The sequence below is a fragment of the Marinobacterium arenosum genome (assembly GCF_019795155.1).
Classification (GTDB): Bacteria; Pseudomonadota; Gammaproteobacteria; order Pseudomonadales; family Balneatricaceae; genus Marinobacterium_C; species Marinobacterium_C arenosum.
Genome location: NZ_JAILYN010000006.1, coordinates 55,185 through 110,765, shown reverse-complemented (window position 1 = coordinate 110,765; position 55,581 = coordinate 55,185). Strand labels below are relative to the sequence as shown.

General features: G+C 61.5%; 56 protein-coding genes (1 of these 56 cut by a window edge). 24 read left to right on the top strand and 32 right to left on the bottom strand.

What is annotated here, in order from left to right; genetic code table 11:
* Positions 1–177 precede the first annotated feature (177 nt).
* Positions 178–846 carry a Dph6-related ATP pyrophosphatase gene (locus K6T12_RS04630; protein WP_222219938.1) on the top strand — a complete coding sequence of 223 codons (669 nt, stop codon included), beginning with the start codon at positions 178–180 and terminating at the stop codon, positions 844–846.
* A gap of 5 nt (positions 847–851) precedes the next feature.
* Here K6T12_RS04630 and K6T12_RS04625 read toward each other — a convergent pair whose 3' ends face one another.
* The gene (locus K6T12_RS04625; protein ID WP_222219936.1) at positions 852–1,055 is read right to left on the bottom strand and encodes a (2Fe-2S)-binding protein; all 204 of its coding nucleotides are present in this window, start codon (positions 1,053–1,055) and stop codon (positions 852–854) included.
* Between the two features lie 111 nt (positions 1,056–1,166).
* Between K6T12_RS04625 and K6T12_RS04620 the strand changes: the two genes are divergently transcribed.
* Entirely contained in the window at positions 1,167–1,553 is a 387-nt protein-coding gene (locus K6T12_RS04620; protein WP_222219934.1) for a VOC family protein, read from the top strand.
* 135 nt (positions 1,554–1,688) lie between these two features.
* Positions 1,689–2,630 carry a pirin family protein gene (locus K6T12_RS04615; RefSeq protein ID WP_222219932.1) on the top strand — a complete coding sequence of 314 codons (942 nt, stop codon included), beginning with the start codon at positions 1,689–1,691 and terminating at the stop codon, positions 2,628–2,630.
* An 18-nt stretch (positions 2,631–2,648) separates the two neighbouring features.
* Here K6T12_RS04615 and K6T12_RS04610 read toward each other — a convergent pair whose 3' ends face one another.
* The 3 genes from K6T12_RS04610 to K6T12_RS04600 all read right to left on the bottom strand — a co-directional run bounded on the left by K6T12_RS04610 (position 2,649) and on the right by K6T12_RS04600 (position 5,204).
* The gene (locus K6T12_RS04610) at positions 2,649–3,314 is read right to left on the bottom strand and encodes a response regulator (protein WP_222219930.1); all 666 of its coding nucleotides are present in this window, start codon (positions 3,312–3,314) and stop codon (positions 2,649–2,651) included.
* Positions 3,315–3,454: 140 nt separating this feature from the next.
* Positions 3,455–4,030 carry a rhodanese-like domain-containing protein gene (locus K6T12_RS04605; RefSeq protein ID WP_222219928.1) on the bottom strand — a complete coding sequence of 192 codons (576 nt, stop codon included), beginning with the start codon at positions 4,028–4,030 and terminating at the stop codon, positions 3,455–3,457.
* Positions 4,031–4,271: 241 nt separating this feature from the next.
* A complete protein-coding gene (locus tag K6T12_RS04600) occupies positions 4,272–5,204 on the bottom strand; it encodes an HDOD domain-containing protein (RefSeq protein ID WP_222219926.1) in 933 nt (310 codons plus the stop codon).
* Positions 5,205–5,353: 149 nt separating this feature from the next.
* Here K6T12_RS04600 and K6T12_RS04595 point away from each other — a divergent pair, with 149 nt between their 5' ends.
* Positions 5,354–5,878: a mechanosensitive ion channel family protein gene (locus K6T12_RS04595; RefSeq protein WP_261358541.1), complete on the top strand. Its 525-nt coding sequence runs from the start codon at positions 5,354–5,356 to the stop codon at positions 5,876–5,878.
* Positions 5,879–5,881: 3 nt separating this feature from the next.
* On the opposite strand, the gene K6T12_RS04590 is transcribed toward K6T12_RS04595, so the two are convergent.
* The 4 genes from K6T12_RS04590 to K6T12_RS04575 are packed head-to-tail and all read right to left on the bottom strand — an operon-like array spanning position 5,882 to position 9,619.
* Entirely contained in the window at positions 5,882–6,667 is a 786-nt protein-coding gene (locus tag K6T12_RS04590) for an ABC transporter permease (RefSeq protein WP_222219924.1), read from the bottom strand.
* Complete coding sequence (locus K6T12_RS04585) at positions 6,664–7,413, bottom strand: ABC transporter ATP-binding protein (RefSeq protein ID WP_222219922.1); 750 nt, start codon at positions 7,411–7,413, stop codon at positions 6,664–6,666. The genes K6T12_RS04590 and K6T12_RS04585 overlap by 4 nt, the downstream gene beginning before the upstream one ends.
* 28 nt (positions 7,414–7,441) lie before the next feature.
* Positions 7,442–8,440, bottom strand: a complete 999-nt coding sequence (locus K6T12_RS04580) for a YVTN family beta-propeller repeat protein (RefSeq protein ID WP_222219920.1) — start codon at positions 8,438–8,440, stop codon at positions 7,442–7,444.
* A gap of 9 nt (positions 8,441–8,449) precedes the next feature.
* Complete coding sequence (locus tag K6T12_RS04575; RefSeq protein WP_255611539.1) at positions 8,450–9,619, bottom strand: ABC transporter substrate-binding protein; 1,170 nt, start codon at positions 9,617–9,619, stop codon at positions 8,450–8,452.
* A 249-nt stretch (positions 9,620–9,868) separates the two neighbouring features.
* On the opposite strand from K6T12_RS04575, the gene K6T12_RS04570 reads away from it, so the two are divergent.
* From K6T12_RS04570 to K6T12_RS04545, 6 genes are all read left to right on the top strand, one after another.
* Positions 9,869–10,303, top strand: coding sequence for a copper-binding protein (locus tag K6T12_RS04570; RefSeq protein ID WP_222219918.1), 435 nt, complete (start codon positions 9,869–9,871; stop codon positions 10,301–10,303).
* 369 nt (positions 10,304–10,672) lie between these two features.
* A complete protein-coding gene (gene pedF, locus K6T12_RS04565; protein WP_222219916.1) occupies positions 10,673–11,116 on the top strand; it encodes a cytochrome c-550 PedF in 444 nt (147 codons plus the stop codon).
* Positions 11,103–12,014, top strand: a complete 912-nt coding sequence (locus K6T12_RS04560; protein WP_315853563.1) for a substrate-binding periplasmic protein — start codon at positions 11,103–11,105, stop codon at positions 12,012–12,014. The genes pedF and K6T12_RS04560 overlap by 14 nt, the downstream gene beginning before the upstream one ends.
* Before the next feature lie 24 nt (positions 12,015–12,038).
* Positions 12,039–12,803 carry a quinoprotein dehydrogenase-associated SoxYZ-like carrier gene (locus tag K6T12_RS04555; protein WP_222219914.1) on the top strand — a complete coding sequence of 255 codons (765 nt, stop codon included), beginning with the start codon at positions 12,039–12,041 and terminating at the stop codon, positions 12,801–12,803.
* Positions 12,804–12,812: 9 nt separating this feature from the next.
* Positions 12,813–13,763, top strand: coding sequence for a quinoprotein relay system zinc metallohydrolase 1 (locus K6T12_RS04550; protein ID WP_222219912.1), 951 nt, complete (start codon positions 12,813–12,815; stop codon positions 13,761–13,763).
* Between the two features lie 234 nt (positions 13,764–13,997).
* Positions 13,998–15,770: a PQQ-dependent methanol/ethanol family dehydrogenase gene (locus K6T12_RS04545; RefSeq protein ID WP_222219910.1), complete on the top strand. Its 1,773-nt coding sequence runs from the start codon at positions 13,998–14,000 to the stop codon at positions 15,768–15,770.
* Between the two features lie 124 nt (positions 15,771–15,894).
* On the opposite strand, the gene K6T12_RS04540 is transcribed toward K6T12_RS04545, so the two are convergent.
* From K6T12_RS04540 to K6T12_RS04525, 4 genes are all read right to left on the bottom strand, one after another.
* A complete protein-coding gene (locus K6T12_RS04540) occupies positions 15,895–16,140 on the bottom strand; it encodes a hypothetical protein (RefSeq protein ID WP_222219908.1) in 246 nt (81 codons plus the stop codon).
* 45 nt (positions 16,141–16,185) lie between these two features.
* Positions 16,186–18,177 carry a putative bifunctional diguanylate cyclase/phosphodiesterase gene (locus K6T12_RS04535; protein WP_222219906.1) on the bottom strand — a complete coding sequence of 664 codons (1,992 nt, stop codon included), beginning with the start codon at positions 18,175–18,177 and terminating at the stop codon, positions 16,186–16,188.
* A gap of 16 nt (positions 18,178–18,193) precedes the next feature.
* Positions 18,194–21,454: a CHASE domain-containing protein gene (locus K6T12_RS04530; RefSeq protein ID WP_222219904.1), complete on the bottom strand. Its 3,261-nt coding sequence runs from the start codon at positions 21,452–21,454 to the stop codon at positions 18,194–18,196.
* Between the two features lie 158 nt (positions 21,455–21,612).
* Entirely contained in the window at positions 21,613–21,942 is a 330-nt protein-coding gene (locus tag K6T12_RS04525; RefSeq protein WP_222219902.1) for a hypothetical protein, read from the bottom strand.
* Between the two features lie 117 nt (positions 21,943–22,059).
* Between K6T12_RS04525 and K6T12_RS04520 the strand changes: the two genes are divergently transcribed.
* Complete coding sequence (locus tag K6T12_RS04520) at positions 22,060–22,884, top strand: alpha/beta hydrolase (RefSeq protein WP_222219900.1); 825 nt, start codon at positions 22,060–22,062, stop codon at positions 22,882–22,884.
* 658 nt (positions 22,885–23,542) lie between these two features.
* On the opposite strand, the gene K6T12_RS04515 is transcribed toward K6T12_RS04520, so the two are convergent.
* Together K6T12_RS04515 and K6T12_RS04510 are read right to left on the bottom strand one after the other, a co-directional pair.
* Positions 23,543–24,379 carry a CvfB family protein gene (locus K6T12_RS04515; protein WP_222219898.1) on the bottom strand — a complete coding sequence of 279 codons (837 nt, stop codon included), beginning with the start codon at positions 24,377–24,379 and terminating at the stop codon, positions 23,543–23,545.
* A 94-nt stretch (positions 24,380–24,473) separates the two neighbouring features.
* Complete coding sequence (locus tag K6T12_RS04510) at positions 24,474–25,232, bottom strand: 3',5'-cyclic-nucleotide phosphodiesterase (protein WP_315853562.1); 759 nt, start codon at positions 25,230–25,232, stop codon at positions 24,474–24,476.
* A 181-nt stretch (positions 25,233–25,413) separates the two neighbouring features.
* Between K6T12_RS04510 and K6T12_RS04505 the strand changes: the two genes are divergently transcribed.
* From K6T12_RS04505 to K6T12_RS04485, 5 genes are all read left to right on the top strand, one after another.
* Positions 25,414–26,151, top strand: coding sequence for an AraC family transcriptional regulator (locus tag K6T12_RS04505; protein ID WP_222219896.1), 738 nt, complete (start codon positions 25,414–25,416; stop codon positions 26,149–26,151).
* 140 nt (positions 26,152–26,291) lie between these two features.
* Positions 26,292–27,197, top strand: coding sequence for an aromatic amino acid exporter YddG (yddG, locus tag K6T12_RS04500; protein WP_222219894.1), 906 nt, complete (start codon positions 26,292–26,294; stop codon positions 27,195–27,197).
* Positions 27,198–27,510: 313 nt separating this feature from the next.
* Entirely contained in the window at positions 27,511–29,031 is a 1,521-nt protein-coding gene (gene exaC / locus K6T12_RS04495; RefSeq protein ID WP_222219892.1) for an acetaldehyde dehydrogenase ExaC, read from the top strand.
* Positions 29,032–29,712: 681 nt separating this feature from the next.
* Positions 29,713–31,851 (top strand): PKD domain-containing protein, encoded by a 2,139-nt coding sequence (locus K6T12_RS04490; RefSeq protein ID WP_222219890.1) that lies wholly within the window; start codon positions 29,713–29,715, stop codon positions 31,849–31,851.
* A gap of 158 nt (positions 31,852–32,009) precedes the next feature.
* The gene (locus K6T12_RS04485; RefSeq protein ID WP_222219888.1) at positions 32,010–32,330 is read left to right on the top strand and encodes a hypothetical protein; all 321 of its coding nucleotides are present in this window, start codon (positions 32,010–32,012) and stop codon (positions 32,328–32,330) included.
* A gap of 22 nt (positions 32,331–32,352) precedes the next feature.
* Here K6T12_RS04485 and K6T12_RS04480 read toward each other — a convergent pair whose 3' ends face one another.
* Genes K6T12_RS04480 through K6T12_RS04465 form a run of 4 tightly spaced genes read right to left on the bottom strand, consistent with a single transcriptional unit; the run spans position 32,353 to position 35,599 of the window.
* Positions 32,353–33,219 (bottom strand): type IV pilus modification PilV family protein, encoded by an 867-nt coding sequence (locus tag K6T12_RS04480; protein WP_222219886.1) that lies wholly within the window; start codon positions 33,217–33,219, stop codon positions 32,353–32,355.
* A gap of 9 nt (positions 33,220–33,228) precedes the next feature.
* Positions 33,229–34,323 carry a pilus assembly PilX family protein gene (locus K6T12_RS04475; protein WP_222219884.1) on the bottom strand — a complete coding sequence of 365 codons (1,095 nt, stop codon included), beginning with the start codon at positions 34,321–34,323 and terminating at the stop codon, positions 33,229–33,231.
* Positions 34,324–34,331: 8 nt separating this feature from the next.
* Positions 34,332–35,045 carry a prepilin-type N-terminal cleavage/methylation domain-containing protein gene (locus tag K6T12_RS04470; protein WP_222219882.1) on the bottom strand — a complete coding sequence of 238 codons (714 nt, stop codon included), beginning with the start codon at positions 35,043–35,045 and terminating at the stop codon, positions 34,332–34,334.
* A complete protein-coding gene (locus K6T12_RS04465) occupies positions 35,039–35,599 on the bottom strand; it encodes a GspH/FimT family pseudopilin (protein ID WP_222219880.1) in 561 nt (186 codons plus the stop codon). Before K6T12_RS04465 ends, K6T12_RS04470 begins: the two co-directional genes overlap by 7 nt.
* Positions 35,600–35,781: 182 nt before the next feature.
* On the opposite strand from K6T12_RS04465, the gene K6T12_RS04460 reads away from it, so the two are divergent.
* Positions 35,782–36,201, top strand: a complete 420-nt coding sequence (locus K6T12_RS04460; RefSeq protein WP_222219878.1) for a type IV pilin protein — start codon at positions 35,782–35,784, stop codon at positions 36,199–36,201.
* Positions 36,202–36,294: 93 nt separating this feature from the next.
* On the opposite strand, the gene K6T12_RS04455 is transcribed toward K6T12_RS04460, so the two are convergent.
* The 5 genes from K6T12_RS04455 to K6T12_RS04435 all read right to left on the bottom strand — a co-directional run bounded on the left by K6T12_RS04455 (position 36,295) and on the right by K6T12_RS04435 (position 39,285).
* The gene (locus K6T12_RS04455; protein WP_222219876.1) at positions 36,295–36,795 is read right to left on the bottom strand and encodes a Crp/Fnr family transcriptional regulator; all 501 of its coding nucleotides are present in this window, start codon (positions 36,793–36,795) and stop codon (positions 36,295–36,297) included.
* 130 nt (positions 36,796–36,925) lie between these two features.
* Positions 36,926–37,156: a hypothetical protein gene (locus K6T12_RS04450; RefSeq protein WP_222219874.1), complete on the bottom strand. Its 231-nt coding sequence runs from the start codon at positions 37,154–37,156 to the stop codon at positions 36,926–36,928.
* Positions 37,157–37,346: 190 nt separating this feature from the next.
* Positions 37,347–37,844 carry a DUF411 domain-containing protein gene (locus tag K6T12_RS04445; protein ID WP_222219872.1) on the bottom strand — a complete coding sequence of 166 codons (498 nt, stop codon included), beginning with the start codon at positions 37,842–37,844 and terminating at the stop codon, positions 37,347–37,349.
* Between the two features lie 58 nt (positions 37,845–37,902).
* Entirely contained in the window at positions 37,903–38,373 is a 471-nt protein-coding gene (locus tag K6T12_RS04440; protein ID WP_222219870.1) for a GNAT family N-acetyltransferase, read from the bottom strand.
* Between the two features lie 12 nt (positions 38,374–38,385).
* On the bottom strand, positions 38,386–39,285 hold the full coding sequence (locus tag K6T12_RS04435; RefSeq protein WP_222219868.1) for a LysR family transcriptional regulator: 900 nt from the start codon (positions 39,283–39,285) through the stop codon (positions 38,386–38,388).
* Between the two features lie 112 nt (positions 39,286–39,397).
* Here K6T12_RS04435 and K6T12_RS04430 point away from each other — a divergent pair, with 112 nt between their 5' ends.
* The 5 genes from K6T12_RS04430 (at position 39,398) to K6T12_RS04410 (ending at position 44,031) form a co-directional block, all read left to right on the top strand.
* Positions 39,398–40,003 (top strand): FMN-dependent NADH-azoreductase, encoded by a 606-nt coding sequence (locus K6T12_RS04430; protein ID WP_222219866.1) that lies wholly within the window; start codon positions 39,398–39,400, stop codon positions 40,001–40,003.
* A gap of 273 nt (positions 40,004–40,276) precedes the next feature.
* A complete protein-coding gene (locus K6T12_RS04425) occupies positions 40,277–41,905 on the top strand; it encodes an amidohydrolase (RefSeq protein ID WP_222219864.1) in 1,629 nt (542 codons plus the stop codon).
* A gap of 64 nt (positions 41,906–41,969) precedes the next feature.
* Positions 41,970–42,554 carry a DNA endonuclease SmrA gene (gene smrA, locus K6T12_RS04420; protein ID WP_222219862.1) on the top strand — a complete coding sequence of 195 codons (585 nt, stop codon included), beginning with the start codon at positions 41,970–41,972 and terminating at the stop codon, positions 42,552–42,554.
* Positions 42,555–42,656: 102 nt separating this feature from the next.
* Positions 42,657–43,469, top strand: a complete 813-nt coding sequence (locus tag K6T12_RS04415; RefSeq protein WP_222219860.1) for an EAL domain-containing protein — start codon at positions 42,657–42,659, stop codon at positions 43,467–43,469.
* A complete protein-coding gene (locus K6T12_RS04410; protein WP_222219858.1) occupies positions 43,426–44,031 on the top strand; it encodes a DUF924 family protein in 606 nt (201 codons plus the stop codon). Before K6T12_RS04415 ends, K6T12_RS04410 begins: the two co-directional genes overlap by 44 nt.
* Before the next feature lie 30 nt (positions 44,032–44,061).
* On the opposite strand, the gene K6T12_RS04405 is transcribed toward K6T12_RS04410, so the two are convergent.
* Positions 44,062–44,895 (bottom strand): AraC family transcriptional regulator, encoded by an 834-nt coding sequence (locus tag K6T12_RS04405; protein WP_222219856.1) that lies wholly within the window; start codon positions 44,893–44,895, stop codon positions 44,062–44,064.
* Positions 44,896–45,051: 156 nt separating this feature from the next.
* On the opposite strand from K6T12_RS04405, the gene K6T12_RS04400 reads away from it, so the two are divergent.
* On the top strand, positions 45,052–45,507 hold the full coding sequence (locus tag K6T12_RS04400; protein ID WP_222219854.1) for a carboxymuconolactone decarboxylase family protein: 456 nt from the start codon (positions 45,052–45,054) through the stop codon (positions 45,505–45,507).
* A 131-nt stretch (positions 45,508–45,638) separates the two neighbouring features.
* On the opposite strand, the gene K6T12_RS04395 is transcribed toward K6T12_RS04400, so the two are convergent.
* From K6T12_RS04395 to K6T12_RS04365, 7 genes are all read right to left on the bottom strand, one after another.
* Positions 45,639–47,489 carry a methyl-accepting chemotaxis protein gene (locus K6T12_RS04395; RefSeq protein WP_222219852.1) on the bottom strand — a complete coding sequence of 617 codons (1,851 nt, stop codon included), beginning with the start codon at positions 47,487–47,489 and terminating at the stop codon, positions 45,639–45,641.
* Positions 47,490–47,737: 248 nt separating this feature from the next.
* A complete protein-coding gene (locus K6T12_RS04390; RefSeq protein WP_222219850.1) occupies positions 47,738–48,922 on the bottom strand; it encodes a M24 family metallopeptidase in 1,185 nt (394 codons plus the stop codon).
* Between the two features lie 55 nt (positions 48,923–48,977).
* A complete protein-coding gene (locus tag K6T12_RS04385) occupies positions 48,978–50,261 on the bottom strand; it encodes a TRAP transporter large permease (RefSeq protein WP_390879046.1) in 1,284 nt (427 codons plus the stop codon).
* Between the two features lie 56 nt (positions 50,262–50,317).
* Entirely contained in the window at positions 50,318–50,863 is a 546-nt protein-coding gene (locus K6T12_RS04380) for a TRAP transporter small permease (RefSeq protein ID WP_222219846.1), read from the bottom strand.
* A gap of 66 nt (positions 50,864–50,929) precedes the next feature.
* Entirely contained in the window at positions 50,930–51,976 is a 1,047-nt protein-coding gene (locus K6T12_RS04375; RefSeq protein ID WP_222219845.1) for a TRAP transporter substrate-binding protein, read from the bottom strand.
* A gap of 92 nt (positions 51,977–52,068) precedes the next feature.
* Positions 52,069–53,232 carry a M20 aminoacylase family protein gene (locus tag K6T12_RS04370; RefSeq protein ID WP_222219843.1) on the bottom strand — a complete coding sequence of 388 codons (1,164 nt, stop codon included), beginning with the start codon at positions 53,230–53,232 and terminating at the stop codon, positions 52,069–52,071.
* Between the two features lie 30 nt (positions 53,233–53,262).
* Positions 53,263–54,042, bottom strand: a complete 780-nt coding sequence (locus K6T12_RS04365; RefSeq protein WP_222219841.1) for a maleate cis-trans isomerase family protein — start codon at positions 54,040–54,042, stop codon at positions 53,263–53,265.
* Between the two features lie 257 nt (positions 54,043–54,299).
* Between K6T12_RS04365 and K6T12_RS04360 the strand changes: the two genes are divergently transcribed.
* Positions 54,300–54,794, top strand: a complete 495-nt coding sequence (locus K6T12_RS04360; RefSeq protein ID WP_222219839.1) for an Lrp/AsnC family transcriptional regulator — start codon at positions 54,300–54,302, stop codon at positions 54,792–54,794.
* A gap of 77 nt (positions 54,795–54,871) precedes the next feature.
* Here K6T12_RS04360 and K6T12_RS04355 read toward each other — a convergent pair whose 3' ends face one another.
* A protein-coding gene (locus K6T12_RS04355) for a diaminopropionate ammonia-lyase (protein WP_222219837.1) crosses the window boundary here: on the bottom strand, positions 54,872–55,581 show its 3' portion. It continues 481 nt past the right edge of the window; 710 of the gene's 1,191 nt are visible here — the last part of the coding sequence; its start codon lies beyond the right edge, outside the window — the gene reads right to left on this strand; it ends in the stop codon at positions 54,872–54,874.

Below are 55,581 nucleotides of genomic sequence, written 5' to 3'. Positions count from 1 at the left end.
AAGCTCCATGATACGCGGCTGGGCCGGAAAACCGAACCGATTCTGCTAAGCTCCTTTTCTACTATCGCAGCTAATAATCAGAACCCTATGAACGGCAGTCTGACGTCCGGCCACAGGTTAACGAAATTGAATCAACCAAAAAAATCAAAAAAACCAAAAAAACTAAAAAAAGCGGCGGTGTTGTGGACCGGTGGCAAGGATTCCGCGCTGGCCTTTGAGTTGTGCCGGCAGGATTGCGAGATCGTCCGGTTGGTCACCTTCGTGCCGCTGACCGGCCAGCCGTTCCGCGCCCATCCGCTGGCGGCGATGCGGGCTCAGGCAGAGTCGATCGGCCTGCCGCACCAGTGTATCGAGGTGGATGAGCCCTATCGCGTCAGCTATGTGGCGGCGATCCGCCAGTTGCGGGAGGAGGGGGTCGAGGTGCTGATTACCGGCGATATCGCTCCGGTGGACGGCTATCCGAACTGGATCAGCGAATGTGCCGAGGGGATCTGCCAGGTAATGCTGCCGCTCTGGGCGGTGCCGCGCGAACAGCTGTTGGCGCAACTGCAGGCGCGTGGTTTCGAGGCGGTGATCACGTTGGCTTATCACCGTCATTTCGGTGCCGACTCGCCGGTCGGCAAGCCGCTGGATGCGGCGATGATCGAACGGTTCCGCGCCATTGCCAGCGAGCCGCCGTTCGACCTCTGCGGCGAGAACGGCGAGTATCACAGCTGCGTGCTCGATGCGCCCTATTTCCGTTGGCCGGTGGCGTTGACCGGCGCTCGGCAGGAACAGACGCAGGAGTACGACTATCTTGTCTGGCAGGGTGCCGAAAGGTCCGAAGATCCTGCGTTCGCCGGTTAATCAGTTCAAAGCTCGTCAGCCTGCACCTGCTGTACCAGCTCGCGCACATGGTCGGCGCACTCGCAGCAGCGGGGCGTCAGGCCATGTACCGCGAAGATCTCGCGATACTCCTGTTCGCCGTCGTCGATCGCTTCGTGGATATCGTCCACATACAGGTCGTTGCAGGTGCATACCAGGGTCGGGTCGGCCTGCTTGCGTTTTACGTCCATCGCCGAATACCAATCTGTCGTAAAAGAAGGCTATTTTAGAAGGATGGAGTTATTTGCTACATCGCAAATACTGCATCTGAATATGAGCCGGATCGAGGAAGGAGCCCGCTTATGAATTATCAGCTTTATGTGGTCCGCATCTTCGTGCATGACTGGGCCGGCGCGGTTGCATTCTACCGGGACATTTTGGAGATGCCCTGCGTCTTCGAAGATGAGCGGCTTGGCTGGGCTCAATTCCAGGCGGGCGAGGCTTTTATCGGCGTCGAACGGGTCAATCCGGGTGATGAAAAGGCGGCGGCCCTGGTCGGTCGTTTTGTCGGCGTCTCGCTGGCGGTGGCAGATATCGAGGCAAGTTACCGCCAGTTGACCAACAAGGGCGTCGCCTTCAGCGCGCCACCGCAACGCCAGCCTTGGGGCGGTATCCTGGCCCATTTCAAGGATCCTGAAGGCAATGAGCTGACCCTGCTGGGTACCCGCGGCGGCAGCAGCGTTCAATAATCCTCGCTATCTTCACAGCCCTTTCCGCATGCCTGCGAGCAGATTGGCTGGCGGATTGGCTGTGGTTGCCGGGCCCGCCGTCGCCATCGGGCACTATATTGAAAGGGAAGCAACAGCCTCGAGGGGAGGTGCGCCATGAGCAACCTGATATGCGATGCCCAGCCGATTGAGTGTCCGGGGCGAGAGCACTGTCCGGCCCGGCAGGAGTATCCGCTACGCAGCAGTATCTTGGGCGAAGGGTTGCAGATCCAACGGGCACTGCCGCACCGCGAACGCAGGTTGGTCGGCCCCTGGTGTTTTCTGGATCATTTCGGCCCGGTACCGTCGACCGGCCCGCGGATGATCAATGTCGCCCCCCATCCCCATATCGGCCTGCAGACCGTGACTTGGTTGTTCGGCGGTGAGATCCACCACCTGGATAGCCTGGGGTTCGATCAGCTGATCCGGCCGGGGCAGCTCAACCTGATGACCGCCGGCCGCGGCGTGGCACACTCCGAGGAGAGTACCTCGCCGACCGGGGCGATGATGCATGGCGTGCAGCTGTGGGTCGCGTTGCCGGGGCCCATGCGCCAGCATGAACCGGCCTTTGAACACCATGCCTCGGTACCGAAGTTCACCATCGATGATGTCGATATCCAGCTGTTTGCCGGTGAGTTGGCCGAACACCATTCGCCGGCCCATTTCTGGTCGCAGATCGTCGGTGCTGAACTGCGGGCGCGCAAGGATACCGAGCTGAGCCTGCCGGTCTACCCCGAACATGAACACGCGCTGTTGCTGATCGACGGCCACGCCCGGGACCCGAAAGGGGGGCTCAGCCACGATCAGCTGCTGGTGATCGGTGCCGGTACCGATTGCATACCGTTGCAGATGGATGCCGGCACGCGGTTGATCCTGATCGGCGGCGAGCCGCTGGATGAGGATATCGTGATCTGGTGGAACTTCGTCGCCCGTACCGCCGAGGAGATCGAGCAGGCACGGGAGGCCTGGCAGCACGGTGAATTCGGCCAGGTTGACGGTTACCAGGGTGAGCCGATGACGGCGCCGCCACTGGAGGGGCGGCCGAGAGCTGGCCGTTGAGTGGTCCGTTAGAAGCTATCAGCGCTTCAGATACTGGTTGAAATCGATATTGCCGGCCGACAGCACCGCCTGGATCCGGTTGTGCACCCCCAATTTGCGCAGGATTGCCGAGACATGCGCCTTGACGGTGGTTTCGGCGATATTGAGGTTATAGGCGATCTGCTTGTTGGATTCGCCCTTGGACATCCGCTCCAGCACCAGCAATTGGCGGCGGGTCAGCGAGTTGAGCAGCTCCGGCGGGATCTGGCTCTCCTCCTGGCGACGGCTGCGGCTCTCCGGCTGGCTGGCGCGGATGATATCGGACGGCAGGTAGACATTGCCGGCCAGAATCTGCTCCAACGCCTCGGTCATCTGCTCGCGTGGCGAGGACTTGGTGATGAAGCCGACCGCACCGTAGGTGATCGCCTGCAGCACGATCTGCTTGTCCTCCTCGGCGGACACGATCACCACCGGGATGGTCGGGGCTTCGTTACGCAGGGTGATCAGGCCGTTCAGGCCGTTCATGCCCGGCATGTTGAGATCCAGCAGGATCAGGTCCAGATCGTCATGTTGCTGGGTGAGTTCCAGCGCGCTGTCCAGGTCCTGGGTTTCGAATGTCTCGCAGCCGGCGAAGCCGGTGCGGATCACATTGTTGATCGCCTCGCGGAACAGCGGATGGTCGTCCGCAATCAGGATCTTGTACACAGTCTCTCTCCCAGCCTTATAGTTATTGTTCCGGCCTGCCTGAATGTCCCTGGCTGAGCTTCATCCCTGAAACACCAACTTCAATCAACTCTTAAAAAGTAACGGATTATCTGAATCATACTGCAAATGCCGCCGGTGGGTCAGGGATAGGGCACCGGTTCGACCGATGTCAGCGGTAGTTCCGCTTCGCGCCAGCCGTCGATGCCGTCGCGGTACCAGTACAGGTTGCCATAACCCCACTGATGGGCACGCCGCGCCGCGTTCCAGGACATCCAGCAGTCGGCCCGGCAATAGAACACCAGAGCCCGTGCCGGCTGTTCGGTGCGCAGCCGCTGCAGATTGCGCTGGAAGTAGTCCAGCCAGGCCGGCTCCGGCTCGCCGTAGCCTACGTTCGGCAACCAGAGGCTGCCGGGCAGCTGCTGGTAGTCCTTCTGCTTGATGAATCGGCCGGCTTTCCAGCTCAGTGGCCGCACGTCCAGCAGCAACGGCGGATTTGCGCCGGCCAACAGCTGCTGCAGTTCACTGGTTTCGAGTGTCACCGCCCCGTCGGTCTGTTCCGGTGTCGGTGCGCGGTAGCGTGCCTGCCGGTAGCCGTCGGCGGTAAACAACTGCTCTGCCTCGGCCGCTGCCGGCGGCCATTGCGCGGTCGTCGTTTCGGCTGCACCGCTGTGCAAGCTGAGCAACAGACCGCCCAGTATGGCGAATAGGTATGCCATAGCCCCTCCTGTCAGACCTTCATTACAGCCTGCGCAGCAGATCGGCTGAATCCTACCATGGGCCGAAAAAACCGATACCAAAGTACCGGTTTGGCGGAGTTTTCAATTCAATATCAATTTCCCGGTGAAGCCTGTTGTAGCAGCCCGCTTGGCATGCCCCTTGAGTACCGAGGGCGACTGTTTTTGACGCTGGCCGCTGGAGTCCGGGGGCGCGGATGAGCCTGCCCGGCCGGGTCCGGCCCTACACCAGATCGCCAGCCGGCCGCAGCGCCAGGTTGACCATCGCCCGTTCGGTGCGGCTTTGAATCTGAGGCAACAGCTGGGCTATCTGCAGTTCGGTTAGCGCGGCCCGCTGCCATTTGCTGTGGAAGCAGCGCTGGATGATCAGGTCGTTCAATTCGCCGGCCGACAGGGAGGGCCAGTGCGGCACCTTCAGCAACATTACGCTGATCAATTCGGCCTGCTGCAGCACCGTCAGCATGGCACCGGTCTGCGGCGGGATACGGGTATCGCGACTGGCACCGTAGTAGTAGTGCAACTTGACCAGCTTGCGTAGCGGTTGGGGAATGTTCCAGCGCTTCATCGCCTGGTGGCCGAGCATCGCGTGGTCGAAGCCGAACTGCTCCCGCTCGTCCAGCACCAGCCGCTGTGGCACCTGCCAGCCACGGGCTTCCAGCCGGGTCAGTTCGGCCGGCTGGCTTTCGAACAGGATCAACCGGCCGATGTTGAGTAGCAGGCCGGCGCAGTAAGCCTGGTCCGGGTTTACGTTCAGGTGGCGGCTCTGTTTGGCGATCAACCGGGCGGCGATGGCGGTCTGCAGGCTGTTCTGCCACAGGCCGCGTTCGGCCGGGCTGGAGGGGACGAAGGTCGGGAATACAGAGCGCGAGGCCATCAGCTCGGCGATGATCCGGCCGCCGATCCGGCTGACCGCCTGGTTCAGCGTCAGCACCGGCGCGCTAGGTGCCGAGTGGGCCGAGTTGGCCAGCCGTAGCGCCAGCAGCGCCAGCGATGGGTCCTGTTCGGTCAGCAACAGCAGGTTGCGGAAGAAGGCATCGCTGTCGGCATCCATCGCCATCAGCCGGGCCAGCACCGATGGTAGCAGTGGCAGAGTGTGCAGCCGCTCCAGCAGCTGCTGCAGCGTATCGGGGAGGGCGGACGGATTCGAATGGGGCATCGGGCTCGATTCATGGCAGTGCTTTCAGCCATTCTATGCACAACCGCTGTCCATGCATAACCGCTGTCGATGATCTGCAATAATTGCGTATGATTGCGATCTCGGAGGCAGGACTCCGGGCTTGGAGCTGCGGGTAAGGAGAGAAGCGAATGTACAGTCAGGCACTGTTGACCGGCGCGGTGGTTATGAGCGTCGCCGTGGTATGGCCGCTGATAGCGCGGATGGTGGAGCGGGCGGCCAATCGCCGTGCGGTACCGAGGGTGCGGCTGCTGGTGGTGCGCAAGTTTTTTTCGGTGCTGGTGGCGCTGGTGGCGGTGGCGGCGCTCTGCCTGATCTGGGGCGTCGACTATTCGCAGCTGCTGATCTTTTTCACCTCGGCGTTCGCGGTGATCGGCGTGGCGATGTTCGCCCAGTGGTCGCTGCTGAGTAATATCACCTCCAGCATCATCATCTTTTTCGTGTTCCCCTACCGGATCGGCGACCGGATCGAGGTGGTCGACAAGGATTTTCCGATAGTCGGCACGATCACCGAGATCGGCCTGTTCCATGTCCATATCGAGACCGACGGCGGCGATATGGTGCACTATCCCAACAACCTGATGCTGCAGAAGCCGGTGCGCAAGAGTCGCGACGACAAGCCGGCGGCGGGGCAGCCGATCGATCCGATCAGTTGACGCTCAGCGGGCGCGGGCGGCCCGCTGTGGACTGAAACCGGCCACCGCCAGCAGGCTGAACGCCAGCGTGCAGCCGGCGGTGATCGCCAGTGCCGGCAGGTTGAGCTGCTGGTAGAGCGCGAAGCGGACCAGCTCCACCGCGTGGCTGAACGGGTTGGCCAGGCAGAGCCAGTAGAGCCACTCGCTGGCCTCCCGCATCTTCCACAGCGGATAGAGCGCCGAGCTGAGGAAGAACATCGGGAAGATCACGAAGTTCATCACCCCGGCGAAATTCTCCAGCTGGCGTATCCGGCTGGAGATCAGTAGCCCCAGCGCGCCGAGCATCAGCGCCACCAGCACCAGCGCCGGCAGCACCGTCAGGTAGCCCAGCGGCGGCGGCTCGACGCCGACCGGCCGGGCGATCGCCAGGAAGGCGTAGACCTGGGCCAGCGAGATCAGTGCGATCGCCAGCAATTTGCAGATCAGCAGGAACGGCCGTGGCAGCGGGCTCATCAGCAGCACCCGCATACTGCCCATCTCGCGGTCGTAGACCATCCCCAGGCTGCTCTGCATGCCGTTGAACAGCAGGATCATGCAGCACAACCCAGGCGCGATATAGACCTCGTAGGTGATGTAGGTCTCGTAGGGCGCAATGATGGCGATGCCGAGCGCGGCGCGAAAGCCGGCGGCGAACACCAGCAGCCACAACAGCGGCCGCACCAGCGCGCTGAGGAAGCGGCTGCGCTGGCTGATGAAGCGCAGAAACTCGCGGCCGAGAATGCCGCGAAAGCCGAACCAGTAGCTGTTCATGCGACTTGCTCCCGCTGGCCGGCTTCTTCTGGCCCGGTCAGCTTGTCGAACGCCTCGGCCAGGCTGTTCACCTGGTTGGCGGCACAGATCGCCGCGCCGGGCGCATCGGCCCGCAGCCGGCCGCGATGCAGCAGCAGTACCGGGTCTTCTGGTTCTATCTCCTCAATCAGGTGGGTGGCCCAGAGTACGGTCAGTTGGCGCTCGCCGCACAGTTGGCGTACATGGCGGTTGAGCGACCGGCGAGTCTGCGGATCGAGGCCGACTGTCGGCTCGTCCAGCAGCAGCACGCTCGGCTGGTGCAGCAATGCCCGGGCGATCTCCAGCCGGCGGCGGTGGCCGCCGTTCAGGTTACGGACCTTGTCGTCGAGCCGTTCCAGCAGGTCCATCCGAGCCAGCTCCTGTTCGATCCGGCGCTGCAGCGCGGCGCCCGCCAGGCCGTGCAGGCTGGCGTGGTAGCGCAGGTTCTGGGCGACGCTGAGATCCAGGTCCAGGCTGCTCTGCTGGAACACCACGCCGAGCTGACGCATCAGCCGGGCGGGGTGGCGGCGCAGGCTGTGACCGTTGATCTCGATCTCACCCCGCTGCAGTGCGTAGAGCCGGGTCAGCAGCGCGAACAGGGTGCTCTTGCCGGCGCCGTTCGGCCCGAGCAGGGCGTTGAAGCGGCCCGCCGCCAGCTGGAAGCTGACCGATTCCAGCGCCGGACGCGGCCCGTAATGGAACGACAGCTCGCTGACTCGAATGCTCATAGGAAACCTCGCGTGGATTTGGTCGACGTCAGGGCAGCACCACCACCCCCCAGGGGTAGCGGCCGACCTTGATCGACTTGGTGACCTTCAGCTGGTCGACATCGATCACCGACACATCGCCGCTGACGCCGTTGGTGGTCAGCAGCCGTGACTGATCTTCGTTGAACGCCATATGCCAGACCCGGCGGCCGACCAGCAGGTAGTCCAGCACCTCGAAGGTTTTCGCATCGACCACCGCGACATGGTTGGCCGGGCCCAGCGCGATAAAGGCGTAGCGGCCGTCGTCGGTCAGTTTGACCCCCACCGGCTGCACCTTGTCGGGGTGCACGCCGCGGATCTTGAAACTGAGCTTGTGCTGGATCTGGCGGCTGGCGACGTCGATTACCGATACCGTGCCGCCGATCTCCGACGAGGCCCAGAGAATGTTGCCGTCCTTACTGAACTCGACATGGCGCGGCCGCTGGTCGACCAGGGTGTTGTCGACCAACTGGTGGGTCTCGGTGTCGATCCAGTGCACCATGTTGGTGGTCTCGCTGGTGTTGACCGCCCACTTGCCGTCCGGGCTAACCGCCATCCCCTCGGGCTCGACGCCGACGTCGATCTGGGCGACCACGCTGCGGTCGCCGGTATCCACCACGGTGACCAGCGCATCATCCTCGTTGGCGATATAGAGCAGCCGGTCGTTGGGGTGCAGTGCGAACTGCTCCGGGTCCTCGCCGGAGGGCAGTTCGGCGATGATCTGGCGGGTCTTCAGGTCCATGATCTGCACGGTGTCGGAGTCGGACGCGCAGATGTAGAGCTTGCTGTGGTCTTTCGACAGGGTGATGCCGCGCGGCCGCTGGCCCACCGGCAGGGTTTCGGTGACCTGCAGGCTGTCCAGGTCGATCAGCGACAGGGTGTCGTCCTTCTCGTTGGACACGATCGCGGTGGCGGCCACTGCCGTGGAGGACAGCGCCGTGGCCGCGAAGCCACTGCCTGCAACCAGCAGCGACAGGCTCAGAGATTTCAGCAGGGTTGTTGTCTTCATAAGTTAGCCTCAGAGCTTGCAGTGGACTTCCGGCTGGTCGAAGCCCAGCGTGTCCAGTTCGGTGACAGGGTGCAGAAAGCCTTCCTGGGGGGACTGGGAGACCAGTGCGCGCGGGTGGACCAGCGGGATCGGCTGGCGCAGCTGGCCGTTCCAGCGGCGGTAGCTGAGCTTGCGGCCCTTGAAGCCGGCCAGCTGGAAGCGGTCCGAGCGGATATGGTGCTCCAGCGTGGCGGCATCGTTGGCGCCGGTCTGGATCGCCGCCTCGGCGATCGAGCGTACCGCCGCCCAGGCGGCGTAGTCGGTGCCGGTCATCCAGCGGCCAGCCATTTCATCGAAGCGGGACTGCAGCTGGGCCGCGCCCCACTGCTCCACCACCCGGTGCCAGGCCACCGGCGTCAGCCCCTGGGTACCGGCCACCGGCCGTGGCAGCCAGCTGTTGTACAGCACGTATTCACCGAAATCGCCGCGCTCGTCGGCCACCAGTACCACGTCGTAGTCGTCGGTACGGGTGAACAATGGCAGCTCCTTCTGGGCGGTACGGCGCAGATCGGTATCGAAACTCCAGGCCTTGCGCGCCACGATGCGGGCACCGAACCGCTGGGCGGCGCGCTCAAGCGCCTCGGCGTAGCGCTGGTCTTCCGGCTGGTTGCCGACCAGCAGCAGCCAGCGCTCGAAACGACGTGCCTTCAGCCACTGGCCCAGGGCGTCGGTCAACATCGCCCGGCTGGGCGCGGTGTGCAGCACATTGGTCGGGCAGCTCTGCCGGCGCAGGCTGTCGTCCTGGCTGCCGGCATTGAAGATCAGCGCCTGCGGTCCCAGGGCCGCCGACAGCCGGAGCAGTTCGGCGGCCGGCAGGTTGGCGACGAACAGTTCGACCCCCTGCTGTTGCAGCTGGCGGGCGCCAGCCAGTACCTCGTCCGGGCTGTCGGCCCGCACCGTCTGCAAGCGGTAACTCTGCTTCAGGAAACGGCCGGTGGTGTTGCTGTCATCGATCGCTAGCTCGGCGCCACGCAGGCCGCTATCGGCCGGTTCCGGCAGGATATTGGACAGTGCCGGCGGACGCTCGGGCTGGTAGTGCAGGTAGCCGATCTCGATCTGCAGCGGTTCGCTGGCCCGGGCGGCGACGCTCGACAGCAGGAGGGCGGTGATGGTGATCAGTGTGCGCAGCATAGTCGTCATTCAATGTTGTTTTCGACCAGCTTAGGCGCGAAGAGGCGCGGGGCGGAATATGAAGAAAGTACTGAACGGCTGCTACCGAAGTAGTAAATCGGACCGATTTTGACGGTCGCGGGAGGGATGCCCGGCGTAATGGGAAATTTTCCCGGCGCAAAGTAGCAGCGAATTCGTTCCGAAGTAGCATTTTCCCGAATCGGTCGGGCTCTAGCATGGATGGGGTGTCTTTATAGAAATAACGAAAAGAGGCTCCCGATGGCTATTTTGAAACCGCTGGCTGCCGCTGGCCTGGCATCCCTGATCGCACTCGCCTCACCGGCCCAGGCGCAGGGGGACCTGACCCGCAAGCCGATCGCCCTGCCGGACCTGGTGATGGGCAACGAACAATCCGACTATGCGCTGTCGCAGAAGGAGTACCAGTTGGAGACCGGCAAGGCCTACAAGCTGGCGATCATCTCCAGCGGGCTGAAGGAATATGCGCTGCAGGCACCGGAGTTCTTCGCCGCCATCTACCTGCGCAAGGTGGAAGCCGGCGGCATGGAGATCAAGGCGGTCAGCCTGACCGAGCTGGAGTTCGAGGATGCCGCCGAGGCGGAGATCTACTTCGTGCCGGTCAAGCCGGGCCGCTTCGAGTTCGCCATGGACGGGCTGGAGCACAAGGGCATGACCGGTGTATTCAACGTTCGTTGAGCAGCGGCTCAGTCTTTATACGGCCTCCGACGGAGGCCGTTTTTTATTTCTTTAGGCTCATCGCGGAATAGTGGATTAGCGGGAATCATCTACATCAACTGAATGTGTGCCGCGTGGGCACAAAAAACGTGCCCACCCTACAAGGCTGCAAGTTTGCACGCAGGAGCCGCAGACCCACTCAGAACCTACTACCAACGGATTAACTTTTGAGCGCCAAAGTACGATTCCGGCGCTGAAGGGGGCCGGCCTATCATCATTTACATGCTCGCAGGCTGGCCCCGCGAGGCGCTGATTTCGAGTTCGGACTGAGCTCGTTTCGAGCTGACACAGATATAACAACGACAGATAAAGCAACAACGGGTGACAGTAATGGCTAACAACAAATTCCTTTCTAGTATCGCGGCGACGGCACTGCTGGGTGTGACCCTGTCCGGTCAGGTGCTGGCGCATGGCGATGTGACGCCTCAGGCGGTGGATACGCAGGGATTGCTGCCACTGGGTGAAGAGTGGGTGGACGAAAATCCGTACCGCAAGCCGAACAAGGATTACGAGCTGGCGGTGAAGGTGGGCTCTTCCGCCTATAACCAGAACTGCGCCCGCTGTCACGGTCTGGAAGCCATCTCAGGCGGTATCGCGCCGGATCTGCGCGAGCTGTCGTCGGATTTCGATGGTGACGAGTGGTACCAGTACCGGGTACGCAACGGCGCGGTGCGCGACGGTGCGGTCTATATGCCGAAGATGGCGGACTACCTGAGCCAGGAGGCGCTCTGGGCGATCCGTACCTACATCGAGTCTCGTCGTGAAGAGATGTAAGCTGTTTGCCGCGTTTCTTGTGGCCTGCCTGGTATTCGCCGGGCAGGCACAGGCACGCTATTACGACGATGTGATCGCCTCCGGTACCCTCCGCATCGGCGTCTACCGTGACTTTCCGCCGTACTCCTTCTTGCGAGATGGCCAGCCGGCCGGGGTCGATATCGAGATCGGCCGGCGGATCGCCGAATCGCTCGGTGTCTCCCTGGACGTCCACTGGATCACCCCGGACGAGAACCTCGAGGACGACCTGCGCAACAACGTCTGGAAGGGCCACTACCTGGACAAGGACCCGCAAAACTCACTGGCGCCCAAGAATCTGGCCGATGTGATGATGCGAGTGCCCTATGACCGGCAGTACGCCTTCAAGCGCGAGTCGACCGGCGAGCTGGTCAACGAGATGGTGGTGCTGTTCGGCCCCTACCAGCGCGAGAGCTGGCGGGTGGCGTTCGACAGCCGCAAGATCGATCAGGTCTCCACCGTCGCGGTGTTCCAGTACCACCCGGTCGGCGTCGAGATCGACAGTCTGCCGGCGTTCTACCTGACCTCGGCCTTTGCCGGCCGGATGCGCGACAACACCCACCATTTCAGCAACCTGCCGGCCGCCTTCGAGGCGATGCGCCGTGGCGAGGTCGATGCGGTGATGGGGATGCGGGCCGAAGTGGACTGGCAGCTTCACCGGGCCGGTGACGGCCGTTACCGGGTCGGCGAGAACGGTTTTCCGATGATGGGCAAGCAGAAATGGGATATCGGCATGGCGGTCAAGCACAGCTACCGCCAGCTGGGCTACGCGGTGGAGGAGGTGGTCGACCGGCTGGTACGTAGCGGCCAGATGGCCGAGATTTACCGGCAGTACGGGCTGACTTACGAGAAGCCGGGCCTCTATCAGGAGACCCTTTAACACCACGGAATAGGAGGTGCTTCGATGCGTGCATGGAGTAACGCGCTGCTCTTCGCCCTGGCGCTGAGCGGCGTCCCGAGCGAGGCGGCGGAGCCGACGGCGGGCGATCCGCTCGACTCGGTGATGTGGGAGTACAACCGGCAGATCTTCCTGGCCGACCAGCCCTACCGGTTCGACGAGCGGGTGCTGGTGGAACTGCCGCCCTTCGCCGAGGACCCGACCCAGGTGCCGTTGACGGTGGATGCCAGCGCGCTGGCCGGCCGTATCGAGCGGGTGATCGCCTGGGCCGATCTGAACCCGATCCAGCAGATCTTCAACTGGTATCCGGCGGCGGGCAGCCGAGCGCGGCTGTCGTTGCGCTTCAAGGTGCAGCAGGCCACTCCGGTGCGCGCTGCGGTCTTGACCCAGGACGGTGTCTGGCATGTCGGCAGTGGTTTCGTCGATGCCGCCGGCGGCGGCTGTACCGCGCCGAGCATGGCCAACAGCGATCCTTACTGGGAGAGCCACCTGGGCGAGATCGCCGGCCGCCGTTTCCAGGCCGGCAGTGCCAGTCGCTATCGGTTCAAGGTGATCCACCCGATGGACACTGGTCTGGTCAACAACATTCCCGAATTTTTCCTGCAACAGCTGGAACTGCGCGATGGCCAGGGCAGCGTGCTGAGCCGGATGGAACTGTTCCCGCCGGTCAGCGAGAACCCGGTGTTCACCTTCGACCTGGAGGGCACCGAGGGCCCGCACCGGCTCTGGTTGCGGGATAACGGCGGTAACGAATTCGAGCGGACGCTCTGAGGGGGGACCATGTTGCACAGCCATTTCAGCCGGATCTTCAAGGCCTTCGCGCTGCTAATCCTGATGCTGCCGGGACAGAGTTGGGCGGCGCCGCTGAGCTATGACCTGAAGCCGCAGTTAATCGCCGAAGACACCTATCTGCTGCAGGGCCGGTTGGAGGATTTCAGCCGCGGCAACGGCGGCAATATCGTCAACACCGCCTTTATCGTCACCCGCGACGGGGTGGTGGTGTTCGACACCGGCCCGTCGTTCCGCTACGGAAAGGCGATGCGCCAGGCGATCGCCCAGGTTACCGACCAACCGGTGCTGCATGTGTTCAACAGCCACCACCACCCTGATCACTTTCTCGGCAACCAGGCGTTCGCCGACGGCACCATCTGGGCGTTGCCGGATACCGGCCGGTTGATGGCGGAGCAGGGCGGCGCGTTCAGCGACAACATGTACCGGCTGGTGGGCGACTGGATGCGGGCCACCGAAATGCAGCTGCCTAATAGGCCGCTGCAGGTCGACCGTCTACAGGTCGGTGAGCACCGGCTGCGCTTTTTCCCGATGACCGGCCATACCGGCGCCGACCTGGTGATGCTTGACGAAACCACCGGAGTGCTGTTCGCCGGCGACATGGTGTTCTACCAGCGCGCACTGACCACCCCGCAGACGCCGGGGCTGGCGGTCTGGCTGCGTGATCTCGACGCGATCGCCGCGATACCGCACCGATTGTTGGTGCCCGGCCACGGTCCGGCGGTGCCGGACGGCTCCGCGATCGGCCAGATGGGTGACTACCTGCGCTGGCTGGATCTCACGTTGCGCAGTGCCGCCGAGCGGGGCATGAGCATGACCGAACTGATGAAGATACCGTTCGATGCGCGTTTCGCCGAGGTGGCGCTGCGCCGCCACGAATTCATCCGCACCGTCGCCCACCTCTATCCACGCTACGAGGAGGCCGTTTTTCAAAAACAGTGACGGCGCTGCCTGGGCGGCCTGTTTCTGTCGGTCGGGCCGATCCGAAATTGTTCGGCCCGTAGCGCGCGCAACGAAGTATTACTACCAAGTGATGAGAAAACTCACTCCGGCGGTCAATGTTGCCGTTTCGGCCGATCGCGAAGAATGCCAAAAGGTGGCGGGAATATTTCCCGGCCGCCCGCTGAAACGCCTGACAACCTCTCTAAAAATAATGAACCCCTGAAGGAGACAGCGATGATCCAACGAGGCCGCGGCAAAGCATTTGCTGTTACGACGCTGGTAGCAGCCCTCTCGATGGCCGGCATGGCAAACGCCGGTGTGACCGACCAAGATATTCTCAACGACCAGATGACCACCGACGACGTGGTTTCCAACGGCCTGGGGCCGAAAGGGCAGCGCTTCAGCCCGCTGAAAGCGGTCAACACCGATACGGTAAAGGATCTGCGACCGGTCTGGTCGTTCTCCTTCGGTGGTGAAAAACAGCGCGGCCAGGAATCCCAGCCGATGGTCAAGGACGGCGTGATGTATGTCACCGCCTCCTACTCGCGGGTGTTCGCGATCGACGTCAAGACCGGCGACGAGTTGTGGGAGTACAACGCCCGTCTGCCGGACGGCATCATGCCCTGCTGTGACGTGATCAACCGTGGCGTGGCGCTCTATGACGACCTGGTGCTGTTCGCCACCCTGGATGCCAAGCTGATCGCGCTGGACAGCAAGACCGGCAAGGTGGTCTGGAAGAAGAAAGTGGCCGACTACAAGGCCGGCTACTCGATCACCGCCGCGCCGCTGGTGGTCAACGGCAAGGTGATCACCGGGGTATCCGGTGGCGAGTTCGGTATCGTCGGCAAGGTGGAAGCCTACGACGCCAAGACTGGCCAGATTCTCTGGAGCCGGCCGACCGTCGAAGGTCATATGGGCTACATCTGGAAAGAGGGCAAGAAGGTCGAGAACGGTATCTCCGGCGGCAAACCGGGCCAGACCTGGCCGGGCGATCTGTGGAAGACCGGTGGTGCGGCCACCTGGCTGGGCGGTACCTACGACCCTGACGTAAACCTGCTGTTCTTCGGAACCGGTAACCCGGCGCCCTGGAACTCCCACCTGCGTCCGGGCGACAACCTGTTCTCTTCCTCCCGCCTGGCGATCGATCCCGATACCGGCAAGATCGTCTGGCACTTCCAGACCACGCCGAATGACGGCTGGGATTTCGACGGCGTCAACGAACTGGTGTCGTTCGATTACAAGGACGGCGGCAAGACCATCAAGGCCGCCGGCACCGCCGACCGCAACGGCTTCTTCTATGTGCTGAACCGCGAGAACGGTGAATTCATCCGCGGCTTCCCGTTCGTCGACGAGATCTCCTGGGCCAAGGGGCTGGATAAGAATGGCCGGCCGATCTACGTCGATGACAACCGTCCGGGCAACCCGGCCGACGTCGATGGCAACAAAGGCAAGCCGGTGGTGGCGATCCCGTCCTTCCTGGGCGGCAAGAACTGGATGCCGGTTTCCTACAGCAAGCAGACAGGGCTGTTCTACGTGCCCTCCAACGAGTGGGCGATGGATATCTGGAACGAGCCGGTGTCCTACAAGAAAGGAGCCGCCTACCTGGGCGCGGGCTTCACCATCAAGCCGCTGAACGACGAGTATATCGGCGTACTGCGCGCCATCGACCCGAAAACCGGCAAGGAGAAGTGGCGCTACAAGAACTACGCGCCGCTCTGGGGCGGGGTACTGTCCACCGCCGGCAAGCTGGTGTTCATGGGTAACCCGGAGGGCTACCTGATGGCGTTCGATGCCGAGACCGGCGAGCTGAAATACAAGTTCAACACCGGCTCCGGCATCGTCGGCTCGCCGATCACCTGGGAGATGGATGGCGAGCAGTACATCTCGGTGGTGTCCGGCTGGGGCGGCGCGGTGCCGCTGTGGGGCGGCGAAGTGGCCAAGCGGGTCAAGCACCTGAACCAGGGCGGTTCGGTCTGGACCTTCAAGCTGCCGAAAGAGGATGCCTGATCGATCGAAGCGAGAGCGGGCCCCGCACGGGGCCCGGTTTTCATGCTCATCCCTGGTACTTACCGGGCCTCGTGCCCGGTTTTTTTATGTCTGCGCCCGGCTGTGCGGATCGCCGTCGATATAGCTAATCCAGCTTGGCAGCACTCCAGCCACTCTTCTTCTGGATCAATTTCAGTTTCAACACCACCGGCAGGGCGCAGAGCACCAGGCCGATCAGCGACAGGACGGCGGTGTTGGTGGCCAGTGTGGCAACCTGCTGTTTCAGACTCTCGCTAATCAGTCCGGCACTGAGCGGCATCTGCAGGCTGCTGGGCAGGATCAGCCGGACGCTGTCGGCGCTGTCGAAATCCAGCACGCTGCCGGCGAACATCGGGATGATGAAACCGCTGCCTAACAGGATATAACCGGCGAACGGCTATTCCGAGTCAATGAACGCTCTGCGCCGGCCGGCCAGGTTGTTGCACAGCAGACGGGTTATCTCGCTGGCGGGCAGAGGTTTGGAGAAATAGTAGCCTTGCATGAGGTTGCACCGCTTGTCCTTGAGAAAGTCTTGCTGCCCTTGGGTTTCGACACCTTCCGCGATCACCTCCAGTTGCAGGTTATGGGCCAGGGCGATGATCGCCTGGGCGATCGCGCGATCACCGGGAACGTTGAGGATATCCTGGACGAACGATTTATCGATCTTCAACCGATCCAGTGGCAGGCACTTGAGGTAGTTGAGCGAGGAGTAACCAGTACCGAAATCGTCCACCGCCATCCGGACTCCGATCTCCTTCAGGGCTTGCAGTGTGGAGATGGCGCCGTTGGTGTCATGCATCAGGTGGCTTTCGGTAATCTCCAGTTCCAGATAGCGCGCCGCCAAGCCGGTTTCTTCCAGTGCCTGTACGATGCGTTGCTTCAGGTCTGCCTGCAGAAATTGGCGGGTCGACAGATTGACCGAAATAGTCAGCGGCGGCAGGCCCATCTGTTGCCAGGTTCTGGCCTGGCGGCAGGCCTGGCGCAGCACCCATTCGCCGATCGGCACGATCAGGCCGGTTTCCTCGGCCAGTGGAATGAATTCGGTGGGGGGAATCATGCCCCGATCGGCGTGGTGCCAGCGCAACAGCGCCTCGGCGCCGACAATGGCGCCACTCTGCAAATCGACCTGGGGCTGGTAGTACAGTTCCAGTTCGTTGCGCTCCAGTGCGCCGCAGAGACTGTTGGCCAGGGTTAGCCGTTGCTCCACCTGTCGACTCATCTCCGAGGCGAAGAACTGGATTCCGTCCCGGCCCAGATCCTTTACCCGGTGCAGGGCGGTATCGGCTTGCTTCAGCAGGGTTGCGGCGTTATCGCCGTCCTCGGGATAACAGCTGATACCGATACTGGCGTTGATGAAGAACGCCTGACCGGACAGGGAAAAGGGGGCTTTCAGCGAACGTCTTATCCGCTCCGCAAGCTGCTGGATCTGCTGCTCAGTCTGTAGACCTTCCAGCAGGATGACGAATTCGTCGCCGCTTGGTCGGGACAGGGTATCCTCCACACGTAGCACGCTGCTCAACCGCTTAGCCACACATTTTAGCAGCGCATCGCCGGTGTCATGGCCCAGGCTGTCGTTGATCAGCTTAAAGCGGTCCAGGTCCAGAAACACCACCGCAATCATACTGCCGCCGTGCTGTGCTCGCACCAGGGCCTGCTGTAGGTGGTCAAACAGCAAATTCCGGTTTGGCAGACCGGTCAGCGAATCGTAATTGGCTTGATGGTGTAGCCGTTTTTCATAGGCCTTGCGTACCCCCAGCGCCTTGCGCAGATGGCGGGTCCGTTCCTCGACCCGCAGTTCCAGCTCTGCCAGCCGCGATTGGCGTTCCTTGAGCAGCTGCCATTTGTCCGACAGTGCGCAGGCAAGTTGAATCACTTCGATATGCTCGAATGGCTTGCGCAGTATCAACATGCGATCCGAGCGGCCCAGACGGGCAACGATCTGGTGCCAGGAATAGTCGCTATAGGCGGTGCAGATCACCACTTGTATGTTCGGATCGACCCGCCATAACTCTTCAATGGTTTTGAGGCCGTTCCAACCACCGGGCATTCGAATATCCACAAAGGCAACCGAGTAGGGGGCTCCCTCGTGGACCGCCCGTTGGACACGGTCACGCCCCTCTTCGCCATCGGCGATCAGGTCGACCTGAAATGAGGGCGGCCTGGGGTGGGGGGCTGTACTGCCGCCGAACAGGCTGGTTTCAAGATCATTGAGTCTCTCCACTCTGCTATCGGCTCTGGAACTCTCCGTGAAGATCTTCTGGAAGGCATCCAGAATGGCAGAGTTGTCGTCGATCACCAGGATACGGGGGACAGTGGGCGGGTCGAACGCCGTTCGCTTGCCACTCTGGGGGCTGTCGGTCACTGCTAGAGCGATCTCTTTAGGGGACACAGTGCGTTCCTCCAGATCAGATAACACCGTCAACATGGACGCTGTTGTTACATTCGGTGCGGGTGGAACAGGTCTGGCATTGCAGGTTGGTGGGCAGTTCCAGCCGGAATGTCGCGCCCTGGCCCGGACCATCGCTGTGGCAGTTCAGTGAGCCGCCCATCTCGAGCGCCCAGGTCGCGCTCAGGTGCAGGCCGAAGCCATGGCCGTTCCCTTTGGTGGTAAAGCCCTGGCAGAACAGCTTCGGCAGGTTTGCGCTATCGACGCCGACGCCGTTGTCGCTCACCTCGAAGTTGATCAGGCCCTGTTCGCAGCTGGTACTGACGGTGACACATCCATCCGTGCGTGCCGCAGCCCGCAAGGACTGGGCGGCATTGAGCAGCAGGTTGATGAGGATCTGCAAGACCTTGTGCCGGTCCATGGCCAGTGCGCCGTTGTACTGATAATCCCGTTCAATACGGATACCGTCCGTACCGGTGCCGGCCAGAGCGAGGGTCAGGGCCATCTCCATGATGTCGTTTGCCGAGACCACTTCCTGCAGGCCTTGCTGGCTGGCGAACTGCTGATGGGCCGTCACTACCCCGGTTGCATGCTCGGTATGTGCGTGCAGCGAGTCGACATCCCGAAGCAGCTCGATCCGCTCGGCTGCCAGATGTTCACTGAGCTGTTGCAGGTAGTCGGGCAACAGCTTGCCCTGCGGGTCCCGGCTCAGGAACTCGGCCAGCGAGCCTTCATGTTGCCGGAGCAGTTCGCTGACCTGCTGAAGCCTGGGGATTTTCGACCGGCACAGTTTGTCCCGTAACAGGGAGGAGGTGACGGTAATCCCATTCAGGGCGTTACCGAGATTATGCAGAATGCCGGCAGCCAGAATCGCCATTCCGGCCTCGCGGGATTTATCGCGCAATTGGGCCTGAATCCGGGCCATACGCAGCGCCGAGCGGACCCGGGCCCTGAGTTCATCGGCGCAGAAGGGTTTGGCGATGTAGTCATCGGCGCCGGACTCCAGGCCCGATACGCTGGCTTCGCTTCCGCCTCGGGCGGTCACCAGAATGACCGGCAAGTGGCTCAGGCTGCTGCTGGACTTGATGCGTTGGGTCAGGCCGAGGCCATCGAGCTTCGGCATCATCACATCCGATACCACGATATCGATGTGGCGGCCCTGCAGTAGCTGCCAGGCCTGTTCGCCATCGGCCGCCGCCAGTACCTGATAATCGGCAGTCAGCAGTTCGCTGATGTAGGCGCGCATATCGGGGGTGTCATCGACCACCAGAACCACCGGGACGCCGTTCCCGGCAACGGGTTCGCGCAAGGTTGTCAATTGCTGGGGGGCGCTTTCCAGGAAACGGGCGCGTCGCAAAACGCCGATCTGCCCGGTCTGGGGTAGCGGCGATTCGGTTATGGTGGGGGCCGCCAAGTTGTTGAGACGTGCAGAGCCACAAGGCAGTTGGATGAAAAAGCGGACCCCTTGGTCAGGCTCACTCTCCACGCCGACACGGCCGCCCATCAGCTCGGTCAGTTCCTTGACCAGTGCCAGGCCGATCCCGGTGCCGCCATGGCGGCGAGTGGAGGAGGCATCGCCTTGCTGGAAGCGTTGGAACAGTCTGGCCTGATATTCTCGACGGATGCCAGGGCCGGAGTTGAATACGGCGAACTCGAACCGGTCATCATTCAGCAGCCGGATCTCCAGCAGGATCTCGCCATCTTCGGGGGTGAACTTGAGGGCGTTGCCGAGCAGGTTCATGGCGATCTTTTCAAACAGGTCTGGGTCCAGCCAGACCGTCTTCAGCGACTCGGCGAAGCGGTAGCTTAGCCTGCAGCCTTTCCGCCGGGCCACTTCGGCGGCGTCTTCGATCAGTGGTGACAGCCGCGCCGGCAGGTCCACCGCTTGCCAATCGACATCGAACTTGCCGGCCTCGGCTTTGGCGAAGTCCAGGATCTCGCTGACCCGGTTCAGCAGCAACAGGGCGTTGCGCTGTACCCGCTCCAGCGGATTACGCCACTGTGGCGAGGTCTCCGCCTGGGCCAGTAGCTGTTCAAGTGGGGACAGGATCAGCGTCAGCGGGGTACGCAGCTCATGGCTGACATTGGCCAAAAACTCGCTCTTGGCCAGGTTGGCGGCTTCGGCGTCGTTCTTGGCTTGCTGCAGCTGCCGGGTCAGTTTGCGACGCTCGGCAATCTCCATCTTCAGTTCGTCGTTGGTTGCAGTCAGTTCACGCGCGCGGCGACGGTTCAATGAGAGTGCCCAAATGACGGCCGTAAACAGGCCGCTGCCGAGCAGGCCGCTAATCAGTACCCAGCGGGGTTTCTGCAGATCAATGGTAGCTTCGAACGCAGGCAGGGAGCTGAAGCGCAAGTGCCAGTTTCGGCCGTCAAACTCTAAGGTATGCAACGAGGAGAAGGATGCCTGATAGTCTTTCTCTCCGCTCTCCAAACTGTCGTACATCAGGTTGCTGTCGGCGATCTGCGCATCGAAGATCTGCAGGCGCGTATCGATCAACTCCTTCTCACCGAGGATGCCATGCATCAAGTCATTCATCCGAAACGGACTGTAGATGTAGCCGATCAGCGCCGCCCGGCGCAGCTCGACGGTAGCCGGCGTTTCTCCCTTCGGATAGAGCGGCAGATACATCAGAAAACCGTGCTGAACCTCTTGGCCGGTTTCCTGCACCAGAGTGACTTTGCCCGATACAGCCGGCAGGCCACTGTCGCGCGCGCGTACCATGGCTTCGTGACGTACCGGCTCAGAGAACATGTCGTAGCCGAAAGCACGCTGGTTGCGCCAGTCGAACGGTTCCAGATAAACGATGGCGGTGTATTCATCCCGCTGCCCGGCGGGCCAGAGGTTATAGTCGGCAAAGCCCTCGGCACGTACTGCCTGGATATACGCATCACGTTGAGTCGGCAGGATTCGCCGCGAGAAGCCAAGCCCCTGGATGCCGGGATAATTGGTGTTTATATCCAGGTTGTGCACATAGGTGTGCCATTCATCCCGCGTCACCTTTTTGCTGGAGGCGAATAGGCTGATACCACCGCGCAGCACCTGTTCGTACGCCAACAGCCGTTGCTGAATGGCAAACAGGGTTTCGCTGACCCTGAACTCAAAGCGTGCGCGGGCGGCCTCCTGTACCCCCTCCTGAGAGACTTTCCACAGCCACAGCGTGATAAGCAGCAACGGCAATGCTGCTAGCAGGACGCCCGGAACGGGCTTGCGGAAGGCGGCGCCGATATTCGGGGCTCTTTCGAGGGAAAAGATCGCCTTCCATAGCTGAGATCCGAACATCTTCCATGTTCCTCCTGAGAGATTTCAGGTGGCTAACTGACAGTACCGGAGGGATGCCGCCATCGGCGTCCCTGCTGGCTTTGACGGAGTCTCGTCAAGTATAGAACCTTTCAGGAGAAGCGAGCGGAAACAGGTGGCACAGGTCGGCCCTTGTCGCTCTAGGCGAAGGAGGACTGCGCTTGATTCAAGCGGGTGCGATACTGAACCGGGTCGAACTCCAGCAGCACGTCGCATCTCTCGACAGGCAGGTTTTCGGCGAGCTGAAGTTTACCGATGGTGGCGGTTATTTCGGCACGGGTTGCCAGCACAGCATGCGCAATACCTTCGACGCTATTAACCTCCTGCCAATCTGTTTCCGATGCTGAAGCCACTGTGCTGACAATGCTCAGGGTGGTCGCCAACAACAGCTTCTTGGTACGTGCTTTCATTTCGATGCCGCCTGCTTGATGGGAGTGTTGATAGGATACTGTTGTTTGTTTGTTGATCAATCAGGTCTCGTTAGACAGACTGTTGCGAAAATTCGCACGGTTACGCTGTTCGGGCTGCTCCGCGCTTTCCACCGAGGCTGACTATAGTGAGTGCAGATTGGGAAAGAGGGGTGGCCGTTGGAAAGCCTGTTGAATTCACTGGGCCGGTGGCTTGGGGTATTGCTGCTGGTCTATCTGCTGGTTGTGGTGCTGCTCTGGTGGGGACAGCGCCGGCTGATCTACCTGCCGGATAGCGACCGGCCTACAGCTGAGCAACTGGCATCGCTCCATCTGAAATTCTGGCCGGCAGGCGGCGATGCATATCGCGGTCTGGTCGATGCCTTAGCGCCGGCAGATGCCAAGGGCACGGTACTGGTGGTGCACGGCAATGCCGGTTCGGCCCGCCACCGGCATTTCTACATCGACGCATTGCGGCCGCTGGGGTACCGGGTACTGCTGGTCGAATATCCAGGCTATGGCGGCCGACCGGGCAGGCCGTCACAGGCGGTGCTGGTGGCCGATCTGCAACGGACATTGCAACTGGCCCGGCAGCAGTATGGCGAGCCGCTCTATCTGTTCGGTGAATCGCTGGGGGCCGGGGTGACGGCGGCGGCGGTGGCCGCCAGCGAGCAACCGGTCGCCGGGCTGATCCTGCTGGCGCCCTGGGATTCACTGGCCGAGCTGGCGCAGCATCACTATCCCTTGCTGCCGGCACGCTGGCTGGTGCGTGATCACTATGACAGCGTCGCCAACCTGCGTCACTACCGGGGACGGGTGGCAGTGCTGGTGGCTGACCGGGACCAGGTGGTACCGGGCCCACATTCGCAGCGGTTGTTCGATAGCCTGGCCACCGACAAGCGGCGGTGGATCTTTGCCGACAGCGACCATAACAATTGGCCGTTGGCGGCATCGGAAAGCTGGTGGACGGAGGTGATGGCGTTCGTGGCCGGGGAGGGACGGTGATTTTTGCAGCCGGATGCGGACCTGTAGAGGGGGCTTGGCATGCCCTTTGGGTACCGATCGCGACCGGCATCAGGTTTTGCCTCTTGATTCCTGTCGCCCTCGGAGCGGGCTGCTACTAAGCTTGGGCCTTCGTAGCCGCGGGCTCCGACCGCGACCCTCGGCGATTCTTTCGAAGTTCGCGGGTGTCGCCCTCGGAGCGGGCTGCTACGAAGCTTGGACCTTCGTAGCCGCGGGCTCCGACCGCGACCCTCGGCGATTCTTTCGAAGTTCGCGGGTGTCGCCCTCGGAGCGGGCTGCTACGAAGCTTGGACCTTCGTAGCAGCGGGCTCCGACCGCGACCCTCGGCGATTCTTTCGAAGTTCGCGGCCTGTCGCCCACAGAGTGGGCTGCTACGAAGAACGAACCCTGTAGGGAGCGACTTGGGGCGCCACCGCTGCAGCGCCTGCCGGCGTTTGGTCGGCCGGGTCCGACCCTACAAAGAGCGTACCCTGCGGCGACTGCCTTGGAATGCCGTTGTAGCAGGAATCGAGAGATGGTATCTACAACCGAGCCTGTAGGATGCTGACCTGGCTGCCGGAGCATCCGGCTCGACAAGCTGCTTACCGCTTACCGCTTACCGCTTACCGCTTACCGCTTACCGCTTGTGGCTTTTAGGACCTTAGTCCTCGTTCAGCCGGATGCCGCCCTCTTCGATGGTGATCAGGCGCTGCTTGTAGAGGGTTCCGATCGCCATCTTGAAGCTCTTTTTGCTGGTGCCGAACAGGTCGGCGATCAGTTTCGGGCTGCTCTTGTCGTTGACCGCCATGAAGCCGCCTTCCTCTTTCAGCCGGTCCAGAATATCCCCGGCGATGCCTTCGACCTTGCCGAAGCCGGGCTTGTGCAGCACCAGGTTGATCTTGCCGTCCGGACGGACATTCTTGATGAAGCCGTCGATCTGCTCGCCGTAGCGTAGCGGCCGGTAGGCATCGTTGTCGTAGATCACGCCGCTGTACTGATTGTCGATGATTGCTACGTAGCCGATATCGGTGTGGTCGCCGACCAGCAATTTGACCGGCTGGCCGGCTGTGTAGTCATGTGGCCCGTTGTCGATGAACTTGTTCAGCTTGGTGCTGGCGGCGATCCGGTCGCTGGCCGGGTCCAGATAGATATAGACGATCGCCCGCTCGCCCTTTTTCAGGGTTTTCTTCTGCTCGCCGAACGGTACCAGCAGGTCTTTCGGCAGGCCCCAGTCGAGGAACGCGCCGGTGCGGTTGACGTCGTTGACCCGCAGGCAGGTGAACTGGCCGACGGTGGCCAGCGGCTTTTCGGTGGTGGCGATCAGGTAGTCTTCCGAGTCCAGGTAGATGAACACCTCCAGCTTGTCGCCAACTTCGGTACCTTGCGGTACGTAACGGCGCGGCAGCAGGATTTCGCCCAGCTCGTAGCCGTCGAGATACAGGCCGAAGTCACGTTCTTTGATGGCGCGCAGGGTATTGTACTGGCCAATGGCGGGCATGCTGTTCAGTCCTCGGACGGGGTTATCAATGACAGGGGGAATGATACCGGCCTTGCCGCCGGAATGCTTGTCCAACGATTATTTTCGCTTCTATTCAGAAGTCGATGGTTTCGCCGTGCAGCAGTGCCTGGATCGGCCGATCCGGCACCAGCTGCCGGCAGCGATCGATGATCTGCTGCTCGAAGCCCGGCTTCAGGTGGGTGATGCGGATCGGGCAGTCATGGCTGAACTGGGCCAGCTCGTCGGCCAGCTGGCTCGGCGTCAGGTGACCGCTGAGGGTGGCTAGTTCCTGTACGTCGTCGGTGAACGACACATCGATGATCAACAGCTCCGGCTTGGCCCGGTTCAGGATCGGCCACAGCGCCGGATTGACCCCGTTGTCACCACTGAAAGCGAAACTGGCCTGGCCGTCGTTGATCAGGTAGCCGACCGTGGGGGTCGGGTGGTGGGCCGGCAGGGCGGTGATCCGTTTACCGGCCAACTCGATCTGTTCGCCGACCCGGATCTCGTGCAACCGCAGAATCGGTGCCTGTTCCGGCAGTTGGGTGTAATCGGGCCACAGGGTCCAGTTGAAGATATGTTCGCGCAGCGCCTGTGTTACTTCCGGCAGCGCGTAGACGTCGATCGGATGCTGGTGGGCATCGTAGATGGTGGCCAGCATCAGCGGCAGACCGGCGATATGGTCGATATGGGCGTGGCTGATCACCAGATGGCGAATCGCCAGCATCTGCGCCATATCCAGCAGTTCGATACCGGTACCGGCGTCGATCAGCAGTTCCCCGTCCACCAGGAAGGTGGTGGTCTTCAGCCCTTTGCCGATACCGCCGCTGCAGCCGAGAATCTCCAGCTTCACCTGACCTTGCCTACTACTCAAATATTCCAGAGAGCCGCCATTATGGCAGATAATACCGAGCCTGGGGGAGGGAAATATCGGATCTGCCCGTTTTTGCCGGCAAAGCCGGCAGGTACCCCTATACAGGCTCTGTCTTTAGCACAGTTCGTTCAACGCGGTTTTGCAACCTGGGGGCGCCACAATGTCTGCAGTACTGACGCTGGATCTGCGCAGTTACCAAGCTGAAACCCATCGCCACCGGCATGACTACCATCAGCTGGTACTGCCGCTGGCCGGCTGCCTGGAGATGGAGGTGGAGCGCCGGGACGGCGAGGTGACCGCTCGCCAGGCGGCGATTATTCCGGCCGGTGCCGAGCACGGTTTCGCCGCCCGGGGCGACAACTGTTTCATGGTGGCTGACCTGCCGGCGGCACTGGCGCCGGAGCTGACGCGGCTGCCAGCCTTTGTCGAGCTGGATACCGGGTTGAACCACTATCTGCAGTTCCTGGGGCATGAGTGCCGGCGTGGCTCGGCGCTCGATGGGGCGGGGCCGGCCCGCTCGATGCTGCTCCTGCTGGTGCAGCTGCTGGCGGAGCGGTTCGGCGAGGCGTTGCCGGTCGACCAACGGCTGGCGCGGGCGCGGGACTACCTGGAACAAAACCTGGACCGCCCGTTGCGCATAGCAGAACTGGCGCAGGTGGCCCACCTGAGCGTACGTCAGCTCAATGCGCTGTTCCGCCGCCAGTTCGATTGCACGCCGCAGCAGTACCTGCTGGCGGTGCGGATGCAGCGGGCTCGCGAGCTGCTGTCCGCCGGCGGACTCAGCGTGCAGCAGGTGGCCGAGCGCTGTGGCTACGCTAATCTATCGGCGTTCAGCAACCGTTTTTCCCGTCACTTCGGTTGTTCGCCGCGCCAGTTGCGCGCCCGGCAGCTCGGCTAGCAGCGCCGGAACGGCAAACAATCGCGCCGGCTCGGCAAAGTTGGGTTACGCCGGATCCTTTATGCTGGTGCTTTCCAGATCCAGTGTTGTTTGAATGACGCTGGCGACTACCAGAGCAGATAAAGGAGCCGAACTGATCGATGACCACCCTGAGCCAAACCGAAAAACCGGCCACCACCGGCCCGGCCACTGCGATCGGTTTCGTTTCCATCCTGCTGTGGGGCGCACTGGCCCTGCTGACGACTTTGACCGGCGGCAGGATCCCTGAATTTCAGCTGTTGGCGATGACGTTTACCCTGGCGTTCTGCTGCATGCTGGTGAAGTGGGCGCTGCTGGGGCAGAACCCGCTGCGCTACCTGCGCCAGCCGGCGCCGGTCTGGCTGCTCGGTATCGGCGGGCTGTTCGGCTACCACCTGTTTTACTTCATTGCGTTGGGCCGGGCGCCGGCGGTGGAGGCCAGCTTGCTGGCCTACCTCTGGCCGCTGCTGATCGTGCTGCTGTCGGCGCTGTTACCCGGCGAACAACTGCGGCTGGCTCATCTCCTGGGCGCCTTGCTGTCGCTGGCCGGTTGCTGGGTGCTGATCGGCGCCGGAGGCAGTTTCGACGCACAGTACCTGATCGGTTACCTGGCGGCGGCGGCCTGTGCGTTGATTTGGTCGGGCTATTCGGTTGCCAGCCGATTGTTCAAGGCGGTGCCGACCGATACCGTCGGCTGGTTCTGTGGCGCCACCGCGCTGCTGGCCTGGTGCTGCCACTTCGCCTGGGAGCAGACTGTCTGGCCGGTGACGACGCTGCAGTGGTTGGGCGTGCTCGGCCTGGGGCTGGGGCCGGTCGGCATCGCGTTTTTCACCTGGGACTACGGCATCAAGCACGGCAATCTGCAGCTGCTCGGCGTGCTGGCCTACAGCGCGCCGCTGATCTCGACGCTGCTGCTGATCGCCGCCGGCCAGGCGCAGGGCAGCAGCCGGGTGCTGTTCGCCTGTGGCGCGATCGTGGTGGGTGCGTTGATCGCCGGGGTGTTGGGGCGCCGGCGGCCGGCCGGTTGATTTTTAGTCGACCGCCGGTGCGCTCTGTGTCTATAGTGTGGGTCCGGGTCGGTTGGCAAGCCTTGGTAAGAGTGGCTGGCTTGCGCAGCTGCCGGCCCGGAACGATAACCGGGACGGTTGTTTCCCCGCTGCCAGTCAGGATGGCCAAATCGATGTTCACTACCGGTGTCCGGCAGGAAAACTAGTACTAAATGAGTAGTTTTTCTGGCCCAACGCACCATATCTGGTTCTTCCCGCCGCTGGCTAAGATGCAGGCATACAGATCGTCCTACCGTGTTCGCTTAGGCAGATAAAAACAAAGAGGCTAAGAACCATGATTTACGCACAGCCAGGTACCGAAGGGTCCGTCGTTTCATTCAAATCCCGTTATGACAACTTCATCGGAGGCGAATGGGTCGCGCCGGTGAAGGGAGAGTATTTCCAGAACACCACGCCGGTCACTGGTCAGGTGATTTGTGAGGTGCCGCGTTCCACCGCCGAGGATATCGAGCTGGCGCTGGACGCCGCTCACGCCGCGAAGGACGCCTGGGGCCGTACCTCGGTTACCGAGCGTTCCAACATCCTGCTGAAAATCGCCGACCGTATCGAAGCCAACCTGGAAGCCCTGGCCGTGGCGGAAACCTGGGACAACGGTAAGGCGGTGCGTGAAACTCTGGCGGCTGACGTGCCGCTGTCGGCCGACCACTTCCGTTACTTCGCCGGCTGTATCCGTGCCCAGGAAGGTTCGGTGGGTGAGATCGACCAGAACACCGTTGCCTACCACTTCCATGAGCCGCTCGGCGTGGTCGGTCAGATCATCCCGTGGAACTTCCCGTTGCTGATGGCGGCCTGGAAACTGGCGCCGGCACTGGCCGCCGGCAACTGCATCGTGCTGAAACCGGCTGAGCAGACCCCGGCGTCGATCCTCAAATTGATCGAAGTCATCGGTGACCTGCTGCCGGCCGGCGTGTTGAACGTGGTCAACGGCTTCGGTAGGGAAGCCGGCCAGGCGCTGGCGACCAGCAAGCGGATCGCCAAGATCGCCTTCACCGGTTCCACCCCGGTCGGTTCCCACATCCTGAAGTGCGCGGCGGAAAATATCATCCCGTCCACCGTTGAGCTGGGTGGCAAGTCACCCAACGTCTACTTCGAAGATGTGATGAACTACGAGGACAGCTACCTGAGCAAGTGTGTCGAAGGCACCGTGCTGGCGTTCTTCAACCAGGGCGAGGTATGCACCTGCCCGTCCCGCCTGCTGATCCAGGAGAGCATCTACGAAGACTTCATCCAGCGGGTGATCGAGCGCTCCAGCCAGATCAAGCGCGGTAACCCGCTGGATACCGACACCATGGTGGGTGCTCAGGCCTCGCAGGAGCAGTTCGACAAGATCCTCTCCTACATGGAGATCGGCAAGCAGGAAGGCGCCGAGTTCCTGATCGGTGGCGGCGCCGAGCAGTTGGGCAGCGGTTTCGACAGCGGCTACTACATCCAGCCGACGCTGCTGAAGGGGCACAACAAAATGCGGGTGTTCCAGGAGGAGATCTTCGGCCCGGTTGTGTCGGTGACCACCTTCAAGGATGAGGCCGAAGCACTGGCCATCGCCAACGATACCGAGTTCGGCCTGGGTGCCGGTGTCTGGACCCGCGATATGAACCGCGCTTACCGGATGGGCCGTGGCATCGAAGCCGGTCGTGTCTGGACCAACTGCTACCACCACTACCCGGCCCACGCGGCTTTCGGTGGCTACAAGAAATCCGGTGTTGGCCGCGAAACCCACAAGATGATGCTGGATCACTACCAGCAGACCAAGAACCTGCTGGTCAGCTACGACGTCAACCCGCTCGGTTTCTTCTGATTCTTGTTCTATCCGGACGCTCGACCGAGCCTTTCACGCCGCCCAACCGGGCGGCGTTTTTTGTTAATTTGAGTTAACAGTTTCTGGTTGTGAGTTAACGGTGCTTTACAGCGCGGTTGTGTGCCGGACAGGTAGTGCTGGCCGCCCTGAAACTACGGCAAAGCAATTTGTGTTTCCCATTCCTCCCCCCAGCAACCACCGGGTATTCCGGTCAACAGCTGCTATGACGCCGGTCGCTGATGAAAGTTGTTCATACAGGCCGTGTAATCTCCTGAAAATTGAAGTTTAACTTCGGTTTGTATACTGTCCGTTTTCTGTACATAGTTTCTATAGAGATGTAATGACTATGATACAGATAACCCTGATCGCAGGTCGGTGACCGGTTTTTATCTGTGACAGGGCATTGCTCGGCGGTGCCCGTCTTTACCGACCTTGTTTTCCGTTACCAACCGGAGGTATGCAGCCTCCAGAGAGGATTCCCAGATGAGAAGCGTGGCTCTCTCTGTCGGCCTCTTATCAGTGACGATTTTACTGCCAGCCGAGACGGCGCTCGCGCAGGCAGTTAATACCAGGATGTATGGCGCAGACGCTCCCTTTACCGTCGAACAACTCCCCCCCGGTCAGCTCCGTTCTGCACTCAGTTCGTTGCCGCCCCAGGCTCAGGCACAAGCACTGAACTGGTTGCACAGTTTCACTTTCTCGGAAGCCGATATCGACTACCTGCGGGTCGATGGCGAGGGTGGGATCTATTACAGCGATACCTATACGCCTGAACAGATAGCGGAAGAGGCCGGCGAGCCGGCACCGCCGGAGGGTGAGCTGGCGATGCCGGCGATGGATGATCCGTTCAGTCTGCACAGCAAGCCCGGTTCCGGCAATGTGGTGTTCCTGGATTTCGATGGCCACCAGATCACCAATACGGCCTGGAACAGTGATCATGCGGTGCTGGATGCGTTGCCGTTCGACCTGGATGGTGACCCTGCCAGTTTCAACGCCGACGAGCGCAATCGGATCGCCGAGATCTGGAGCCGGGTGGCGGAGGACCTGGCGCCGTTCGATATCGACGTGACCACCGAGGCGCCGGCCAGCTTCGGGCCGAATACCGGGCGGATTCTGATCACCGAGGACAGTGATGCCAGCGGTAAGGCGATGCCGGCGCAGGGGGCTGGCGGGGTGGCCTATGTCGGGGTCTGGGGCATTTCCAGTTATGCCTCTTACTACTCGCCGGCACTGGTCTACTTCGACAACCTGGGCAACGGCGGGCCGACCTATGTAGCCGAAGCCTCGTCCCATGAGTTCGGCCACAACCTGGGACTGTCACACGATGGTGGTGCCGGCGGCAGCTATTACACCGGTCACGGCAGCGGCTATATCTCCTGGGCACCGATCATGGGGGCGGGCTACTACAACAACGTCACCCAGTGGAGCAAAGGGGACTACGTCAGTGCCAACCAACACCAGGACGATCTGCAGATTATCGACAGTAAGCTCGGCTACCGGGCGGATGATCATGGCGACGATCTGCTCAGTGCCAGTCCACTACTGGTCGACTCCGCTGGCGTAGTCGCGGCGACTAACCCGGAAACCGATGCTTACAACGAAGCGCCGGAAAACAAAGGGATCATCGAGCGCGGCAGCGACTTCGACCTGTTCTACTTCGATGCCGGCGCCGGCCTGATCGATCTGACCGTGAATCCGGCCTGGGATGCTTTCTATCGCAACACCCGCCGTGGCGCCAACCTGGATATCGAAGTCAGTCTGCTCGATGCGTCCGGTAACCTGGTGGCCTTCGACGATCCGCTTGACGATACCTATGCGGCGCTGAATCTCTCCGTGCCTGCCGGTCGTTACTATCTGAAGGTGACCGGCATCGGTAACTCCGCTTCCCCCTATCCAGACTACGGCAGCCTGGGGCAGTACTTTATCCGGGGCCTGATCACACCGCCGGAAGCTGTTACCAACCAACCGCCGGTGGCGGCGTTCTCCTCGGTCTGCAATGGCCTGGCATGCAACTTCACGGATAATTCCAGCGATAGCGACGGCAGCGTGCAGGGCTGGCAGTGGAGCTTCGGTGACGGCAGCAGCGCTACCAGCCAGAACCCGAGTCACAACTATGCGACCGCCGGCAGCTACACGGTGACCCTGACGGTAACCGATGACCAGGGGGCCAGCGATAGCAGCAGCCAGACGGTGACAGTCAGCGATGGCAATGCGGCGCCGATCGCGGAGTTCAGCTTCAGTTGCAGCGATCTGAGCTGCAGTTTCAGCGACCTGTCCAGCGACAGCGACGGCAGTGTACAGAGTTGGCAGTGGAATTTCGGCGACGGCAGCAGTTCGACCAGCCAGAACCCGAGTCACAGCTACGCGGCCGCCGGCAGCTACACGGTGACCCTGACCGTGACCGACGATCAGGGTGCCAGCGACAGCAGCAGCCAGACGGTGACGGTCAGTGAACCGCCGGCAACGCCGCCGGGGGTACCCTCGGGCGTCAGCGCGCTGGACAACGGTGACGGTACTGCGACGGTCGCCTGGCAGGGTGAGGCCGGCGCGGACAGCTATGAGGTCCAGCGTGAACGCCTGCATCCGAAGAACGGTCGCTGGGGCGGCAACACCCTGGTCGCGACGGTTGGCGGCAGTACCACCTCGATCACCGACAGCAGCGGCAGCGGTACCTTCCGCTACCGGGTCCGCGCATCGAATGGCAGCGGTAGCTCCGACTGGAGTGGCTGGATCAACGTCGATGTCACCGATGGGAGTGGCGGCGGTGGCAGTGGTGGCAACGGCAACGGTGGCTGCAACGGTAAGAAAAAGTCCTGCTAAGCCACCGCTTGTCGCTTGCTGAATCAGCCGACAGCGCCGGGCGAATCGCCTGGTACTGTCGGCTTTTTTGTATCCGGCGTTTCCCGCCAAAGCTGGATGGCACTGGCGAAATCCCTCGGCTGGGCAATCCTTTCTAATATCCGAACCGGGAGGATCCGATGATGAAACTGGTTGCCAAGAATGACCTGGTGGTCGAGGACGATGATCGACTGAAACAGTGGATCGTCGGCCTGTACGACGAATCCGGCTACAACGTCTGCCAGGTCGATATGCTGGCCGGCGAGCATGCGCAGCGGGCGAGCGGTATCCAACCGCAGGTGCTGGCCCACTACCACGAGAACCTGGGCTCACTCGAACAGGAGGAGATCTGCACCCGGCTGTGTGATGCGATCGAACAGGCCTTCAACCGCCATCCAGAGGATCTGGATCACTTTCACCGGGTCATTGAACATGACCCGGAATTCGCGTTCGAGATTTAACGTTACTACCGCCGCCGGATAATCAGGGACAGTCCGATGCGGTCTTGCCCAGGTTGTAGTCCTGGCTCTGGTTGCCGGTGATATTGGTATAGGGGGTCGGGTGGTCCGGCGGGTTGCAGACCACCTTGTTGGTGGCTATCGAGATGGTGCCGGTCCAGCTGTCGTCGGCGGCAATCGGCCCGACGATACAGGCGTAACTGCTGGACGAGCTGTTGCACTGCACGCCGTAGTTGCCACTGCCCGAGGCCCCTTGGAACTGAATGCCGCTACCATAGGTGGCAATGCTGCCGCTGATGGTCAGGGTGTAGGGTTCGGCTTCCTCCTCCAGCGGCGTTTCCTCCTCTTCAGCCGGAGCCTCTTCCTCTTCAGCCGGAGCCTCTTCCTCTTCGACCGGAGCCTCTTCATCCTCCGCCGGGGTCTCTTCCTCTGCCGGTTCTTCCGCCGGTAACTCAATACCACTCAACTGGCTGAGCAATTTGCCCGACTCCAGCGGATCGTTCAGCGCGATGATCGAATCCAGCGTGACCGAGTGGTTGCCCTCCTTATCACTCCAGCCGACAGTGATGGCGACCGTCTTGTAATTGGGGGTGGCGTTGCTGGTCACCGTCCGGCTGATACTGTAACTGGCATTGGTGCCGCTGTGGCTGGCCGAGCCGTTGACGATGTCGTCGCTGTAGGCATCGTCGGTTATGAAATAGCGCAACTGTTCCAATTGCTGTTCGGCCACCGCCAGCGCTTCGGTCTGAGCCTTGCTCTGGTTGTTGTCCTGCAGCGAATTATTCTGCAGGTTCGTCAGGGTAATCAGGCCCAACGAGACGGTCACGGTGGTCACCAGCAACTCCACCAGGGAGACGCCGCGTTGTTTATGGTTGTGTTGAGGCAATTTCATCGCCGGCTCCTAGAAATCCTTCCAGCTGCCCGGAATCCGCGGGGCGATGCCGCTCTTCAGGTGGCCGGTGTCGCCGCCGGTCAGTGACCAGTCGGAGATGGTGGTATTGGCGTTCAGGTCGGATACGTCACCGTTGACCGCCACGGTGCCATAGACATCGGTGCCGCCCCAGCCGTTGGCGCTGTCACAGGCGCTGTCCATGAACACCACGCCATAGATGGTCGGGTTGCCGTTGATCGTGGGGCAGTTGGCGACGGCATCGAAAACCAGGATCACCGGCTTGCTGGCCGATCCCCAGGAGGTATGGTAGTTGGCGGTACTGGTGACCCACACCACGGTGCGGTCTTCGTCGGCGACGCCGTTGGCCACTTCCTGGTCGGCGATCGCCTTCATCTCCGTCCGGGAAACGCTAAACAGCTGATTCCAGAGGTCGCCGCTGAAGGCGTCATTCTCGGTGGCGCCGCCATGAACGTTCAGGTGGCCCAGCTGGATGCAGTCGCTGCCATCGACGGTGCTCGGCTGGGAGGTGGAGATGGCGCTGCCGAAGGGGCCGCCGCTGCCGTAGCCGGAGGGGTAGATATCCGGATTGCCGAGCGCGCCGGAGAAGCAGCCGTCGATAATCATCGGCGGGCCCAGGCTGGTAGGGTTTGCCAGCAGGCTGTTGTTGTAGATGTACTGCTGTACGCTGGCGCTGATATTGGCGGCGCTGGCGGCTACCACAGAGGCGGTTACCCGTACGTAGTTCGGCTGGCTTGGGTCGCGCTGGTAACCGACCGTCGCGGTGAACTGCTCGCCGTTGTTGCCGGTGAGGGTCGGTGCAGCGCTGCTCGGGCTGGCGATTTCGACGCTGCCGGAGGTACTCCAGCTGGGGTTGTTGCTGGTGTACCAGGCGATACCGTACTCCAAGGCCGCTTCGGCGGCATGGCGGGCTTCCTTGGCGCGGGTGTCGTTGTTGGTGATCCGTTGCTCGATCAGGGTGGTGCGTACCATGCCGAACGCGGTCAGGGTGGCGGCCAGCAGTACCACCATGCTGATCGCCAGGGTGATGAAGCCAGCTTGCTGGCGCAGCGGAGCACGGCAGGTAGAGGAAGCGAGTTTCGTCATGGTGGCACCTATGGGGTTACCGCAACGAATTTGTCGTTGCGGATCCGCAACGATTCGGTCAGCGAAATCTGGGTGGCGGTGTTGTCGACCAACCGGCCGCTGAGGTTGATATCGACCCGTCGGATATGCTGGCAGGGAGCGCCGGAGCTGCACGGACAGCCCGACGTATCGGTGGCGACATTCAGGCAGCTTTCGTTGAGGGTAAAGGTCAGTGCGGTGAGCTCGATCTCCGGGGTGGTGACCGTTTCCCAGCCGCCGTTGTCGGTGCAGGCGAAGCTGTTGCCGCCGGTCCGTTGCTGCAGGGCACCGTCGTTTAACCGGAAGCCGAACTGCTCCATATCGCCGGCGGTGGCGCTGCCGTCGTCGACGGTCTTGTCCTCGTCCAGGTCATAGCTGTAGAGAATGCAGGAGTTGGCGGCTTCATCGGTGAACGCCGAGACCGCCAGGTCGTTGCCGCCGCTGGTGAACGGGTTGGCACTCAGGTCGTCGCTGCCCGGTAGCGCGGCCCAGTAGCCGGCCCGCCGGATATCCTGGGTCATCACGGTTATCGCGGCACGCAGCTCCTCGACCAGCCGGGTCTGGTCACGTGTGCCGCTGGTGGTGCTGACCACGGTGACGTAGTAGTGCAGCGCCACACCGACCACCACCAGTGCCAGGGTGAGGCTGATCATCATTTCGACGAATGAAAATCCCCGCTGGCGCGAGATAGAGTCGCTCAGCATGTCGGGTACCCCGTCACATAGCTGTTCCCTGCTGGCGAGCAGATCCGCACCCGGCTCAGCGCGGTGACTGCGACCTGCAGCTGTTGGCCACTGGCCGACTGCAGAACCACCTGGCCGCTGTCCGCGCCGCCACGCACCGAGGTGAAACTGGTGCTGGTAGCGCCAGAGAAGTTGGCTGAGGTCATGCTGACAGCGGAGTAATCGCTACTGCTGACTACCTTCAGGTTGTTGACACCGGCGGTATCCAGTACACAGGCATCGGCGTCACCGGTATCGGTCAGGCTGCAGTCGCAGGCGCTGTTGAGGTTGAGGCCGTAGCACCAACTGGTGGCGCCATCGGTGCTGAAGCTGACGGTGATATTGCCGCTGACGCCTCGCATTACCGCTTCGCTACGGGCAAGATAAAGGTCGCTGGCGATGGTTTCGGCGGCGGATTGCAGCCGGCTGCGATCGATATAGTCGCTGAATGAAGGAAGCGCCACGCCGACCAGGAGGGTGATCACCGTCAGTGACACCAGCAGTTCGACAGCGGTAAAACCTGCACTGTGCTTCAAAAGTTCAGTCCGTTGACGCATGGCGAGAAAAATAGGTCCTTATTTAGGCCATACTCTAGTTCACCAGCTGTCGTAAGGGAAATTAAACCGCTTAGCGTTTGATCCAGGTAAAGGATTTGGGGTAAGGAGGAGTCGTGTCCCGGCGAATGGAAACTATTGGTTGTAAAACGGAGCAACATTGCATGAAGGGCAGGGAGGGCTGCTGCAGCAACGGTTTTACCCTGATTGAGCTGCTGATAAGCGTTGCCATCCTCGGCATTCTGGCGGCAATCGCCTACCCGAGCTACATGGATTCGGTTCGGGAGTCGCGCCGGTTGGATGCGATCAACAGCCTGCTGCGAATCCAGCTATTACAGGAGCAGTGGCGCGGCAATGATACCGACTACGGCACCCTGGCGGAGATCGGCTGGAACGGCACCGGATCCGAAGATGGCTACTACACCATGGCGGTTACCGCCAACTCGGCGGCCGGCTTTACTGCCACCGCGACACCGGCGTCGGGCAGTTCCCAGACCAGCGACAGCTGCGGCACCTTCGCCGTCAACCAGGATGGAGCCAGCCATAGCGGTGGTTATGCGGACGCCGATTGCTGGAATAAATAGGGTTCTCCGCGCTTTAGCGGGAAACCTCGAACCTGTTGTGCCGCTTATCGCTTGCAGCTCCCCATAGGGCTGTATCGATCGACCGGTCGGCGGTTAGAGGTGGGTTGCCAGGTGCCAGCCGGTGCTCTGGCCGATCACCTCTTCCAGCATGGCGATCTCGCGTGCCAGCTCACGTGACAGGTTGATCATCAGCAGACCAAAATCGGCCGGGAAGTCGATATGAAGGTCATAGAACTGACCGCTGCTGATCTCCAGCACCAGCGTCTCCTCCGCCGCCACGGCAGTGCCGCTATGCGGCTTCAAGGCGATCATGGTGTCGAAACCCATCTGTTCGCCGCTGAGGAAATGTCGGGTCAACACGTCGTGTCCTTCGCAATGCTTATAAAACGCGAAATCCCCCTCCAGAACGACCCCGAAGCCGGTGACCGGCGAATGCCACTGGTAGAGGATCTCGCCCTTGCTCAGCCGTTTGATTTCGCCATGCCGTAGCAGGCTCAGAATGGCGGCGTCCGAGAGAGCGCCGAAGGTGGACAGGTCATGCAGATAGGGTAAGCCGAGGGTGTCGATAACGGTGTTGGCGTCGACGGTCTTCATGTCGGTATCTCCAGCCGGCCGGACGGGGCAAATGTGCGCGACTACGCATCTCCTTTACCCCCAATATATATGATCCCCATCGGCTTAAATATCTCCACTTTTCCGCTGGAAATACCGGTAGCTGGTTCCATCAGACGTGCAACAGTACCCGCCGGAAGCCGACCGAGCGGACCAGTTTGACCAGCGCATTCAGGTCGTTCAGCGAAATCACCTTGTCAGCCTCGTCTACCAGCATGAACATCTTGCCGGATTTCTTATAGACCGAAGCGAACCAGTGGTCGTTCTGGCTAGGGTTGCGCATGATTTCGGCACTGGTCAGCTTGCCGTCGCTATATAGTGTTTTTGCTTGTTTTAACGTCATCAGCTTGTTCTCAGAGGGGATAAACGGCAGTCATTTTATCGGATAAATTTTAACATTGGATGTAACTATATCGATCAGCAGCTGGCGCCGGACGGGCGCCAGCCAGTGTTCGGCGAGGAAACGGAAGGCAGGGGCTGACAAGGAGGCCGGCCGGAGCGTTGCTCCAGCCTGACAGGGGGAGGTGGGGCGCTTAGTAGTCCTTGTACTCGCTGAACGTGCTCAGCTTGTTGTCGCTATCCAGCGCATAAACCGCAAAGTCATGCTTCGGTGCCCCGGCCATATCCATGCCGGGGCTGCCGGACGGCATGCCGGGTACGCTCAGCATCTGCACCTTGCCGGGCGAGGCCAGCAACCGCTTGATATCCTGTGCCGGCACATGGCCCTCGATCACCACGCCGTTGACCACTGCGGTGTGGCAGGAGGCCAGCTGCGACTGTACCCCCAGCTGCTGTTTGACGCTGTTCATATTCTGCACCACTACGTCGTCTACCTTGAAATTGTGGTCCTTCAGATGGCTGACCCAGGCCTTGCAGCAGCCGCAGCTGGCGCTGCGATAGACGGTGATCGGCAGGCTGCTGTCGGTTTTGCCTTCAAGCCAGACCGGGTTGGCGGCGTTGGCTGGCGCGGCAAGTGGCAGCAGGCCGGCCAATAGTACCGACAGGGACAGGGTGCGCAGGGACGTTTTCATCATAATCTCCAGGTCGAATCCAGGTTGCATCGGTGGCGGGCCCAATCGCCAATTGGGGTTACAACTGCTTTTGCATCCGCCAATTGACCAGCTCGATGCCGTTTCGTTCCAGCCGGTTGGGCTGGAGCTGAGCGAAATCAAATTTACGGAACAATGGCAGGGCGGTTTCACTGACATCGACGTCGAGCCGGCGAAGACCGAGCGAGCGGGCTTCGCTCAGCAGGTGCTCGAGCAGCGCTGAGCCGACGCCTCGACCGGCATGGTCGGGGTGTACGTAGATGCAGTCGATGTAGCTGTCCGCCGGGATCAGTTCGGCAAAGCCGGCCAGCCGTTGCTCGATCTCCGCTATCCAGGGCCGGGTCTGTGCCAACCGCTGCTGCCAGAACGGCAGGTCGAGCTGCGGAGACGCCCAGGCGGCGCGCTGCTCGGCGCTGTAATGCTCGGCGGCCAGCTGCTGCACGCTGGCATGGAACAGCTGGTGGATGGCGACACTGTCATCGGGCCGCCAGCGGCGGATCTGGATGCTCATTTAGCTTCCTTCCTATTGGCAATCGGGATATTCGGCCTTGGCGTGTGCCAGGAACAGTTCGCCCAGCCGGCGTGCCGCCGGGCCGGCAAACTCGCCGCGGCTGTAGGTCAGGTTCAGCTGTACGAAGCGCTGCCATCCCTCCTCCAGCGGCAGCTGTTTAAGCCGGCCCTGCTCCAACTGGTGGCGGATTTTGGGCTCAGGGTACCAGGCGTAACCCAGTCCCAGGCAGGCGGCGCGGATCGAAGTGTGCAGATGGCTCAGCGTCCAGCGCTGGTCGGCGCCGAGCCAGCCGGCGTCTATATTGCGGCTGCCGGAATCGCGAACCACCAGCTGGCGGTGCTTGCGCAGGTCGCGCTGGGTCACCGGCCGACCGAGCTGGTGCAGCGGGTGGTTGGGGTGGGCGACGGCGATAAAGCGGGTCCGCATCAGCGGGGTGCTCAGATGGCCGACCGGCACCACGCCGCTGATCGCCAGGTCGACCGCCTTGTTGCGGATCGCCTCTTCGGTACCGCTGAGCACCGTCTCGCGCAGCTCAACCCGGATCTGCGGCGCCTCGGCGGCGAACTGGGCCAGGCAGTGCAGCACCAGTTCATCCGGCACGATGGTATCGACCGCGATGCGCACTTCCGCTTCCCAGCCTTCCGCGTACTGGGCGGCCAATTGCTCGGTCAGGGCGGCTTCCTCGACCAGTGTCTGGGCACGCCGGTACAGCGCCTGGCCGGCGCCGGTCAGCACCGCTTTGCGACCGGACAGCTCGAAAATCCGCACCGACAGCGCGGTTTCAATCTTCTGGATCGCGTAGCTGACCGCCGACTGGCTTTTTTTCAGTTGTTCGGCGGCCTGGGCATAACCGCCGGCATCGACCACCGCCAGCAGTGCCTGCCATTGTTCCAGGGTGACTTGAGGTTTCATGATTTATCTAATTATTTGATTAAATCTTGCTTAATTTTGCTATTTTTAATCGGTAAATTAAATATGAAAATAGCTCCATCGTTGAACGACAACCGCATTCGGAGCTATTCAGATGACCACACTTCTTCACATCAAAAGCAGCCTGTTCGGTGATGCAGGCCAGTCCAGCCAGCTGGCGGATCGTTTCATCGCCCAGTGGCAGCAGAAGCACCCGCAGGGCCGGGTGATCGTCCGTGACCTGGTCGGTGAGCCGATTCCGCACCTGGACGCAGTACGGATGACCGCACTGGGTACCCCGGCGGAGCAGCTTAATGCCGGCCAGCAGGAGGTCGTTGCCTTCGCTGACCAGTTGCTGGCGGAGATTCAGCAAGCCGATCAGATCGTGCTGGGCCTGCCGCTGTACAACTTCGGCGTACCGTCGCAGATGAAAGCCTATTTCGACCACCTGGCCCGCGCCGGTGTCACCTTCCAGTATACCGAGAATGGCCCGGTCGGCATGATCGACAGCAAGCCGGTGGTGCTGTTCGCCACCCGTGGTGGCCTGTACCGCGACAGCGGCGCCGACTTCCAGGTACCGTTCGTCAAGCAGTTCCTCGGCTTTATCGGCCTGTCCGAAGTCGAGGTGGTCTACGCCGAAGGACTGGCGATGGGCGACCAGTCCGAACAATCGCTGGCACAAGCACACAGTGCCATCGACCAGCTGGTCAGCGCTGCCTGATCAGCCCCTTCCCGTCAGTGCTCTTTAGCCGCCGCTGTCTCACCGCGGCGGCGGTTTTTTTCTGTCTGTCTCTAACAGCCCAGGGTGGTTTCCCGGCCTGAGCAGCTATGCTTTTCGTTAAGGATTGTGCAATTGCGGAACCGGCTGCGGCCGGTCGGCCTTGTGCGACGAACGGCGAGACAGACGCAAAACCCTATGAAGATATTATCCAGCTGGCTATGCAGGTGCCAGGCCCGGTGGTGGTTAGCCGGCCTGCTGCTGGCCGTCCTGCCGATGTTGCTCCAGGCGGCGCCGGAACTGATCTTGCACAACGCCCGGGTGCTGGTGTTGGACCAGCGCTTCAGTGAGGTGCAGGCGCTGGCGATCGAGCAGGGGCGAATTGTCGCGACCGGGCGCGACCGGGCAGTGCTGGCGCTGGCCGATGAACAGACCCGGATCGAGGATATGCAGGGCCGGATGTTGATTCCCGGCCTGATTGACAACCATATCCAGGCAGTGCGGGCCGCCCGGCTGTGGCGAAACCAGGTGCGGCTGGACGGCATTACCTCCTACCGGCAGGCGCTCGAGCGTATCGCCGACAAGGCCAAAACCCTGCCGAAAGGGGAGTGGATACTGACCCTGGGCGGCTTTATCGAGCGCCAGTTCCTCGACCAGCCGAACGGTTTCCGGCTTGGCGATCTCGATCGGGTTGCGCCCGATCACCCGGTCTATCTGCAACACCTGTTCGATTGGGGCTACGTTAACAGCCGCGCGCTGGCCGCAATCGGCATCGATGCCCGCGTGCCGAACCAGCGGCGCTCCGGTCTGCTGTTGGACGATGAGGGCTTTCCCGGTGGTGCGGTAGCCTTGCAGACCCAACGGCGGATTCTCGCGGCGCTGCCGAAACCCACTGACGAGCAGCGGCTCGACAGTGCGCGTCAGTTGATGGCGGATCTGAACCGGGTTGGTCTGACGACCGTACTGGATGTGGGCGGGGCGGATATCCAGCCGCGGGACTACCAGCCGTTCCAGCAGCTGGACCAGCAGGGGGCTTTGCCGTTGCGGCTGTACTATCTGAAGCCGCTGGTCGCACGTAGCCCGGGGGCCGGCAAGCAAGCGGACCTGGACTGGCTGAACGACTGGCAACCGCTCAGCGGCAGTGATTATTACCGGGCCATCGGGGTCGGCGAACAGCTCTATCTGCCGGAGCGGGAGAGTGTCGGCCGGCTGGCCGGAAGCCAGCACCACGCCCACGAGGCGTTCTACCGTTATGCCCGCCTGCTGGCCGAGCTTGGCATCCACCTGCAACTCGTCGCCGGTACCGAGCACAGCCTCAAGATCCACCTGAACCAGTTCGAACGGCTGGCCGAGGAGTTTGACCTGCGCCCGCTGCGCTGGACCTTCGCCTATGCCGATGGCATCGGCACCGAGCTGATCGGACGGCTGCACAAGGCCGGTTTCAACATCGCGGTCCATGCGCGGCCCTGGTTGATCGGCTACCGCTTTCATGCCCGCTTCGGCAGCAAGGCCTACCAGATGACGCCGTTGAAAGCCCTGACCGAACAGAAGATCGACTGGGGACTTGGTTCCGACAGCCCGGTTGTTGCCAGCTATAACCCGTTCCATACTCTGAGCTGGGCGGTAACCGGCACCATGGTCGACGGAACCCCGATCTCCAAGCAGAGCGTCAGCCGCCAGCAGGCGCTGATCGCCCATACCCGCAGCAATGCCTGGCTGCTGTTTGCCGAAAACCGGCTGGGCACCCTGGAGCCGGGCAAACGTGCCGACCTGGTGGTGCTGGACCGGGATTACCTCAAGGTGCCGGTCGAGCAGATCCGCGATATACGTCCCTGGGCGACCATGGTTGACGGTCGCTGGGTGTACCGGGCGCAGCCCGCAGCTGGCAGCAACCTAGCCCGCTAGGCGTTTATACCGCGGTTCTCTCAATCTGTATAATGCGCGCCGGTTTTTCGGCAGGAGGGGCGGCATGTCCACTAACAGCGATATCGACTTTGAACAGCTGATGGCCGGCGAAGGGGTGCAGCCGGTTCGTAAGGGACAGGACCGGGCCGACCTGCACAAGGCAGCCGCCAAGCGCGACCAGCAGGCTATGAAGGCGCGTCGGCAGGCGGCGCTGGCCGGCGAGGAGGATGGCCTGACGTTGAAAGAGGTGCCGTTGCTGGATCCGTACGACCCGGTCGAGTGGAAGCGTGACGGCGTGCAGGACGGTGTCTACCGCAACCTGCGCCTCGGCAAATACCAGGTCGATGCCCGGCTGGACCTGCACCGCAAGACGGTGGTGGAGACCAAGCTGGAACTGGTCGACTTCCTGCGCGAGTGTCAGCAACATGGTATCCGCACCGTGCTGGTCAGCCACGGCCGTGGTGCCCATCAAAAAGCGCACGGCAATGTACTGAAGAGTTACCTTAACCAGTGGTTGCCCCATATCGACGAGGTACAGGCGTTCCACTCGGCACAACGTCAGCACGGTGGCCTGGGAGCGATATACGTGCTGATTCGTAAAGGCGACGCCCAGCGCCAAGCCAATTGGGAGCAGCATCAGAAGCGTTGATCGGTGGCGCGTTATCTGCCACTCAAATCAAGAGGGGATGGAGTGGGCGGCACATTTTCATTAGAATAATGAGAATTATTTGCAGCTAACAAGGAAAGTATGATGCATGCTGCACTGGCCACCCAGACCGTTTCTGAGATTATCGATCAGCGCCTGTTCGGTACCGAATACCAGCCGCTGGTCGACTGCAGTGGCCAGCAAACGGTCGCTTACGAAGCGTTGGCCCGCTTTTACAACCCGGCCGGCCGGTCGGTTTCACCGCTGGAGGTGTTCCGAAGGCTGCATGACAGCCCGATGCTGCTGGCCCGGGTGGAGTACCAGCTGAAGCAGATTCAGCTGGAATATCGGCCGGCCGGGGTACCGCTGTTTATCAACCTGGACCCGGACGCCTATCACGGCTTCGGCTACGAGGGGGCGGATAACCCGCTGCTGCAGCTGCTGGCCGATGAGCCGGCACTGGTGGTAGAACTGATCGAGAACACCAGCATCACCGATGCGCAGGCCAGTGAATCGCTTAGCGATGCCCTGCGCAGTATCGGCAAGCAGCTGGCGTTGGATGACGTCGGGGCACCGGACTCGGTGGTCTCCTTGCCGATTCTCAGTATCGTGGACTATATCAAGTTTGACCGTTCCTGGTTGCAGCGCTGGCAGGACCCGACCAGCCTGGTGCTGCTGGAATCGCTGGTCAGCTACGCGCGCCGTACCGGTAAACAGACCGTGCTGGAAGGGGTGGAATGCGCACAACAGCTGCAGCAGGCGCGGCAGTTGGGTTTCGACCTGGTGCAGGGGTACCTGTACCGCGACCGCTTCATCAACGCCCGTCTCGACCGTTACGCGCCGGAGGCGCGCAGTGAAAACCATGAGGTAACCGATGCGAGCCCAGATCGACGAGATTCTGAATTTCTGGTTCGGTGAACTGGATGAAGGTTTTGCCCGGCCGGAACGCGGCCGGCTCTGGTGGGGCGGCGATGCCGACAGTGACCGGGCGGTGGCGGCGTTGTTCGGCCGCCAGGTGCGCCAGGCGCTGAACGGTGAACTGGATCACTGGAGTGAAAATCCGCGTGGCCGGCTGGCGCTGATCCTGCTGCTCGACCAGTTTACCCGAATGCTGTTCCGCGGCGATGGCGAGGCTTTTGCCGGCGATGCCCAGGCCCTGCGCCTCTGCGAGGAGGGGCTGGAGCGACAGCATGACCGGGCGCTTGAGTTTGCCGAGCGGATGTTCTTCTATATGCCGCTGGAGCATGCTGAACAGCTGGCCGCCCAGGACCGCTGCGTCGACTGCTTTATGGAGCTGCTGGCCGAGGTGCCGGAACACCACAAAGCGGAGGTGCAGAATGCACTGGATTACGCCCATCAGCACCGTGACCTGATTCAGCGCTTCGGCCGTTTTCCGCACCGTAACGATGCCCTCGATCGACCGTCCACGCCGGAAGAGCTGGCCTACCTGAACCACAATCGCAACCGCTGGGGCCAATGAGCCCGACCTTTATCGACCAGTACGCTGCTGTCACTGCGTCGTGGCGAGACGTTGCGACCGTCTTGCCCGGTAATTACCCGGCGTGATGCCGACCACCGCTTTGAACTCGCGGATAAAGTGCGCCTGGTCGTAATAACCGGCTTGGTAGCCGGTCTCCGCCAGTGACAGCTCGCCGGCGCTTTTCAGCTGTTGGCGAGCGTGGCCGACCCGGGCCAGCCGGGCATGTTGTTTGGGGCTCAAGCCGACCCACGCCCTGTACTGCCGCTCCAGCTGGCGCTGACTGCAGTTGATCCGCTCCGCCAATGCCGCCATAGACAGGTTCCCTTTGCTCCGCTCAATCAGCTGTCGGCTACAGATGACCCGCCGGTCGATGGCCGGGCTTCGTTTCAGGGCGTCGAGCAGCGCGGCGTCGATCAACGCAACACGCTCGGCGTCGCTGTGCTCTTCAGCCAGCTGGTCGAGCAGTTGGCTCGCCGGCAATTGTCGGTTCAGCTCGGCGGGGAACGGTTGCTGTTCGGTCAGCCGATCCATCGGCAACTGCAGGAACGGGTAGGCCATGCCGGGTAGAAAGCGGATGCCGACCGCCCGCACCCGACCGGTTAGTTGTAGTTCTGCGGAGTGAGTCGCCGGACCGCCCAGCAGGCAACCGGTTGCCTGCGGCTGCCGGTTGAGTCGCAACGGGTCGCCGAAGTTGAAGACCAGGCTGGTGCCACCATCGGGGTGCAGGTATTCGCTGTGACTGGCGATCAGCGGCTCGGCGCAGTCGATCAGCCAGTAGTTCTGTACATGGCGGCGCAGTGCCGGACAGGGCGCGAACATACGGTAGCCCAGGTAATCCAGTTCCTGCGGTGTTGGTAACGGCATCGGCTCACTCCGGCGCGGTTAAGCGTGCCGCCAGCTTAGCATGCGGGCGAGGGATTCGCGCGCCCGTTATAGCCATTTCGCGGCATGTCGAAAAAATACAATACCGCGTTGGTGGGGCAATTTAGGGTACAGCCTGAACCTAAAAAGGAGACTGTTATGTCACAGCGAATCAACTATGCCAAGGCTGCCCCGAACGCGATCGGCGGCATGATCTCAATGGAAAACTACCTGGCCGAATGCGGTCTGGAGCCCTCGCTGACCGAGCTGGTCAAGACCCGGGTTTCACAGATCAATGGCTGTGCCTACTGCATCGACATGCATACCAAGGATGCCCGCCGGGCGGGCGAGAGCGAGCAGCGGCTGTACGCCTTGTCGGCTTGGCGGGAGACGCCGTTTTTCAATCAACGGGAGCGGGCCGGGTTGGCCTGGGCCGAAGCGCTGACGTTGATTGCTGACGGCGAGGTCGACGATGCGCTTTATGCGCAGGCGCGGGCGCAGTTCGACGAGAAGGAACTGGTCGACCTGACTCTGGCGGTCACCATGATCAACAGCTGGAACCGAATCGCACTCAGCTTCCTGCCGGAGGTGGGCAGTTATCCGTCATTCAAATGACCTGATCGACCGATAAACAACAGCCGGGCAGATCGGGCGCGAGCCATCGCGCCTGGTTTGCCTGTATGCGTGTAACCATCGCTGTTATCCAATGACCGCCGGTGTCCGGTTTCTTTGCCGTGGTTGTTCTGTCAGGGGCTGCTACAGCGAAATCGCTGGGTCATGCTCTCCTGTGCCGCGGTTTGCCGTGCCACCTCGCCGGCGAACGCCAATACTTCCCGGCTGCGCTCGACATCCTGCTCGACGTTTTCCGCCACCGCCACCATATTGTCGCTGATGCTGTGGGCCGTCTGAGCCACTTGCTCAATACCGGTGGCCAGCTGGTTATTGCAGCCGGACACCTGTAAAACCCAGGACTTGATCGTCTCGATCTCTACGGCTGCCCGGTCGCCCAACACTCGACTGTCGGTCACCTGTTCGGCCCCGGCATGCATCGCGTTCATTAGCGCATGCAGCTGCTGTTTCATATCGCCAACGATCTGGTTGATATCACTGGTCGCCTGTACGGTTTTCTCCGCCAGTGCGCGAACCTCGTCGGCTACCACTGAAAAGCCTCGGCCCGCGTCGCCGGCACGGGCCGCCTCAATGGCGGCATTCAGTGCCAGCAGATTGGTTTGCTCCGCCAGACTATTGATCATGCCGGTGACGCCGTCCACCCGGCCTGAGGCGTTTTCCAGTTCGGTTACCCGCTGATTCAGGTCGGTGAACACCCGGCCCAGGCGCTCCAGCGAGCCCAGAGCGTCGGTGATCACGCTGCCGCCGGAATCGGCCGTGGCACAGGCCTTTTGTGCCTGGAGGTGAGCGTCACTGGTGGCGTTGGCCATCTCCTGGACCGTGGCGGAGATCTGCTCCACCGCGGCTGCCACGGTCTGAGTTTGCTGGCCGGTCCGCTCGTTGCTAGCGGTCAGCTGCTGCAGTGTTTGGGTGAGCTGACGCGACATCTGTTGCAGGTTATGGCTGCCGCCAATCACCTGTGACAGCACCTCGGAGAGATTGCCGGTCAGGTGGTTGACCGCCTGACCGACCCGGTCGAACTCATCGTCGCGAGCCCGGTTGACCGGCAGTGTTGGTGTCAGGTCGCCCTCGGCGATCTGTTCCAGGCTACCGACCGTCTGGCTCAGTGTGCGGGTCGCTTGACGCCAGGTTATCAGTAGCAAGCCCAGCACCAGGCTGGCGACGACCAGGCCGCTGGTGATGATCTGAGTCACCGCCTCGCTGTTAGCCGCGTTGGCCTGCTGACGGGCTTTTTGCAGTGCGGCCTGCAGCTGTTCATTCTGGTCGGTCGTTACGCTGATCAACTGATTTCGGGTGCGCTGAGCAGCCGCATCCAACTGGCTCATTGTGTCGAAGTGAGTGGCCAGTTGCTGAATCGCATCATCTACCGTCGCCAGCTTGTCACGAAAAAAATCCTCGAAGCCAAGCGTGCTAATCGTAGCCTTCATTCTCGTCAGTGCCTTATGTACCGCCTGCGCGTTGTCGGCGTTACGGGTTTCCAGTAGCCGGTCCACCGTTCTGGTAAAGTCCCGGTACTCTTTGCGGAAGCTGGAAAATACCGTCTGTTCCAGCACAGCCAGCGTTTGTTGCAAGTCTCCACGAAGGCCCAGTCCCGGATCTGCGCCAAGCTGATTGCGCAGTTCCAGCCATTGCTGCCGGGTGGTCACCCAGCGTTGCAGGGTCTGTTGCAACTGGTCATCCGGCTGGCCCGTAGCGCCGCCGCGGGCCAGCAGCGGGCTATAGGTATCCAGCAAAGCGGTTAAGGTCTCGTCTTTTCCGCCTTGCAACTGAGTCGTTTCTTGAAGCACTGCCAGCTGAAAGCCATTTAGCACACTCTGTCGCTGGTTGAGCAGATCGACTTCATATGATGTCCGGCTTAGAGCTCGCAAGGAGCTGACCGACAGGGTAGATAAGATGGCGAACCCGGCAAAGGTTAGCAGGATCGCCAGTAGCAACTTGTACTTGAATCCCATATTCAGATAGAACATCGCGCAATTCCTTCTTACTTACTGTTATCCATTTAGGCTGTGGGTCGTTTAGCCTAAAGTGACTGCTGAAGAAACCCCGGGCGCTTGGGCGTTGAGATTTGGGCAAGTGTTCGAAGACATGCAGCTTTCACCAGAAGGACTGGCTGTCTAACTGGTTCGTCAGACGATAAGCAGGGCAGATTGGCAACCCGTGGCAAACGCTTGGATTTCCGACATGCCACGGGTGGTGTGTAATTAACAGTTGTTGATCAGTGTTCAATCACCGGCATGCTTTCCCACGCGCGCTGATGCAACAGTTCGCAGCCATTCTCGGTGATGACAATATTCTCCTCATGCACCATCATCTTGCCCGGCGCGAAGGTCATGCCCGGCTCCAGGGTCAGAATCATGCCCGGCTTCAGCACTACATCGCCGCCTTCCACGTTGGAGGGCCACTCGGTCAGCTGCATTCCCAGGCCATGGCCCATGCGGCCGACGTCGTTGCCCAGCGCACCGGCCTGCTCCAGCACCGACCACATCGCCTGCCAGACATCTCCGGTGGTGCGTCCCGGCGCGGCAATCTCCAGACCCGCCTCGGTTGAACGGTAGACCGCCTCATAGGCCGACGTGCTGGCCTGGTCGGCAGAGCCGAAGGCGTAGTTGCGATCGAAATCGCTGAAGTAACCGTCGAAATTGACGCCGGTATCGATGATCAACAGATCGCCGGCGGCCAGCTGGCGGTCGGTGGGGCCCATGATGATATTGTCGTAGCCGCCCTGGCCGGAAGCGGAGATCAGGTAGGGGCAGCTGTCCGCGCCCAGGCGCAGCATCTCCAGGTGCATCAGCTTGCAGGCCTCGCGTTCGGTCATGCCGATGCGCAGGTGGTTGCGCAGGTACTCGAATCCGGCCGCCGTCACTTGGCAGGCGAAGCGGATCTTTTCGATCTCGGCGGCGGATTTGACGCTGCGAATCTCGCGCACCGCCAGTGAGATATCCACCATCTGGTGCTGGCCGAGCCGCTGCTGCAGGTCGGCGAAGTTGGCCGCCGGCATCCGCAGATGGGTCTCCGGGCCGAGCATGGCTCCGATGCGCCGATGGCGCTTGGATACTTCCGCCAGGGTGTTTGCCAGCAGCGAGATACCGTCGTCTGCCGGTCGCGGCGACGGCCAGCTGCGTACCTCCTCCAGACAGGTCTGTTCGAAGCCGGCGACGCCGATCTCCGGCACCACCGCGATTGGCAGGCCGTCGGCCGGCACTACCAGGAACCAGGGGCGGGTCGGACTCTCCCAGAACTGGGACTTAAAGCCGCTGAAGTAGCGGAATTCCGGTTCGGTGGAGAAAAAGACCGCGTCGATATTCTGTGCCGCCATCCGCTGTTGCAGCTGAGCGGTACGGTGTTCAAATTCAACCCGGGCGAAGCCCCGGACCGGAGGAGCAGTTAGCAGATCGGTCATGGCCGTGTCTCTCTTAGTTTGGGCGCGATGCGCACATGCTCGATTGTCGTTGTGGTTAGTTAAAGGCCAGGTCGCGCAGCAACAGGGCGATGCCGGGGAAGAAGATCAGCAGCGCGGACATCAGGAACAGCAGCAGGAAGAACGGTACCGACCCGCGAATCACCTCCAGATAGGGGCGGTTGAAGATCGCGATGGCGGTAAAGATGTCGCAGCCAAATGGCGGGGTGGCGGAGCCGATCGCCATCTGCAGGGTGATCATCACCCCTACCAGCACCGGATCGAGCCCGGCGGCATCGATGATCGGCATAAAGATCGGCGTCAGGATCAACAGCACCACCAGCGAATCGACAAACATGCAGCCGATGAAAAACGCCAGGGCGATCACGAACAGGATGTACTCCTGCGAGGCATTCTCCAGGTCCAGTGGCGCCAGCAGCTCCTGCGGGATCTGCTCGAAGGAGATATACCAGGAAAACGCCTGGCCAACGCCCACCAGGATAAACACCACGCCGGTGATCAGACCGGTGGCCAGCGCCGCATCCATCACATCCTTCAGACCCAGCTTGCGGTAGATCACGCACTCGATGACGATCGCATAGAGCACCGAGAACGAAGCCGCTTCGGTCGGGGTCACCGCGCCGGAATAGATGCCGCCGATAATCAGGGCCGGAAAGCCCAATGGCAGCAGCGCCTGCTTGATGGCGGCGATCCGCTCGGCGGTGGAGGCTTTGTCCACCAGGGCGATGGCTTCTTGATTGCGTACGCTGTAGACGTAGCTGTAGGCGGAGAACAGCAGCGCCAGCACGATGCCCGGGCCGATACCGGCGATAAACAGCTCGCCGACGCTGGCGTTGGCCAGGGTGCCGTAGAGGATCAGGCCGATACTGGGCGGGATCAGGAAGGCGATATCGCTGGCATTGATGATCAGCGACATCACAAAGCTGTCCTTATAGCCGGCCTGCAGCAGTTTCGGGCGCATGATCTGGCCGACCGATACCACGGTGGCCTGGGTTGAGCCGGAAACCGAGCCGAACAGGGTGCAGCTGATGCAGGTGGTGATCGGCAGGCCGCCGCGCAGGTGGCCGACGAAGGACTGGATCAGGCCGAGCAGGTGCTGGGCGGTATGGCCTCGGGTCATGATATCGGCCGCGAGGATAAACATCGGCACGGCGATCAGCGCGTTCGGCGAGATGCCAGTGACGACCTGCTGAATCAATACCTGCGGGTCGACGCTGGAGAAGTGCAGCATGCCGATCAAGGCGCCGATCGCCAGCGGTACCACCATCGGGAAACTGAGCAGTAGCAGCAGTATCATCACCGCCGCCAGCGCGAAGGTGATCACGTAGATATCCAGCTCGCCGGCGATCGCGTTGCTGAGAAGTTCGAAGAAGGAGGTCATGCGGTTTCACCCTGCGAGCAGGCTTGTTTGTCTTCGGTCAGGCCAACGGAGATGTAGATATCCGGATGCGTCAGGTTGAGCAGGAAGCCGGACAGGTACTGCAGGCCCGCCATCAGGAAACCGAGCGGAATGATCGAGTAGACGATGTAGACCGGGAACTGCAGGGCCGGGCTGAGCCGGTTGATCTGCTTCAGCTCCTGCACATAGACCACCGCCTGGTAGGCGAGATAGAACATCAGTCCCGCGGTGACGATGGCGATAAGCAGGGTCAGCCCTTTTTTCGCCTTCTGCCCGAGCAGGTCGTACAGTGCGGTCATGCGGATATTGCGGCCCTTGCGCACGGCATAGGCCAGCCCGATGAAGGTGACGGAAACGATCAGAAACTGGTTCAGCTCTTCGGCGAAGAACAGGCTCTGGTTGAAGAAATAGCGGCCGATCGCATTTGCCGTGGAGTTCACCATCATGGTGAGGATTGCGAAGGTCAGGATCAGCTCCTCGACTTTCTCGGTGACCCGGTTGATGGATGTGAGCAGATGTAGCATGGCGTTGCTCCTGAGAAGCCACTAGTCCGTTAGCGGCTTCAGTTTCAGCGGTGGAATTCGGCCATATCAGTTGGCAGATGCGGTTTTTACTTCCTGGATCAGGTTGTTCAGCAGCGCTTGCGCACCCTCGCGGGCGGCCGCTTTCTCGCCGGCCGCATAGGCGTTGGCGACTACATCGAAGTAGGTCTCATGCAAGCCTTTACTCAGTTCCTTGAAGCGTGCGCGTTCCTCTTCCGTTAGTTTGACCACCTGCAGTGTCGGCCGCTCCTTGAGAATTTTGTCCATATTCTCCTTGTTGATGCGCAGCTGGTACTCGTAAGCGGCCTGGTCGGCGGCGCGGGTCGCCTTCTGGATCATCGCTTTTTTCTCGTCCGACAGCTTGTTGTACCACTTGTGGTTGGTCGAGAAGGTGCCCACGTACGGCTGCTGGCCCGGGAACATCAGGTAGTCCTGCACCTCATGCCACTTGGCGTTGTAGATGAAGTAGATCGGGTTGACCATGCCGTCGACGGTTTTCAGCTGCAGGGAGCCGTACACTTCGCCCCAGGAGAGAGGCGTCGGGGTGGCGCCGAACGCCTTGTAGGTTTCCACCGGGATGGTCGAGGTGAAGGTGCGGATCTTCTGATTATGGAAATCTTCCGGCGAGCGGATCGGTTTGTTGGCACCCCAGACCATTTCGCCTTCGGACATCATCGACAGCAGCTTGAGGTTCACTTTTTCGAATTTCGGCGACAGATCCTGGTAGATGGTCTTGCTGGTGGTCAGTACTTCATGAACCACCTCTTCGTTGGTGCCCAGTACGTAGGGCAGGCTGATCGCCTGGACTTCGGGAACGTAGGAGCCAAGGTGGCCGGTACCGACGGAGACAAACTGGATGGTGCCGTTGGCGGCCAGCTCGACGATATCGTTCTCGGTGCCCAGCTGGCCGTAGTAGTAGATGCGAACCTTGATATCACCCTTGGATTCTTCCTTGATAACCCGGGCAAACTCCTGGGCGTAGATGTCCTGAACGTCCTTCTTGTCCTCTTCGGAGGCGAATTTCCAGGTTTCTGCCTGGGCGCTGAACGCCAGGCCCATCGTGAGCAGGGCAGCCATCAGTTTTGACTTAGACATGACAAGTCCTCTTGCTGGTAGCGGAGTGGGATTCCGCAGGTTTTATTTTTGTTGTATACGTCGTGGACGCGATCTGTCAGTGGTGGGCGTTCTTACGCCAGTTGGTTTCGTACCAGTTGTATCCAGTATGCGGCGCCCAGCGGCAAAATCCGGTCGTTGAAGTCGTAGTTCGGATTGTGCAGCGCGCAACCGCCGACCGAATCGACGCCATTGCCGAGCAGGCCGTAGCAGCCCGGTTTAACCCGCAGCATGCTGGAGAAATCTTCGGAGATGGTGAACGGATCGCAGCTGCCGTTGACGTTGTCCGCGCCCAGCACCTGCTGGGCGGCGTGGATCGCCTGTTCGGTTTCGGTGGCGCTGTTCACCGTGGGGTAGAAGGTGTTGATGAACTCGAAGCGATATTGGGCACCCGCCGCGGCGCAGATACCGGCCACGATCGCTTCCATCCGTTGCTCCAATTTGGCCAGCGTGGCCTCGGTGAAGCAGCGGCAATCCCCTTTGATCACCACCTGGGAGGGGATCACGTTGACGGTACCGTTGGTGACGAACTCGGTGGCGGATACCACGGCGGTTTCATGAATCGCACTGAGGTTGCGCGACACCAGGGTCTGCAGCGCCAATACCACCTGGGAACCGACGACGATCGGGTCGACCCCCATATGCGGCATGGCGGCGTGGCCGCCGATGCCGTTGATCTCGATCTCGAAACTGCTTTCGCTGGCCATCAGCGAGCCGGGCCGGACGGTAAAAGTGCCCTCCGGCAGGCCCGGCAGGTTATGCAGGCCGTATACCGCATCGATCTGGAAACGCTCGAACAGGCCGTCGTCGATCATCGCCTGGGCGCCTTTGCCATGTTCCTCGTCCGGCTGAAAGATGAAGTAGACGGTGCCGTTGAAGTCGCGGCTTTCGGCCAGCTGGGCGGCGGCGCCGAGCAACATCGCCGAATGGCCGTCATGGCCGCAGGCATGCATCTTGCCGTCATGACAGGAACGATGCTCGAAACTGTTCTGCTCATGGATATGCAGCGCGTCCATATCCGCCCGCAGGCCGATACTGGCCTCGCCGTCACCGCCGCGCAGAATGCCGACCAGTCCGGTGTTGCCGATATTGCGCACCACCTCGATGCCGAAACTGGCCAGTTTGTCGGCGATGAAATCGGCGGTTTGTTCAACCTCGAAGCCGCACTCCGGGTAGCGGTGCAGGTGGCGGCGCCATTCGGTCATAGAGGCGATCAATTGCGGATCTAGCTGGGACATGAATCTAAGCTCCGAAGATCAGATAAGGGGTTACAAGTGTGGCTGCCAGCTGCCTGTCGGATGGTCGGCCAGCAAGCGGCCAAAACCGCGAACCGGGGCTGGATAGCCGGCCAGTTGCAGGCTGTGCCAGGCCAGTGCCTGGTTGCTGCTGACCACCGGCTTGCCGAGGGTCTGCTCGATCTGGTCGAGCACCAGCGAGGCGCGCAGGGCGGTACAGGAGATAAACAGCAGGTCGGCCCGCGGATTGCAGGTTTCCGCTGCGGCGTGCGCAATATCCTGCGGGTCGATGTAGCTCATGGCGGTGTCATCTTCAAAGCCGAACCCGGCAATGTTCAGCACCTCGTAGCCGCTACGCTGGAAGAAGGACGCCACCTCCTGGTTCACCGCTTCGGTATAGGGGGTGAGGATGGAGATGCGCGTTGCCCGCAGGGCTGCAAAGGCGGCGAAAGCGGCAGTCACCGGGTTGGTGACCGGCACGCCGGGGCAGCTCTGCTGCACCAGCTCGGTAATCCGCTCAATGCCGATCGCCACCGTGCCGGACGTGCAGGCATAGATCATGGCGTCCAGCCGGGTGCCGGGCAGGATGCTGTCCGCCGCGGCGCTGATACCCGGCTCCATGCGGCGCAGGTTCTCGATCGTCAGCGGGTTGTAATTGCGCACCCGGCTGGTGAAGGGTTCCACATCGGCGGGGTAGATGCGGCGCAAGTCCTGTTCGATGTTGAAGTCGGTTGCCAGGGCGATGACACCGATGCGACCGCCGGCGGCAAGTTGCTGCAATGGGCGCTGAGGGTTGAGGGTGCGACTTTTCATGCTGTGAGTCTCGCTGCCTGGCTCTGTTATTGTTTGTTGTCGGCGGCGCCGTTGTGTCTGGCGACTCCGTTGCTGTCTCGGTTGAATTAATGTTAGTGGCTGGCGGCAACGTGAAACCCCGTAATCGGTGCTTCTGACGATTAAAATCCGCGAATGTGCGTGCTATTTTGAGGAAAATAATACCTAGTGGCTGGGCAGGATAGATTTCCCAAATAACTGCATCCGGCGCTGGCAAGCGCCCGAAGGAGGAACGGTTCATGGCGCAAGTGGCCGCGAGTATCGACAACTTTGATCGTAGGATTCTGGAGATCGTTCAGCACTCCAATCGTACGACCTCCGAACAGATCGCCGAGCAGGTCGGGCTTTCACCTGCCGCAGTGCAGCGTCGCTTGAAGCGACTGCGTGAGCAGCGGACCATCGTGGCGGATGTCGCGGTGGTCAATCCGAAGGCGATCGGTCGGCCGATGAGCTTCGTAGTCCAGGTAACCATGGAACGGGAACGGGCGGACCTGATGGATGCTTTCAAGAAGGAGATGAAGCTGCACCCGGCGGTACAGCAGTGCTATTACGTAACCGGCAGTGCCGACTTCATTCTGATCGTCACTGCCAAGGATATGGAGGATTACGACCAGTTCACCCGCGAAGCATTTTTCGACAACACCAATATTCGCGGCTTCCAGACCAGTGTGGTGATGGATTCGGTCAAGGTGGGTTTATTTATGCCGGTGGTAGAGGAGGGGGAGCTGAGCTGACGCCGCGTTTACGGTTGCACTGGCGGGAAAACCCCCACCGGCTTCAGCACCGGCGGGGAAAAGGGCGCGATTAGAAATCAGCCAACCAGCTGCTGGTAGAGTTCCGGATCGGTCGCGCCTTCGGTGCCAATGACCAGTACTTTGCTCTGCGCATTCAGGCCGAGCTTGGCGGCAAACTCCTCGTTCATGGCCGCCAGCACTGCCGCCGCCAGGCCGGGAACGGCCGATTCTCCGGCCTCGACGGCGCAGTCGCTGCCGTAGCCCTTGGCCAGCAGGCGCATGGTGGCGGGAACCGCGTCTTCACTGAGCGTCATGAAATCATCGCCGCCGGTGGCCAGGATCTGCCAGGCCAGGGCGGAAACCTCGCCACAGGCCAGGCCGGCCATCAGGGTATCCAGGCTGCCTTCAACCACTACCGGCTTGCCGGCCTGCGCGCTCAGCTGCAGGCAGTTGGCCTGCTCCGGTTCGACGATGACGCAGCGTGGGCGCCGTTCACCCCACAGGTCCCAGAAGTAGCCACAAACCGCCGAGGCCAGGCCGCCGACGCCGCCCTGGACAAACACGTGGGTCGGAATTTCGCCGTCCAGTTGCTCGACCAGTTCCGACAACATCACGGTGTATCCCAAGGCAACGTCTTTGGGGATATCCATATAGCCTTCGTAGCTGGTGTCGGAGACGATGATCCGATTGTGGGCCTTGGCTTCGCTGTCGGCCAGCTTGACGGAATCGTCGTAGTTGCCGTCGATGCGGATCACTTCGGCGCCAAACGCTTCCATTGCCTGCTTGC

Coding starts and splice junctions, on each gene's coding strand:
- pedF (WP_222219916.1), top strand. CDS start 10,673: ATGGCTAACAACAAATTCCTTTCTAGTATCGCGGCGACGGCACTGCTG.
- K6T12_RS04570 (WP_222219918.1), top strand. CDS start 9,869: ATGGCTATTTTGAAACCGCTGGCTGCCGCTGGCCTGGCATCCCTGATC.
- K6T12_RS04605 (WP_222219928.1), bottom strand. CDS start 4,030: ATGGCATACCTATTCGCCATACTGGGCGGTCTGTTGCTCAGCTTGCAC.
- K6T12_RS04480 (WP_222219886.1), bottom strand. CDS start 33,219: ATGAAATTGCCTCAACACAACCATAAACAACGCGGCGTCTCCCTGGTG.
- K6T12_RS04615 (WP_222219932.1), top strand. CDS start 1,689: ATGAGCAACCTGATATGCGATGCCCAGCCGATTGAGTGTCCGGGGCGA.
- K6T12_RS04425 (WP_222219864.1), top strand. CDS start 40,277: ATGTTGCTCCAGGCGGCGCCGGAACTGATCTTGCACAACGCCCGGGTG.
- K6T12_RS04405 (WP_222219856.1), bottom strand. CDS start 44,895: ATGCCGTTACCAACACCGCAGGAACTGGATTACCTGGGCTACCGTATG.
- K6T12_RS04485 (WP_222219888.1), top strand. CDS start 32,010: ATGATGAAACTGGTTGCCAAGAATGACCTGGTGGTCGAGGACGATGAT.
- K6T12_RS04590 (WP_222219924.1), bottom strand. CDS start 6,667: ATGAACAGCTACTGGTTCGGCTTTCGCGGCATTCTCGGCCGCGAGTTT.
- K6T12_RS04380 (WP_222219846.1), bottom strand. CDS start 50,863: ATGCTACATCTGCTCACATCCATCAACCGGGTCACCGAGAAAGTCGAG.
- K6T12_RS04475 (WP_222219884.1), bottom strand. CDS start 34,323: ATGACGAAACTCGCTTCCTCTACCTGCCGTGCTCCGCTGCGCCAGCAA.
- K6T12_RS04400 (WP_222219854.1), top strand. CDS start 45,052: ATGTCACAGCGAATCAACTATGCCAAGGCTGCCCCGAACGCGATCGGC.
- K6T12_RS04445 (WP_222219872.1), bottom strand. CDS start 37,844: ATGAAAACGTCCCTGCGCACCCTGTCCCTGTCGGTACTATTGGCCGGC.
- yddG (WP_222219894.1), top strand. CDS start 26,292: ATGACCACCCTGAGCCAAACCGAAAAACCGGCCACCACCGGCCCGGCC.
- K6T12_RS04430 (WP_222219866.1), top strand. CDS start 39,398: ATGACCACACTTCTTCACATCAAAAGCAGCCTGTTCGGTGATGCAGGC.
- K6T12_RS04375 (WP_222219845.1), bottom strand. CDS start 51,976: ATGTCTAAGTCAAAACTGATGGCTGCCCTGCTCACGATGGGCCTGGCG.
- K6T12_RS04530 (WP_222219904.1), bottom strand. CDS start 21,454: ATGTTCGGATCTCAGCTATGGAAGGCGATCTTTTCCCTCGAAAGAGCC.
- K6T12_RS04450 (WP_222219874.1), bottom strand. CDS start 37,156: ATGACGTTAAAACAAGCAAAAACACTATATAGCGACGGCAAGCTGACC.
- K6T12_RS04505 (WP_222219896.1), top strand. CDS start 25,414: ATGTCTGCAGTACTGACGCTGGATCTGCGCAGTTACCAAGCTGAAACC.
- K6T12_RS04365 (WP_222219841.1), bottom strand. CDS start 54,042: ATGAAAAGTCGCACCCTCAACCCTCAGCGCCCATTGCAGCAACTTGCC.
- K6T12_RS04595 (WP_261358541.1), top strand. CDS start 5,354: ATGTACAGTCAGGCACTGTTGACCGGCGCGGTGGTTATGAGCGTCGCC.
- K6T12_RS04515 (WP_222219898.1), bottom strand. CDS start 24,379: ATGCCCGCCATTGGCCAGTACAATACCCTGCGCGCCATCAAAGAACGT.
- K6T12_RS04390 (WP_222219850.1), bottom strand. CDS start 48,922: ATGACCGATCTGCTAACTGCTCCTCCGGTCCGGGGCTTCGCCCGGGTT.
- K6T12_RS04575 (WP_255611539.1), bottom strand. CDS start 9,619: ATGACGACTATGCTGCGCACACTGATCACCATCACCGCCCTCCTGCTG.
- K6T12_RS04370 (WP_222219843.1), bottom strand. CDS start 53,232: ATGTCCCAGCTAGATCCGCAATTGATCGCCTCTATGACCGAATGGCGC.
- exaC (WP_222219892.1), top strand. CDS start 27,511: ATGATTTACGCACAGCCAGGTACCGAAGGGTCCGTCGTTTCATTCAAA.
- K6T12_RS04545 (WP_222219910.1), top strand. CDS start 13,998: ATGATCCAACGAGGCCGCGGCAAAGCATTTGCTGTTACGACGCTGGTA.
- K6T12_RS04360 (WP_222219839.1), top strand. CDS start 54,300: ATGGCGCAAGTGGCCGCGAGTATCGACAACTTTGATCGTAGGATTCTG.
- K6T12_RS04625 (WP_222219936.1), bottom strand. CDS start 1,055: ATGGACGTAAAACGCAAGCAGGCCGACCCGACCCTGGTATGCACCTGC.
- K6T12_RS04395 (WP_222219852.1), bottom strand. CDS start 47,489: ATGTTCTATCTGAATATGGGATTCAAGTACAAGTTGCTACTGGCGATC.
- K6T12_RS04555 (WP_222219914.1), top strand. CDS start 12,039: ATGCGTGCATGGAGTAACGCGCTGCTCTTCGCCCTGGCGCTGAGCGGC.
- K6T12_RS04585 (WP_222219922.1), bottom strand. CDS start 7,413: ATGAGCATTCGAGTCAGCGAGCTGTCGTTCCATTACGGGCCGCGTCCG.
- K6T12_RS04540 (WP_222219908.1), bottom strand. CDS start 16,140: ATGTTCGCCGGCAGCGTGCTGGATTTCGACAGCGCCGACAGCGTCCGG.
- K6T12_RS04580 (WP_222219920.1), bottom strand. CDS start 8,440: ATGAAGACAACAACCCTGCTGAAATCTCTGAGCCTGTCGCTGCTGGTT.
- smrA (WP_222219862.1), top strand. CDS start 41,970: ATGTCCACTAACAGCGATATCGACTTTGAACAGCTGATGGCCGGCGAA.
- K6T12_RS04600 (WP_222219926.1), bottom strand. CDS start 5,204: ATGCCCCATTCGAATCCGTCCGCCCTCCCCGATACGCTGCAGCAGCTG.
- K6T12_RS04470 (WP_222219882.1), bottom strand. CDS start 35,045: ATGCTGAGCGACTCTATCTCGCGCCAGCGGGGATTTTCATTCGTCGAA.
- K6T12_RS04440 (WP_222219870.1), bottom strand. CDS start 38,373: ATGAGCATCCAGATCCGCCGCTGGCGGCCCGATGACAGTGTCGCCATC.
- K6T12_RS04435 (WP_222219868.1), bottom strand. CDS start 39,285: ATGAAACCTCAAGTCACCCTGGAACAATGGCAGGCACTGCTGGCGGTG.
- K6T12_RS04550 (WP_222219912.1), top strand. CDS start 12,813: ATGTTGCACAGCCATTTCAGCCGGATCTTCAAGGCCTTCGCGCTGCTA.
- K6T12_RS04460 (WP_222219878.1), top strand. CDS start 35,782: ATGAAGGGCAGGGAGGGCTGCTGCAGCAACGGTTTTACCCTGATTGAG.
- K6T12_RS04620 (WP_222219934.1), top strand. CDS start 1,167: ATGAATTATCAGCTTTATGTGGTCCGCATCTTCGTGCATGACTGGGCC.
- K6T12_RS04415 (WP_222219860.1), top strand. CDS start 42,657: ATGCATGCTGCACTGGCCACCCAGACCGTTTCTGAGATTATCGATCAG.
- K6T12_RS04455 (WP_222219876.1), bottom strand. CDS start 36,795: ATGAAGACCGTCGACGCCAACACCGTTATCGACACCCTCGGCTTACCC.
- K6T12_RS04410 (WP_222219858.1), top strand. CDS start 43,426: ATGCGAGCCCAGATCGACGAGATTCTGAATTTCTGGTTCGGTGAACTG.